This window comes from Achromobacter insuavis (assembly GCF_902859645.1).
Taxonomy (GTDB): Bacteria; Pseudomonadota; Gammaproteobacteria; order Burkholderiales; family Burkholderiaceae_B; genus Achromobacter; species Achromobacter insuavis.
On record NZ_CADIJR010000036.1, the window covers coordinates 1 to 56,334 of the forward strand.

53 protein-coding genes, 1 tRNA gene and 1 riboswitch (1 of these 55 only partly in view) are annotated in these 56,334 nt (G+C 68.6%); of the genes, 28 read left to right on the top strand and 26 right to left on the bottom strand.

Features of this window, described 5'->3' with window-relative positions; genetic code table 11:
- Positions 1-615 (bottom strand): c-type cytochrome (locus tag H0523_RS18085; RefSeq protein ID WP_180180115.1); only part of this gene is annotated, 615 nt, incomplete at its 3' end.
- A 231-nt stretch (positions 616-846) separates the two neighbouring features.
- Between H0523_RS18085 and H0523_RS18090 the strand changes: the two genes are divergently transcribed.
- Positions 847-921 (top strand) — tRNA-Arg (locus tag H0523_RS18090).
- A gap of 253 nt (positions 922-1,174) precedes the next feature.
- Here H0523_RS18090 and H0523_RS18095 read toward each other — a convergent pair.
- On the bottom strand, positions 1,175-2,056 hold the full coding sequence (locus tag H0523_RS18095; protein ID WP_054433108.1) for a LysR substrate-binding domain-containing protein: 882 nt from the start codon (positions 2,054-2,056) through the stop codon (positions 1,175-1,177).
- A gap of 116 nt (positions 2,057-2,172) precedes the next feature.
- On the bottom strand, positions 2,173-3,711 hold the full coding sequence (locus tag H0523_RS18100; protein WP_231689892.1) for an MFS transporter: 1,539 nt from the start codon (positions 3,709-3,711) through the stop codon (positions 2,173-2,175).
- Between the two features lie 406 nt (positions 3,712-4,117).
- Between H0523_RS18100 and H0523_RS18105 the strand changes: the two genes are divergently transcribed.
- On the top strand, positions 4,118-5,275 hold the full coding sequence (locus tag H0523_RS18105; RefSeq protein WP_180180116.1) for a porin: 1,158 nt from the start codon (positions 4,118-4,120) through the stop codon (positions 5,273-5,275).
- 501 nt (positions 5,276-5,776) lie between these two features.
- Complete coding sequence (locus H0523_RS18110; RefSeq protein WP_054433109.1) at positions 5,777-6,934, top strand: porin; 1,158 nt, start codon at positions 5,777-5,779, stop codon at positions 6,932-6,934.
- A gap of 228 nt (positions 6,935-7,162) precedes the next feature.
- Here H0523_RS18110 and H0523_RS18115 read toward each other — a convergent pair whose 3' ends face one another.
- Positions 7,163-7,423, bottom strand: a complete 261-nt coding sequence (locus tag H0523_RS18115; protein WP_006392578.1) for a hypothetical protein — start codon at positions 7,421-7,423, stop codon at positions 7,163-7,165.
- A gap of 207 nt (positions 7,424-7,630) precedes the next feature.
- On the opposite strand from H0523_RS18115, the gene H0523_RS18120 reads away from it, so the two are divergent.
- The 13 genes from H0523_RS18120 (at position 7,631) to H0523_RS18180 (ending at position 20,246) form a co-directional block, all read left to right on the top strand.
- On the top strand, positions 7,631-8,755 hold the full coding sequence (locus H0523_RS18120) for a cupin domain-containing protein (protein WP_054433110.1): 1,125 nt from the start codon (positions 7,631-7,633) through the stop codon (positions 8,753-8,755).
- Between the two features lie 92 nt (positions 8,756-8,847).
- Positions 8,848-9,759 (top strand): fumarylacetoacetate hydrolase family protein, encoded by a 912-nt coding sequence (locus H0523_RS18125; RefSeq protein ID WP_054433111.1) that lies wholly within the window; start codon positions 8,848-8,850, stop codon positions 9,757-9,759.
- Positions 9,760-9,817: 58 nt separating this feature from the next.
- Positions 9,818-10,987, top strand: a complete 1,170-nt coding sequence (locus H0523_RS18130; RefSeq protein WP_054433112.1) for an ABC transporter substrate-binding protein — start codon at positions 9,818-9,820, stop codon at positions 10,985-10,987.
- Positions 10,984-11,898 (top strand): branched-chain amino acid ABC transporter permease, encoded by a 915-nt coding sequence (locus H0523_RS18135; RefSeq protein WP_006392582.1) that lies wholly within the window; start codon positions 10,984-10,986, stop codon positions 11,896-11,898. Before H0523_RS18130 ends, H0523_RS18135 begins: the two co-directional genes overlap by 4 nt.
- Positions 11,895-12,881, top strand: coding sequence for a branched-chain amino acid ABC transporter permease (locus H0523_RS18140; protein WP_054433113.1), 987 nt, complete (start codon positions 11,895-11,897; stop codon positions 12,879-12,881). Before H0523_RS18135 ends, H0523_RS18140 begins: the two co-directional genes overlap by 4 nt.
- A gap of 100 nt (positions 12,882-12,981) precedes the next feature.
- Positions 12,982-13,746: an ABC transporter ATP-binding protein gene (locus tag H0523_RS18145; protein WP_054433114.1), complete on the top strand. Its 765-nt coding sequence runs from the start codon at positions 12,982-12,984 to the stop codon at positions 13,744-13,746.
- Positions 13,733-14,425 carry an ABC transporter ATP-binding protein gene (locus H0523_RS18150; protein ID WP_054433245.1) on the top strand — a complete coding sequence of 231 codons (693 nt, stop codon included), beginning with the start codon at positions 13,733-13,735 and terminating at the stop codon, positions 14,423-14,425. Before H0523_RS18145 ends, H0523_RS18150 begins: the two co-directional genes overlap by 14 nt.
- 19 nt (positions 14,426-14,444) lie before the next feature.
- Positions 14,445-15,482 carry a carbon-nitrogen hydrolase family protein gene (locus H0523_RS18155; protein WP_054433115.1) on the top strand — a complete coding sequence of 346 codons (1,038 nt, stop codon included), beginning with the start codon at positions 14,445-14,447 and terminating at the stop codon, positions 15,480-15,482.
- Between the two features lie 89 nt (positions 15,483-15,571).
- Entirely contained in the window at positions 15,572-16,333 is a 762-nt protein-coding gene (locus tag H0523_RS18160; protein WP_006392587.1) for a GntR family transcriptional regulator, read from the top strand.
- Entirely contained in the window at positions 16,326-17,210 is an 885-nt protein-coding gene (locus H0523_RS18165) for an alpha/beta hydrolase (RefSeq protein ID WP_054433116.1), read from the top strand. The genes H0523_RS18160 and H0523_RS18165 overlap by 8 nt, the downstream gene beginning before the upstream one ends.
- 25 nt (positions 17,211-17,235) lie before the next feature.
- Entirely contained in the window at positions 17,236-18,150 is a 915-nt protein-coding gene (locus tag H0523_RS18170) for a LysR family transcriptional regulator (protein WP_054433117.1), read from the top strand.
- 159 nt (positions 18,151-18,309) lie between these two features.
- Positions 18,310-19,299: a Bug family tripartite tricarboxylate transporter substrate binding protein gene (locus H0523_RS18175; RefSeq protein WP_054433118.1), complete on the top strand. Its 990-nt coding sequence runs from the start codon at positions 18,310-18,312 to the stop codon at positions 19,297-19,299.
- 2 nt (positions 19,300-19,301) lie between these two features.
- Positions 19,302-20,246, top strand: a complete 945-nt coding sequence (locus tag H0523_RS18180) for a M14 family metallopeptidase (RefSeq protein ID WP_054433119.1) — start codon at positions 19,302-19,304, stop codon at positions 20,244-20,246.
- A 134-nt stretch (positions 20,247-20,380) separates the two neighbouring features.
- On the opposite strand, the gene H0523_RS18185 is transcribed toward H0523_RS18180, so the two are convergent.
- From H0523_RS18185 to H0523_RS18195, 3 genes are read right to left on the bottom strand one after another with little or no spacing between them, the layout of a single operon-like run.
- Positions 20,381-20,902, bottom strand: a complete 522-nt coding sequence (locus H0523_RS18185) for a lipocalin family protein (RefSeq protein WP_054433120.1) — start codon at positions 20,900-20,902, stop codon at positions 20,381-20,383.
- Positions 20,903-20,940: 38 nt separating this feature from the next.
- Entirely contained in the window at positions 20,941-22,512 is a 1,572-nt protein-coding gene (gene gshA / locus H0523_RS18190) for a glutamate--cysteine ligase (RefSeq protein ID WP_054433121.1), read from the bottom strand.
- Between the two features lie 32 nt (positions 22,513-22,544).
- A complete protein-coding gene (locus H0523_RS18195) occupies positions 22,545-23,438 on the bottom strand; it encodes an alpha/beta hydrolase (protein WP_054433122.1) in 894 nt (297 codons plus the stop codon).
- A 61-nt stretch (positions 23,439-23,499) separates the two neighbouring features.
- Here H0523_RS18195 and H0523_RS18200 point away from each other — a divergent pair, with 61 nt between their 5' ends.
- Complete coding sequence (locus H0523_RS18200; protein ID WP_054433123.1) at positions 23,500-24,039, top strand: hypothetical protein; 540 nt, start codon at positions 23,500-23,502, stop codon at positions 24,037-24,039.
- On the opposite strand, the gene H0523_RS18205 is transcribed toward H0523_RS18200, so the two are convergent.
- Positions 24,029-24,280 carry a helix-turn-helix domain-containing protein gene (locus tag H0523_RS18205; RefSeq protein WP_054433124.1) on the bottom strand — a complete coding sequence of 84 codons (252 nt, stop codon included), beginning with the start codon at positions 24,278-24,280 and terminating at the stop codon, positions 24,029-24,031. The genes H0523_RS18200 and H0523_RS18205 overlap by 11 nt on opposite strands.
- A 117-nt stretch (positions 24,281-24,397) precedes the next feature.
- Here H0523_RS18205 and H0523_RS18210 point away from each other — a divergent pair, with 117 nt between their 5' ends.
- From H0523_RS18210 to H0523_RS18220, 3 genes are all read left to right on the top strand, one after another.
- Complete coding sequence (locus H0523_RS18210) at positions 24,398-25,297, top strand: AEC family transporter (RefSeq protein WP_054433125.1); 900 nt, start codon at positions 24,398-24,400, stop codon at positions 25,295-25,297.
- 481 nt (positions 25,298-25,778) lie between these two features.
- A complete protein-coding gene (locus H0523_RS18215; RefSeq protein ID WP_054460886.1) occupies positions 25,779-27,320 on the top strand; it encodes a hypothetical protein in 1,542 nt (513 codons plus the stop codon).
- 8 nt (positions 27,321-27,328) lie between these two features.
- Positions 27,329-30,019 (top strand): Ig domain-containing protein, encoded by a 2,691-nt coding sequence (locus H0523_RS18220; protein ID WP_054433127.1) that lies wholly within the window; start codon positions 27,329-27,331, stop codon positions 30,017-30,019.
- A gap of 76 nt (positions 30,020-30,095) precedes the next feature.
- Here H0523_RS18220 and H0523_RS18225 read toward each other — a convergent pair whose 3' ends face one another.
- The 5 genes from H0523_RS18225 to H0523_RS18245 all read right to left on the bottom strand — a co-directional run bounded on the left by H0523_RS18225 (position 30,096) and on the right by H0523_RS18245 (position 34,735).
- Positions 30,096-31,103, bottom strand: coding sequence for an Ldh family oxidoreductase (locus tag H0523_RS18225; protein WP_054433128.1), 1,008 nt, complete (start codon positions 31,101-31,103; stop codon positions 30,096-30,098).
- Between the two features lie 29 nt (positions 31,104-31,132).
- The gene (locus H0523_RS18230; protein ID WP_054433129.1) at positions 31,133-32,068 is read right to left on the bottom strand and encodes a hydroxyacid dehydrogenase; all 936 of its coding nucleotides are present in this window, start codon (positions 32,066-32,068) and stop codon (positions 31,133-31,135) included.
- A gap of 14 nt (positions 32,069-32,082) precedes the next feature.
- Entirely contained in the window at positions 32,083-33,096 is a 1,014-nt protein-coding gene (locus tag H0523_RS18235; RefSeq protein WP_054460883.1) for a Bug family tripartite tricarboxylate transporter substrate binding protein, read from the bottom strand.
- Positions 33,097-33,245: 149 nt separating this feature from the next.
- Positions 33,246-34,421 (bottom strand): UxaA family hydrolase, encoded by a 1,176-nt coding sequence (locus H0523_RS18240; RefSeq protein ID WP_054433131.1) that lies wholly within the window; start codon positions 34,419-34,421, stop codon positions 33,246-33,248.
- Between the two features lie 32 nt (positions 34,422-34,453).
- Positions 34,454-34,735 carry a UxaA family hydrolase gene (locus H0523_RS18245; protein ID WP_054433132.1) on the bottom strand — a complete coding sequence of 94 codons (282 nt, stop codon included), beginning with the start codon at positions 34,733-34,735 and terminating at the stop codon, positions 34,454-34,456.
- A 181-nt stretch (positions 34,736-34,916) separates the two neighbouring features.
- Between H0523_RS18245 and H0523_RS18250 the strand changes: the two genes are divergently transcribed.
- The 4 genes from H0523_RS18250 to H0523_RS18265 all read left to right on the top strand — a co-directional run bounded on the left by H0523_RS18250 (position 34,917) and on the right by H0523_RS18265 (position 39,055).
- Positions 34,917-35,672 (top strand): GntR family transcriptional regulator, encoded by a 756-nt coding sequence (locus H0523_RS18250; protein ID WP_054433133.1) that lies wholly within the window; start codon positions 34,917-34,919, stop codon positions 35,670-35,672.
- Positions 35,673-35,751: 79 nt separating this feature from the next.
- Positions 35,752-35,833: riboswitch (SAM riboswitch) on the top strand.
- The gene (gene metX / locus H0523_RS18255; protein ID WP_054433134.1) at positions 35,823-37,094 is read left to right on the top strand and encodes a homoserine O-succinyltransferase MetX; all 1,272 of its coding nucleotides are present in this window, start codon (positions 35,823-35,825) and stop codon (positions 37,092-37,094) included. Its footprint overlaps the riboswitch before it by 11 nt.
- The gene (metW, locus tag H0523_RS18260) at positions 37,091-37,705 is read left to right on the top strand and encodes a methionine biosynthesis protein MetW (RefSeq protein WP_054433135.1); all 615 of its coding nucleotides are present in this window, start codon (positions 37,091-37,093) and stop codon (positions 37,703-37,705) included. Before metX ends, metW begins: the two co-directional genes overlap by 4 nt.
- Before the next feature lie 69 nt (positions 37,706-37,774).
- Complete coding sequence (locus tag H0523_RS18265; protein ID WP_082404673.1) at positions 37,775-39,055, top strand: muropeptide transporter; 1,281 nt, start codon at positions 37,775-37,777, stop codon at positions 39,053-39,055.
- Between the two features lie 37 nt (positions 39,056-39,092).
- Here H0523_RS18265 and H0523_RS18270 read toward each other — a convergent pair whose 3' ends face one another.
- Positions 39,093-39,962 carry a universal stress protein gene (locus H0523_RS18270; RefSeq protein ID WP_054433136.1) on the bottom strand — a complete coding sequence of 290 codons (870 nt, stop codon included), beginning with the start codon at positions 39,960-39,962 and terminating at the stop codon, positions 39,093-39,095.
- Positions 39,963-40,229: 267 nt separating this feature from the next.
- On the opposite strand from H0523_RS18270, the gene H0523_RS18275 reads away from it, so the two are divergent.
- A complete protein-coding gene (locus H0523_RS18275) occupies positions 40,230-40,868 on the top strand; it encodes a trimeric intracellular cation channel family protein (protein ID WP_054433137.1) in 639 nt (212 codons plus the stop codon).
- A 113-nt stretch (positions 40,869-40,981) separates the two neighbouring features.
- A complete protein-coding gene (locus H0523_RS18280; protein ID WP_082404675.1) occupies positions 40,982-41,683 on the top strand; it encodes a GntR family transcriptional regulator in 702 nt (233 codons plus the stop codon).
- An 11-nt stretch (positions 41,684-41,694) separates the two neighbouring features.
- Here the strand turns inward: H0523_RS18280 and H0523_RS18285 are convergent, their stop codons facing one another.
- The 4 genes from H0523_RS18285 to H0523_RS18300 are packed head-to-tail and all read right to left on the bottom strand — an operon-like array spanning position 41,695 to position 44,671.
- Entirely contained in the window at positions 41,695-42,465 is a 771-nt protein-coding gene (locus H0523_RS18285; RefSeq protein WP_054433139.1) for a LamB/YcsF family protein, read from the bottom strand.
- Positions 42,466-42,494: 29 nt separating this feature from the next.
- Positions 42,495-43,484 (bottom strand): 5-oxoprolinase subunit C family protein, encoded by a 990-nt coding sequence (locus H0523_RS18290; RefSeq protein ID WP_054433140.1) that lies wholly within the window; start codon positions 43,482-43,484, stop codon positions 42,495-42,497.
- Positions 43,481-44,215 (bottom strand): 5-oxoprolinase subunit PxpB, encoded by a 735-nt coding sequence (gene pxpB / locus H0523_RS18295; protein ID WP_054433141.1) that lies wholly within the window; start codon positions 44,213-44,215, stop codon positions 43,481-43,483. Before pxpB ends, H0523_RS18290 begins: the two co-directional genes overlap by 4 nt.
- Before the next feature lie 24 nt (positions 44,216-44,239).
- Positions 44,240-44,671, bottom strand: a complete 432-nt coding sequence (locus H0523_RS18300; protein WP_006386852.1) for a VOC family protein — start codon at positions 44,669-44,671, stop codon at positions 44,240-44,242.
- 141 nt (positions 44,672-44,812) lie between these two features.
- On the opposite strand from H0523_RS18300, the gene H0523_RS18305 reads away from it, so the two are divergent.
- Positions 44,813-45,688 carry a LysR family transcriptional regulator gene (locus H0523_RS18305; protein WP_054433249.1) on the top strand — a complete coding sequence of 292 codons (876 nt, stop codon included), beginning with the start codon at positions 44,813-44,815 and terminating at the stop codon, positions 45,686-45,688.
- A gap of 73 nt (positions 45,689-45,761) precedes the next feature.
- Positions 45,762-46,370 (top strand): HD domain-containing protein, encoded by a 609-nt coding sequence (locus H0523_RS18310; protein WP_054433142.1) that lies wholly within the window; start codon positions 45,762-45,764, stop codon positions 46,368-46,370.
- 31 nt (positions 46,371-46,401) lie between these two features.
- Here the strand turns inward: H0523_RS18310 and H0523_RS18315 are convergent, their stop codons facing one another.
- The 8 genes from H0523_RS18315 to H0523_RS18350 all read right to left on the bottom strand — a co-directional run.
- Positions 46,402-47,577 (bottom strand): PepSY-associated TM helix domain-containing protein, encoded by a 1,176-nt coding sequence (locus tag H0523_RS18315; RefSeq protein ID WP_082404676.1) that lies wholly within the window; start codon positions 47,575-47,577, stop codon positions 46,402-46,404.
- Positions 47,577-50,024 (bottom strand): TonB-dependent receptor, encoded by a 2,448-nt coding sequence (locus H0523_RS18320; protein WP_231689891.1) that lies wholly within the window; start codon positions 50,022-50,024, stop codon positions 47,577-47,579. The genes H0523_RS18315 and H0523_RS18320 overlap by 1 nt, the downstream gene beginning before the upstream one ends.
- 188 nt (positions 50,025-50,212) lie before the next feature.
- Positions 50,213-51,217 carry a FecR domain-containing protein gene (locus H0523_RS18325; protein ID WP_054433143.1) on the bottom strand — a complete coding sequence of 335 codons (1,005 nt, stop codon included), beginning with the start codon at positions 51,215-51,217 and terminating at the stop codon, positions 50,213-50,215.
- Between the two features lie 2 nt (positions 51,218-51,219).
- Complete coding sequence (locus H0523_RS18330; protein ID WP_054433144.1) at positions 51,220-51,744, bottom strand: sigma-70 family RNA polymerase sigma factor; 525 nt, start codon at positions 51,742-51,744, stop codon at positions 51,220-51,222.
- A gap of 180 nt (positions 51,745-51,924) precedes the next feature.
- On the bottom strand, positions 51,925-53,124 hold the full coding sequence (gene serA, locus H0523_RS18335) for a phosphoglycerate dehydrogenase (protein ID WP_054433145.1): 1,200 nt from the start codon (positions 53,122-53,124) through the stop codon (positions 51,925-51,927).
- 136 nt (positions 53,125-53,260) lie between these two features.
- Positions 53,261-53,731, bottom strand: a complete 471-nt coding sequence (locus H0523_RS18340; protein WP_054433146.1) for a DUF411 domain-containing protein — start codon at positions 53,729-53,731, stop codon at positions 53,261-53,263.
- 19 nt (positions 53,732-53,750) lie between these two features.
- Complete coding sequence (locus H0523_RS18345; protein ID WP_369817072.1) at positions 53,751-54,587, bottom strand: copper resistance protein B; 837 nt, start codon at positions 54,585-54,587, stop codon at positions 53,751-53,753.
- A gap of 195 nt (positions 54,588-54,782) precedes the next feature.
- Positions 54,783-56,334, bottom strand: partial view of a copper resistance system multicopper oxidase gene (locus tag H0523_RS18350; RefSeq protein ID WP_054433147.1) — the 3' portion only. 260 nt of this gene lie beyond the right edge of the window; only the last 1,552 of its 1,812 coding nucleotides appear in the window; its start codon lies off the right edge, out of view; the stop codon is at positions 54,783-54,785.

The following is a 56,334-nucleotide window of genomic DNA, read 5'->3' on the forward strand; positions in this document are numbered from 1 at the left end:
CGCGACAGGAGCCGGGGCGGCCGGGGCAGCCGCCGCGGGGGCGGCAGCAGCCGGCGTGGCAGCGGCCGGCGCGGCGTCGGCTTCCTTCTTGGCGCCTTCTTCAGCGGGCGCGGCCGGTTCGGGCAGCGAGCCGCCGGACTTGTTGGCCATGTAGACCACGGCGCGGGCGACTTCGAAGTCGGACAGCGTCGGGTTGCCGCCCTTGGCCGGCATGCCGCCCTTGCCGTGCAGGGCCACGTTCATCATGGCGTCGAAGCCGGATTGGATGAAGGGTGCCCAGGCGGCGCTGTCGCCGATCTTGGGCGCGCCGGCGACGCCGGCGGTATGACAGGCCGTACAGACGGCGGTGAAGACTTGCTCGCCGGTCTTGAAGACCTTGGGCGCGTTGGCGTCGACGAGGGCGAAACCCGCGACCGGGGCAATGCGTTTAGTGACGGCTTCGCTGGACAGCGTATCCGAGCCGGCGCCCACTTTGGTGCCCGAGGTCACCATGTTCACCAATAGGATGATGATGGCGATGGGAACCACGAAGGCCAGAACGACCGTGACGATCAGTTGCTTCGGGGTCTTGATGGGGGAGGAGTGCTCTTCTATGTGTTCCTGCTCGTTGCTCATGACCAAATCCTGCTAACGGGTACCGGGGCGCCTGGCGGCGGCAACAGAAAATCAGTACTGCACAAAGGGCGGCAAAAAGCAGACCGCCTTGCAAGCAAACGCTGGATTATATAACGGTGTCATGGACACTCGTCCAACGGCCGGACAGGGGTTTTCGATGAGTTTGCGGCCGGATTTGATCCACTTCATGCAGACCGCATAAAACTAGGTACAATACCGCCTCCTTGCGCTGCGCCCGTAGTTCAATGGATAGAATGAGAGTTTCCGAAGCTCTTGATACAGGTTCGATTCCTGTCGGGCGCGCCAATTTCAGATAAACCCGTCAAAAAAACCGCCGCAAAGTCGCTGAAAAAGCGCGCCCAAAGCGCCGCGGACAAGGATAGCGTCGGGCCATGCTGGTTCAATAACCGGTCATCCAATCAGCCCATGCGCCTGCGGTCGCCAAGCTGCCTCGCCTGCTGGCGGGTTTTCTTCCCTTCAGTTCTTCCCTTCTGTTCTTCCCTGCGCTGACGGCATGGTCCGTTGCTTTCGTCTCGCCATGGCGGCGTCGCGCGGATGGTCATGCCAGGGGCGTGGTCCGCTTGATCTGATCGATGAAGTGGCGCACGGCCGGTGAGCGCTCATGCCGCCGGTAGAGCGCGGCGACCTCCGAATCGATGGCGGCCCCCGCCAGTTCCCGAAAGACGACGTTCGGCAGTTTCACGACCTCGACCAGCACGCTCGGCACGACGGCCACGCCCATGCCGAGCGAGACATGCGTCAGCACGGTCAACAGGCTGCCGGGAGTCGAGGCTACGCCGGGCGTGAATTTTCCGCGCCGCGCCACTTCCAGCAGGCCCAGGATCTGCTCGGGCACGATGAAGGCTTCCCTGGCCAGTGAACGCGCGGTGATGGCGCCCGTCGCCGATGCGAGCGGATGGTCGCCGGGCAGCGCGACGCAGAACCGGTCGCGGATCAGCATGTGGCTGGCGATCGACGGCGGCAAGGTGATCGGCATGCGCACGAAGGCGATGTCGATGCGGCCGTCCTCGAGCGCGCTCGCCAGTTGGTCCGTGGGCATTTCGCGGGTCTGCACCAGGACCTCGGGCCAGGCCGCGTGGAACCGCCGGCATTGGTCCTGCAGCACGCCAAAGAACACCGCCGAACCCACATAACCGATTTCGACTCGGCCCAATTCGCCACGCCCCGCGCGCAGCCCGACGTTGAGGGTGCGCTCGAGTTGTTCGAGCGTGTTGCGCGCCTCGATCAGGAAGACCTCGCCGGCCGAGGTCAGCGCGACGGACCGTTTGGTGCGGTTGAACAGGCGGACCTGCAGCGCGCGCTCCAGTTCCTGGATATGGGCGGTCAGCGTGGGCGCGGACAGGTCGAGCTGTTCGGCGGCCTGCGCGAAGTGCAGCGTGCCGGCGAGCGTCACGAAGGCCTTCAGATGGCGGATCTCCATGCGCTGGCCCCTGCCGCGTTGGTGGAAGTGACGCCATCATATCGCCTGCCCGGCCCGCCACAACCTGGCCTGGCATGACGACATGACACTGGGCGACACGGCGCGACACCGTGCGCTCAGCGCGCGGGGCGGGCGTCGCGCATCAACAGTTGGACCGCCAACGCGCAAGCCGCGGCCATGGCCGCGGCCAGGGCGAAGGCGCTGGCGAAGCCGACGGCGTAGCTGTCGCGGGCGATGGGCATCAGTACCGCGGCCACCGCGGGGGAGTAAGCCGCCATTGCCCGGTCGAGGTCGCCGGCGATGACCTGGTCGTAATAGCTGGCGGCCACGTGCAGGCCGGCGCGCTGCGTCGCGGCCTCGGCGTAGTGGTGGATGCTGCTTGCCAGCACCGCGCCGAAGCCGGAGAACCCCAGCAGGATGCCGGTGAAGCGGGACGTCGTGCTGATGCCCGACGCCATGCCGGAGCGGCCATGGGGCAGGGTGCTCATGATGGCCTTCTGCGTCTCGCCGTTGAGCAGGCCGCCACCCATGCCCAGGATGGCCATGCTGCCGATCAGCGGATAGCCGCTGGCCTGCCGGGTCGCCAGGATCATAAGCAGGTTGCCGATCGCCACTACCGCGAGGCCGATGCTGAGCACGCCGCGGGAATCCAGGCGCGCCGACAGTCTGCGGCCGACGTGGGGAAACACCAGCATCGCCAGCGCGAAGGGCAGCATGCTGGCGCCCGCCATCAGTACGGTCTGTCCGCGCGCGTTCTGCAGGTACATGGGAAGCACCGATGCCATCACCTGCGCCGTCGAGGCGTAGGCGAACATCGCGATGACGGCGCCGACGAACGGCTTGCTGCGGAACAGTCCCAGTTCCACCAGCGGATGGGGATTGCGCGATTGCGAACGCAGGAACGCGCTCAGGCACAGCAGGCCGAGGACCGCGACGATGGCCACCGCCGGGCTGCGCCAGCCGATGGCCGGACCCACGATCAGCAGCCAGGTGGCGGAGAACATGGAGCCGGTGAAAAACAGGATTCCGACCGTGTCCAGCGAGCGGTTGTCCGGCTCCCGCGATTCATCGATGCAGCCGCAAGCCGCCAGATAGAGGATGACGCAAATCGGCAGGTTGATATTGAAGGCCCAGCGCCAGCCCAGCAGGCTGCCGATCAGGCCGCCCAGCAACGGCGCCAGCACCATCGTCAGGCCCATCACGCCGCCCCAGGCGGCCCAGGCGCGATTACGCGCCTCGGGCTGGTGGAACGCATTGCCGATGACGGCCAGCGCGGGCGCCAGGAGAAAGGCCGCGCTCAGGCCCTGGCCGGCCCGCGCCAGGTACAGCACCGTGGCCGAGGGGGCCAGGCCACAGAACAGCGAGGTCGCGGCAAATGCCAGGATGCCCAGTTTGAACACACGCTTGCGGCCGTACCGGTCGGCAATCGAGCCGGCAGGCAGCAGCATCGCCGCGAAGCACAGGACGTAAGCGCTGATCACCCACTCGATGTCGGCGAACGAGGCGTTCAAATCGCGGGCAATGGCCGGCAGGACCACGCCGACGACATTGGCGTCCAGCACCGTCATCGCGCAACCCGCGGAGGCGACGAGCAGCACGGCGCGGTCCCGGGTGGGGGATGGGGAGAGGGCGGAAGAGGGCAGCGCGGTGGGCAAGATGATGTCCTGTAAGCGTGGGAGGCGGTGGACCCGCCGCGCTCATTTCAGCATCGCCGTCTGCGAGGTTCAATACGCGAAAACCGATGAATAATTCGGATTTTCCGAATACCGAATTCAGTGCGAACCCCCCATCGACGAAAGGGGGGTATGCCTGTCGTCGTTGCGTGATTCCTCATAAATAGCATGAGGGCATGACAGCGCTGCGCGCTTGCCGTGAGGTGCTTTCATGTGTGCGTCCCGCGCCACAAAAGCGGCTGATTTTTCAAATCGGCGCTTGTTTGCGTTGATGTCCGAAAAACTGACATACAGCGTTTTTAGACTTCGTCCCGTCATGTGCCGAGTTGCTGCCCGTGCTGCTTGCCGACTCGCATGCGCATGTCTGTTCAATCAACGGGAATCTGTAATGAAAAAGACTCTGATCGTCACCGCCCTGTTCGCCGCCCTGTCGGGCGTCGCGCACGCTGAAACCTCGGTGACGCTGTATGGCTTGATCGACACCGGCGTGGGCTTCCAGCGCATCAAGGGTAACGACGGCTACAAGGAATCGAAGGTCGGCATGGCCAACGGCGTGTCCAGCGGTTCGCGCTGGGGCCTGCGTGGCGCCGAAGACCTGGGCGACGGCCTGAGCGCCGTGTTCACGCTGGAAAGCGGCTTCAACTCGGCCACCGGCCAGTCGGGCCAGAGCGGCCGTCTGTTCGGCCGTCAAGCCACCGTCGGCCTGAAGAGCGATTCGTGGGGCCTGCTGGAGTTCGGTCGCCAGACCAACATCGCCTCGAAGTACATCGCCGCGATCGATCCGTTCGGCGCCAGCTACGGCCAGGCCAACGTGGGCGCGGCCTTCGGCGCCGCCAACACGGTCCGCTACGACAACATGGTCATGTACCAGACCCCGTCGTTCAGCGGCTTCCAGTTCGGCCTGGGCTATTCGTTCAGCGCTGACGATACCAAGGATGGCGCCGCCCAGTTCAACGCTGACGGCACTCGCAAGAGCAATCCGTCGCAAACCGGATTCCGTACCGCCAACAACACCCGTGCCATCACCGTGGGTCTGCGCTACGCCAACGGTCCGCTGAATGTGGCCCTGACGTACGACCAACTGAATCCGGCCAACCAGCTTGGCACGGAGCAGAACCCGAAGCAGTGGATCATCGGTGGTTCGTACGACTTCGAAGTCGTCAAACTGGCACTGGCCTACGGCCAGACGCGTGACGGCTGGTTCACCGGCCAGTCTCTCAATGCCTTTGGCAGCGGCAGCCCGGTTGCCAAGAGCTTCGGCAGCAACACCGTCGCGACGGATTTCAAGTCGAATTCGTACCTGGTCGGCCTGTCGGCCCCGGTCGGCGGCGCTGGCAGCATCCTGGCCTCGTGGCAGCGTGCCGACGCCAACAACACCAAGCTGACCGGCGACGACGCCACCATGAACATCTTCAGCCTGGGCTACACCTACAACCTGTCCAAGCGCACCAACCTGTACGCGCTGGGTTCGTACGCCACGAACTTCGCGTTCATCGACGGTGTGAAGAGCACCGTTGGTATCGTGGGCGTGCGTCACCGCTTCTAAGCGGCGACCCGCTGTCCGGCGGCGCGTGCGGGTTGCGCGTCGCCGGACGCCGCGGTTGCATTGAGCGGACTGGGCGTCTTACCCGGCCACAGACGCGAAAAAAGCGGCCACCTCCCTAGCTCCACTCTCAGTCCGCTCACCCCAACCCTGTGTGGGATGAGCCCCCCCCGAAGCGGCATGTGCGCCGCCGGCATGCAGATGCCGGCGGCGTTTTGCTTGTTGCGCGCAGGCCATTTCGCTCGGTTGGGCGGCCATCAACGGCGCCGCTTTTCTGGGCACATTGCGATGACTGGCCGTGGCGCGAGGGCGATGTCCGGGCGGTTGTCGGCTTCCCGACACGGATACGTCTGATTTCGGTCGAGCGCCGGGTCAATGCTGATAGCGCTCAAAATGGTTGAGTTGCAGCGTTCCTAGAATCGGTTCCAGTCATGCGCGGAAATGGCCGCCCGTGTGGCGTGCCGATCCGCATGCGCATGTCTTGTCAATCAACGGGAATCTGTAATGAAAAAAGCTCTGCTCGTCACTGCTCTGTTCGCCGTGCTGTCCGGCGCGGCGCAGGCTGAAACCGCGGTGACGCTGTATGGCCTGATCGACACCGGCGTGGGCTTCCAGCGCATCAAGGGTAACGACGGCTACAAGGAATCGAAGGTCGGCGTGGCCAACGGCGTGTCCAGCGGTTCGCGCTGGGGCCTGCGTGGCGCCGAAGACCTGGGCGACGGCCTGAGCGCCGTGTTCACGCTGGAGAGCGGCTTCAACTCGGCCAACGGCCAGTCGGGCCAGAGCGGCCGCCTGTTCGGTCGCCAGGCCACCGTCGGCCTGAAGGGGGATTCTTGGGGCCTGCTGGAATTTGGCCGCCAGACCAACGTCGCCTCGAAGTACATCGCCGCGATCAATCCGTTCGGCACCAGCTACGGCCAGGCCAGCGTCGGCACCGCCTTCAGCGCCGCAAACACGGTCCGCCACGACAACATGGTCATGTACCAGACCCCGTCGTTCAGCGGCTTCCAGTTCGGCCTGGGTTATTCGTTCAGCGCTGACGACACCAAGAATGGCGCCGCCCAGTTCAATGCCGATGGCACGCGCAAGAGCAACCCGTCGCAGACCGGATTCCGTACCGCCAACAACACCCGTGCCATCACGGCAGGCCTGCGCTACGTCAACGGCCCGCTGAACGTGGCCCTGACGTACGACCAGCTGAATCCGGCCAACCAGCTTGGCACTGACGGGAACCCGAAGCAGTGGATCCTTGGCGGTTCGTACAACTTCGAAGTGATCAAGCTGGCGCTGGCCTACGGCCAGACGCGCGAGGGCTGGTTGACCGGGCGGTCGCTCAACGCCTTCGGCAGCGGCAGCCCGGTCGCCAAGAGCTTCGGCAGCAACATCGTTGCGAAGGATTTCAAGTCGAATTCGTACCTGGTCGGCTTGTCGGCTCCGGTCGGCGGCGCGGGCAGCATCCTGGCCTCGTGGCAGCGTGCCGACGCCAACAACACCAAGCTGACCGGCGACGATGCGACCATGAACATCTTCAGCCTGGGCTACACCTATAACCTCTCCAAGCGCACCAATCTGTACGCGCTGGGTTCGTATGCCACGAACTTCGCGTTCATCGACGGTGTGAAGAGCACGGTCGGTATCGTGGGCGTGCGTCACCGCTTCTAAGCGGCGACCCGCTGTCCGGCGGCGCGTGCGGGTTGCGCGTCGCCGGACGCCGCGGTTGCATTGAGCGGACTGGGCGTCTTACCCGGCCACAGACGTGAAAAAAGCGGCCACCTCCCTAGCTCCACTCTCAGTCCGCTCACCCCAACCCTGTGTGGGATGAGCTCCCCGAAGCGGCATGTGCGCCGCCGGCATGCAGATGCCGGCGGCGTTTTGCTTTGCGCGCGGCGCTCAGTCGTCGAGTGACGGCACGGTGCCGATCTGCGCGAGGATGCGCGGCGATTCCATGTCGCCGGTCTCCTTGTCGATCATGACCTCGTAGGCGGCCACGCCGGCAAACTTGGAGGCCATGGAGTTGGCGATGCGGATGGCGCCGAACTCGCTGCTGGCGGGGCGGATTTCGCCGGGGGCGACGCCATTGGCGGCGGCGCGGTAGGGAATGACGATGTATTGGACGACGTGGGTCTGGGCGATTTGAGCGGCTTCGGACACAGGAGTCTCCTGGACGACGTTGTGCGGGCGAGCGAAATGTAGCATGTTGCACTGTGTTTTTGTACAGTGTTTTTCGTTGTTCCACAAATATTTTCGGGACGGGGTAGTCGCTCCAGGAAAACCCCTAGCGCGCAAAGATTGCCCAAATGCCTGCTCGCCTCTAATATTTTCGAAAATCTTTTGATTTTTATAAAAAAGAGGCAAGGGATGGAAGCGAACAGGTACGACGCCTATCGGGAAGACACCGCCGGCCGCGCCAATGTGGCGGACTCGCCGGAACGCATCGCCTACTACAAGGAGCTGGCGCGGCTCGAGACCGGCGCGCTCTGGACGGTGGCCAACAAGATCGAGCCGTGGGCGCCGCGCTCGGCGTCGGTGCCGGTGGTCTGGCGCTACCAGGAACTGCGCGGCCATGTGTTGCGCTCGGCCGAGCTGGTGTCGCCCGAGGAAGCGGGCCGCCGCGTGATCTACCTGAACAACCCGGGCCGGCGCGACGTCGCCGCCGCGGTCGGCTGGCTGTATTCGGGCCTGCAGGTGATGCGGCCGGGCGAGCTGGCGTCGGCGCACAAGCATTCGCATTCGGCGCTGCGCTTCATCATGGAAGGCAAGGGCGCGTTCACGGTGGTGGACGGCCACAAGATGACGCTGGGCGCGAACGACTTCGTGCTCACGCCCAACGGCACCTGGCACGAGCACGGCGTGGCCGAGGACGGCACCACCTGCATCTGGCAGGACGGCCTGGACATTCCGCTGGTCAACGCGTTCGAGGCCGGCTTCTACGCCGTGCATCCCGACCTGAACCAGACCGTGACGCACCCGGTGGACGACACCAGCGCGCTGTGGGGCAGCGCGGCGTTGCGGCCGCAGACGACGGGCTGGACCAAGCCGTATTCGCCGCTGTTCAAGTACGAATGGGAGCCCACCTACGAAGCGCTGCGCCGTCACGCTCGGGTGTCGGCGGGCAGCCCCTATGACGGCATCCTGATGGAGTACGTCAACCCGGCCACCGGCGGCCCGGTCATGCCGACCATCGGCGCCAGCATGCAGTTGCTGCGCCCGGGCGAGCACACCAAGGCCCACCGCCACACCGGCAGCTTCCTCTACCAGGTGGCCAAGGGCAGCGGCTTTTCGGTCATCGACGGCAAGCGCTACGACTGGACCGAGCGCGACATCTTCTGTGTGCCGTCGTGGGCCGTGCACGAGCACGCCAACCTGTCGTCCAACGACGACGCCTGCCTGTTCTGCTTCAACGACCTGCCGGTGATGCGATCGCTGGCGCTCTACCGCGAGGAAGCGGTCAAGGACAACGACGGCCACCAGAAACTGATCTAGCGGCTGGCGCCAACCCCCCACTGAATTTTCATCCGCCGCCCGGCGCAGGCCGGGCGCCTGTCTCAACTCGTCTTGAATTTCCTGGAGTTCCTATGCGCTTGGTAACTTTTCGCGCCCATCCCGCCGCCGCCGCCCGCCTGGGCGCGCTGGCCGAAGGCTATGTGATCGACCTGGCCCTGCTGGGGCAGGCCGGCGGCGTGGCGCTGCCGGACGACATGCTGGCCTTCATCGACCTCGGCCCCGTGGCCGTGGCGCAGGCCTCGAAGCTGATGGAGTCGTACCGCGGCGCCTGGCCCGTGGGCGCCGCGCTGCCGCAGGAGAACGTCAAGCTGCTGGCGCCGATTCCGCGTCCGCGCAAGAACATCTTCGGCATCGGCCTGAACTACGTCGAGCACGTGGCGGAATCGAGCCGCACGCTCGATACCTCGGCCGACCTGCCCAAGCAGCCGGTGATCTTCTCCAAGCCGCCCACCACCGTGATCGGCCCGGGCGACGCCATCGAGCACAACGCCAAGATCACCCAACAGCTGGACTGGGAAGTCGAACTGGCGGTGATCATGGGCCGCCGCGCCACGCGCGTGGCCGAGGCCGATGCGCTGTCGTACGTGTTCGGCTACAGCGTGATGCTGGACATGAGCGCGCGCGACTGCCGCCGCGCCGGCCAATGGATCTATTCCAAGGGCCAGGACACCTACGCGCCGTTCGGCCCCTGCATCGTCACGGCCGACGAGATCCCCGATCCGCAGGTGCTGGACCTGTGGCTGACGGTCAACGGCGAGAAGAAGCAGGGCTCGAACACGCGCCACATGCTGTTCAAGGTGCCGTTCCTGATCTCGGACATCAGCGCCGGCATCACGCTGGAGCCGGGCGACATCATCGCCACCGGCACGCCCGAGGGCGTGGGCGCGGGCCGCAAGCCGCAGGAGTGGCTGTGGCCGGGCGACGTGGTGGTGGCGTGCGTCGAAGGCATCGGCACGCTGCGGCATCCGGTGGTGGCGGTCTAGGCGAAATTCCAGCGCCCGCCACGAGACGGCGGGCGCGGCGGTCTCCAAGGGGAAAACAATGATCAAGCAAACCATGTTGGCGGCGGGCCTGGCCTGGACGCTGGGGGGCATCGCGCACGCCGCGGAGCCGGTCAAGATCGGCTTCATCGCCACGCTGTCGACGCCTGCCGGCTACATCGGCGAGGACGAGCGCGACGCCTTCAATCTGGCGATCAAGCAGGGCGGCGGCAAGCTGGGCGGGGTGCCGGTGCAGCTGGTGATCGAGGACGACGGCCTCAAGCCGGCCAATGCCAAGCAGGCGGCCGACCGCATGCTGCAGTCGGGCATCAAGCTTTTCACCGGCGTGAACTTCTCGAACGTGCTGGCGGCGGTGGCGCCGGGCGTGGTCAAGTCGGGCGCGTTCTACGTCAGCCTGAACCCCGGCCCGTCGAGCTTTGCCGGCGAGAAGTGCGACCCGAACTATTTCGTGGCCTCGTACCAGAACGATGCCTTCCACACGGCGGGCGGCGTGGCCGCCAATGAGCTGGGCTACAAGCGCGTGGCGCTGCTGGCGCCCAACTACCAGGCCGGGCGCGACGCCATCGAGGGTTTCAAGCGCACCTACAAGGGCGAGGTCGTCGCCGAGATCTACACCAAGCTGGACCAGTCGGACTTCTCGGTCGAGCTGGCGCGGGTGCGGTCGCTGGCGCCCGACGCCGTCTACCAGTTCCATCCGGGCGGCACCGGCATCAACTTCGTCAAGCAATACGCCGCGGCCGGCCTGAACAAGACCGTGCCCATGCTGATGCCGAGCTTCTCGATGGATGCGCGCATGATCAAGGCCACCGGCGACGCGGCGCAGGGCGCCTACATCACCGGCATCTGGTCGCAGGACTTCGACAATCCGCAGTCCAAAGCTTTCGTGCAGGCGTTCAAGGAAGCCTATGGCCGCGTGCCCACCGATTACGCCATGCAGGCCTATGACACGGCGCAGCTGATCGGCGTCGGCCTGAAGGCCACCGGCGGCGATCTGTCGCGCCAGGCCGAGTTCCGCGCCGCGCTGCGCAAGCCCGAGTTCGCCTCGCTGCGCGGCAAGTTCAGCATGAACACCAACCAGCATCCGGTGCAGGACCTGTACCTGATGCGCATCGACAAGGACGCCGACGGCGGCCTGTCGCCGCGCCTGGTGCGCAAGCTGGTGTCCGATGACAAGGACGCCTACGCCCAATTCTGCAAGATGCCGTCATGACATTGCTCTTCGAACAGTTGCTCAACGGGCTGCAGTTCGGCGCGATGCTGTTCCTGCTCGCCGCCGGGCTGACCCTGATCTTCGGGATCATGGGCGTGGTGAACCTGACCCACGGTTCGTTCTACATGGTGGGCGCGTACTGCGCGGCCTACGCCATCGGCACCACCGGCTCGTTCCTGGCGGGCGTGCTGGCGGCGTTGCTGGGGGCGGGGCTGTATGGCCTGTCGGTGGAAGTGCTGGTGATCCGCAAGCTTTACAAGCGCGACCACCTGTACCAGGTGCTGGCCACCTTCGGCCTGCTGTTGTTCTCGAACGAGGCGGTCAGCCTGATCTTCGGTCGGCGGCCGCCGCTGGTGGGCATCCCGTCGTTCCTGGAGGGCGCGGTGACGCTGGCGCCGGGGTTCCAGTATCCGTTGATCCGGCTGTCGTTCATCGCGGTCGGCGCGCTGGTGGCGGTGGGACTGTGGTGGCTGGTGAACCGCACCCGCATCGGCATGCTGATCCGCGCCGGCGCCGACGATCGTGAAATGGTCGATGCGCTGGGCGTGGACATCAAGAAGCTCTACACCCTGGTGTTCGGCCTGGGCGCGCTGCTGTGCGGACTGGCGGGCGTGATGGCGGCGCCGTTGCTGGCCGTCGAGATCGGCATGGGCGAGCGCATCCTGATCACCACCTTCGTGGTCATCGTGATCGGCGGCGTGGGCTCGGTGCGCGGCGCGCTGGCGGGCGCGCTGCTGGTCGGCATGGTCGACAGCATGGGGCGGGCCTTCCTGCCGCAGTTGCTGGGCGCGGTGTTCTCGCCGGCCACGGCGGATCCGCTGGCGGCGGGCCTGGCCTCGGCCAGTATCTATGTGTTGATGGCGATCGTGCTGATCGCCAAGCCGGGCGGGCTGTTCCCGGCGCGAGGATGATGATGGCAAAGACACTTTCGAATCGCGCGCGCTGGGGGCTGGCCGGGTTGATCCTGCTGCTGGCGCTGCCGGGCGCGGCGGCGGCCACCGACACGCCTTTCCTGATCGGCGTGGTGACGCGCTTCCTGATCTACGGCCTGGCCGCGGTCAGCCTGGACCTGGTGATCGGCTATGGCGCCATGGTCAGCTTCGGCCACGCGATGTTCTTCGGGTTGGGCGGCTATGCGGTGGGCATCATCGCCTTCCACACCACCGAAGCCGGCCCGTTGTTCGGCTGGGCCGGCAGCAACGCCGCGCTGGTGGTGTGGCCGATCGCCATGGCGGTGTGCGCGCTGGCGGGCTGGCTGTTCGGCTACCTGGCGCTGCGCACGCGCGGCGTGCAGTTCATCATGATCACGCTGGCGTTCGGGCAGATGGTGTACTTCATCCTGGTGTCGCTGCAGTTCTACGGCGGCGACGACGGCCTGATGATCTCGCAGCGCAACGTGCTGCCGGGCCTGAACCTGGAGAACCCGCTGACGTTCTACTACGTCTGCCTGGCGCTGCTGACGGCCTGGACGCTGCTGTGCATCCGCATTACCAACTCGCGCTTCGGCATGGTGCTGCAGGCGCTGCGCCAGAGCGAGCGGCGCGCCATCAACCTGGGCGTGGCGCCCACACCGTACCGCCTGAGCGCCTTCGTGCTGTCGGCGGTGGGCACGGGGCTGGCGGGCGTGCTGTGGGCCAACTATGCCGGACTGGTGACGCCGGACATGGCGGCCTGGACCAAGTCGGGCGAGCTGATGGCGATCGTCATCCTTGGCGGCGTGGGCACGCTGCTGGGCCCGATCGCGGGCGCGGCGGTGTTCCTGGGGCTGGAGCAGCTGCTGTCGTCGCTGACCGAACATTGGCTGCTGTACATGGGGCCGGTGCTGGTGCTGGTGGTGCTGTGGGGCCAGAAGGGCCTGTTCGGCCGCCTGTTGGAGACGCGCCATGCGGATTGAGCCCACCCCCGAGGCGCTTCGCGCTTCCCCCTCCAGGGGGCATGCCGACGGACCGGCGGAGCCGGATCCGTGGCATCCCGATAGTAAGCCGACACCAGGAATGAACGAGACGAAAACCCTGCTGCGCCTGACGCAGCTGCGCAAGGCCTTCGACGCGGTGGTGGCCACCAACGGCGTCGACCTGGACGTGCGCGCCGGCGAGATCCACGCCATCATCGGCCCGAACGGCGCCGGCAAGTCGACGCTGATCGCGCAGATCTGCGGCGAGATCCGGCCCGACTCGGGCGCCATCGAACTGGACGGGCGCGACGTGACGGCGCTGCGCGCCTTCGAGCGCGCCCGCCTGGGGCTGGGCCGTTCGTTCCAGATCACCGAGCTGTGCCAGGAATACACCGCGTTGGAAAACGTCATCCTGTCCAGCATGCTCAAGGGCGGCCGCGCCTTTGGCGCCTGGTCCGATCCGCGCCGCGACGCGGGCCTGAAGGCGCAGGCGATGCAATGGCTGACCCACGTCGGCCTGGCGGACCGGCGCCACGTGCGCACCGCCGACCTGGCGCACGGCGAGAAGCGCCAGCTGGAACTGGCGGTGGCCCTGGCGCGCTCGCCGCGCCTGCTGCTGCTGGACGAGCCCATGGCCGGCATGGGGCCGGAGGAATCGGCGCGCATGACGCGCCTGCTGCTGGGCATGAAGGGCGACTACGGCATCCTGCTGGTCGAGCACGACATGGACGCGGTGTTCGCGCTGGCCGACCGCATCAGCGTGCTGGTCTACGGCAAGGTGGTGTTCAGCGGCGCGCCCGACGAGGTGCGGCGCCATCCGGAAGTGCGCGCCGCCTACCTGGGAGAAGAACATGTTGAAGGTTGAGGGCCTGACCGGCGGCTACGGGTCGAGCAAGGTGCTGTTCGGCATGGCCTTCGAGGCCGCCGAGGGCGAGGTGATCTCGTTGATCGGCCGCAACGGCATGGGCAAGACCACCACCATCAAGACGCTGATGGGCATGCTGCCGGCCACCGGCGGGCAGGTCCAGTTCCGCGGCCAGACGCTGTCGCGGCCCGCGCCCAGCGTAGTGGCGCGGCTGGGCGTGGGGCTGGTGCCGGAAGGGCGGCGCGTGTTCGGCTCGCTGTCGGTGGAAGAGAACCTGGTGGCGACCTCGCGCGCCGCGCCTGGCGGCTGGGACCTGGCGCGGGTTTACGCGCTGTTCCCGCGCCTGAAGGAGCGCCGCGCGCAGTCGTCGCGCACGCTGTCGGGCGGCGAGCAGCAGATGCTGGTGGTCGGCCGCGCGCTCATGACCAATCCCAAGCTGCTGATCCTGGACGAGGCCACCGAAGGGCTGGCCCCGCTGATCCGCCAGGAAATCTGGCGTTGCCTGCGGGCGCTGAAGGCCGAGGGCCAGACCATCCTGGTGATCGACAAGAACCTGCCCGAGATGGCGACGCTGGTGGATCGTCACTACATCGTCGACAAGGGCCGGGTGGCCTGGTCGGGCGCGCCCGTGGAACTGTCCGCGCAGCCCGACCTGGCGCAACGTTATCTCGGCATCTGACCGCAATAGGAGCACACGCATGTTGAACCTGCCCGTTTTCAAGGCCGCCGCCGTCCAGGCCGCCCCGGTGTTCCTGGACACCGACGCCACCGTCGACAAGACTTGCGCGCTGATCGCCGAGGCCGCCGGCAACGGCGCCAGCCTGGTGGCCTTTCCCGAGGTGTTCGTCTCGGCCTATCCCTACTGGAGCTGGGTGATGAACCCGGTGCAGGGCAGCCCGTGGTTCGAAAAGCTCTGCAAGAGCGCCATCGAACTGCCGGGGCCGGAGATCCGCCGCATCGCCCAGGCCGCGCGCCAGCACCGCGTCAACGTGGTGGTGGGCGTGAACGAGCGCAGCCGCCATGGCGTCGGCACGATCTACAACACCATGGTCTTCATCAACGAAGAGGGCCGCGTCCTGGGCCGCCACCGCAAGCTGGTGCCGACCTGGGCCGAGAAGCTGACCTGGGCCCACGGCGACGGCGAGTCGCTGCGCGTGTATGACACGTCCGTCGGCAAGCTCGGCGGCCTGGCCTGCGGCGAGAACACCAACACGCTGGCGCGCTTCTCGCTGCTGGCGCAGGGCGAGATGGTGCACGTCGCCAGCTATATCTCGCTGCCGGTGGCGCCGCCCGACTACGACATGGCCGAGGCCATCCGCCTGCGGGCGGCGGCCCACTCGTTCGAGGGCAAGGTGTTCACGGTGGTGTCGTGCTCGACCATCTCCACCGAGATCCAGGACGCCATCAGCGCCAGCCATCCGGAAGCGCGCGAGATGCTGGCGCGCCGCAACAGCGCGTTTTCGGGAATATTGGGGCCGGACGGCCGCGTCATCGGCGAGCCGCTGATCGACGACGAAGGCATCGTCTACGCCGACATCGACCTGTCGCGCTGCATCCAGCCGCGCCAGATGCACGACATCGTCGGCCACTACAACCGCTTCGACGTGTTCGACCTGCGCGTGAACCGGCGGCCGCTGCAGGCGGCGCGCTATGACGACCAGGACGGACCTGCCGGCGACGAGGCGGGCTGGGACCTCGATCCGCAGCCGGAAACGGCGCGCGAAGCGCGCGGGTGAGCAGGGCCGGGCCGGCGGGTAGAATGGGCCGCCTGAGCGCCGGCTGGCCCCGGGGCCGGCCAGCCGGCCGCTGACATCTGGAGAGCAAGTTGAAGCCAAGAATCAAAGCTTCCCGCCAGGACGAGCCCGGAGCCGACGGGAACGCCGAGGTAGAGGAAATCACGCTGTCCGAGCAGGTCTACCGCCTGCTCCGGCGCGACATCATGAGCGGCGCGTTCGCGCCGGGCCAGTCGCTGCGCCTGGAATTGCTCAAGCAACGCTACGGCAGCAGCTTTTCCCCGATCCGCGAAGCCCTGAACCGGCTGCGCAGCGAACGCATGGTGATCACCACCACCTCGCGCGGCTTTCGCATCGCGCCGCTGTCGGTCGAGGAAATGTGGGACGCCTGCGAAACCCGCATCCTGATCGATTGCGACGCGCTGCGGCGCTCGCTGGCCAACGCCGATGACGCCTGGGAGGCGCGGCTGGTTGGCGCCTACCACGCGCTGACGCTGGCCGCGCAGCGCGCCGGCGAGGCCGTGCCGCCCAGCCAGGAGCTGGAGGAATCGCTCGAGGCGCGCCACCTGGACTTCCACCACGCGCTGATCGGCGCCTGCCGCTCGCACTGGCTGCTGGACCTGTCCACGCAGCTGTACGCGCAGACCGAGCGCTACCGGCGTCCGGCGCGCGCCGGCGCCACCGCCTACGGCCCCGAACGCAATGTCGACGACGAGCACCGCCAGCTGCTCGATGCCGCGCTGTCGCGCGACGTCGAGCGCTCGGTGGCGATGCTGGCGGCGCATTACCGCAAGACGGCGCAGTTCATCGAACACATCATTTCCCAGGACGACAGGCAGGCCATTCATGCGTGACGCGGACATCGATCTCTTTTTCCCCACCATCGCCGAGCGCGAGGTGCAATACAACGCCCGCGAGTCGGTGGCGGACTTCGACGCCTGCGTGCGCCGCTACGCCGAGTCGGCCGCCGCGGTGAAGTCGCGCCGTCCCGGCCTGCTGAACCTGCGTTACGGCATGGGCCAGGACGAGCGGCTGGACCTGTTCCTGCCGGCGGCGAACCGCGGCCCGGCGCCGCTGTTCGTGTTCATCCATGGCGGCTACTGGCGCGCGCAGCGCAAGGAAGACGCGCCGGTGATGGCCGAGGCCTTCAACGCGGCCGGCGCGGCGGTGGCGGTGCCGGAATACACGCTGGCGCCCGAAGCGACGCTGCCGGAAATCGTGCGCGAGATGCGCTCGGCGCTGGCCTGGCTGTACCACAACGCGGCGGCCTACGGCGTCGATCCCGAGCGCATCTACGTCGGCGGCAGTTCGGCCGGCGGTCACCTGGCCGCGATGCTGGCCGCGCCCGCCTGGCCGGCGAGCTACGGCGTGCCGGACGACGTGGTCAAGGGTACGCTGGCGCTGAGCGGCCTGTTCGACCTGCGGCCGCTGTGCGACGTCCTGCCCAACACCTGGCTGCAGCTGACGCCGGAGCAGGCGGCGCGCCACAGCCCGATCTTCAACCTGCCCGAGCGCGCCGGCCCCATGCTGCTGGCCGTCGGCGGCCTGGAGACGCAGGGTTTCAAGAACCAGACCGAGGCCTTCGAGCGCGCCTGGACCGGCGCCGGCCTGCAGGCCACGCGTATCCCGACGCCGCATTGCAATCACTTCGACCTGGTGAACGAGCTGGAGGATCCGGCCAGCGACCTGACCCGCGCCACCCTGGCGATGATGGGCCTGGCGCAAGCCTGAGCGCGTTCACGGAGACGGGCGCGCCATGGCCGACCTGAAGCTGCTCGAAGACCTGATCGCGCTGGCGCAGAGCGGCAGCTTCGTGCGCGCCGCCGAGGCGCGGCACGTCACGCATCCGGCCTTCGGGCGCCGCATCCGCGCCCTCGAGGCCTGGGCCGGCGCGCCGCTGGTGGAGCGCCAGCGCGTGCCGGTGACGCTGACCGCCGAGGGCGAGGCCCTGCTCAAGACCGCCACCCAGGTGGTCGAGCAGATGGGGCTGGTGCGCCACCGCATCCGCAGTTCCGGCGCGGGCGGCGAGGCGGTGCTGCGCATCGCCACCGGCCGCAGCCTGTCGCGCACCGTGGTGGGCGACTGGATCGCGCGGCTGCGCCATCGCGCGCCGAAGGTGCTGGTCGAAGGCACGCAGCTGGAGATCTCCACCGGCAAGATGGAAGACATGGCCATGCGGCTGGAGCAGGGCAAGGTCGACCTGCTGTGCTGCTACGAGCATCCGGCCCTGTCGATGCAGCTCAACCCGGTGCGCTACCGCTACATGACCCTGGGCACCGACAAGCTGGTGCCGGTGAGCCAGGCCGACGGCCGCGGCCGCGCCCGCTATGTGCTGGGCGAGGGCGGCCATCCGGTGCCGCTGATCACTTACGCCGGCGGCCTGTCGATGGAGCGCATCCTGGGCGACCGGCTCGAATCCACGCCCTACGCGCTGACGCCGTTCGTGCGCATCGATTCGCTCGATGCCGCGCATGGCGCGGCGCTCAAGGGCCTGGGCGTGGCCTGGCTGCCGTGGTCGATGGTGGCGGCCGACTGCCGTCGCGGCACGCTGGTGTCGCTGGGCGGGCGCAGCGACGAGATCGCCTTCGAGGTGCGGCTGTACCGCTCGCGGGCGCGGCTGGCCGAGCTGGCCGAGGCGGCCTGGGAAGCCACCGCCAATCGCAAGGCTTGACGCGGCCCATCGGTGTCCGCGCGGGTGGATTTGGCGAGCTGAATTAGCACGGCAATGTGCCGACTCGGCACGTCATGCCGCCCGCCCACGCGCAGAATGTCTCCCGAAACTCGAACGAGACGGCGCCGCCGTCCGCCTCAGCACCCCAGGGAGAAACTCATGAAATCCGTTCCGCACGCCTTGCGCGGCGCGTCGGCCGCGCTCTGTGCCGCCGCCGCGTTGATCGCCTCGCCGGCCATCGCCGCCGGTTATCCCGACCATCCGGTTTCGCTGATCGTCGGCTATCCGGCCGGCGGCAGCGTCGATCTGACCGCGCGCCTGTTCGGCGAGGAACTGGCCAAGCGCATCGGCCAGAGCGTGGTGGTCGAGAACGCCGGCGGCGCCGGCGGCACCATCGGTGCGCAGCGCGTGGCCCGCGCCACGCCGGACGGCTACACGCTGCTGCTGGGCTCGACCAATGAAATGGTGGTCGCCCGCATGATCAACAACGCCGTCAAGTACGACGGCGCCAAGGACTTCACCGCCCTGGGCGTGATCGCCACGCAGCCCATGATGCTGGCGGCCAGCAAGAATTCCGGCGTGAAGAGCGCCGCCGAGTACCTGCAGAAGCTGCGCGCCACCGCGCCGGGCAGTTTCAATTACGGCTCGTCGGGCGTCGGCACCACGCTGCACCTTGCCGGCGAGATGATCAACCAGGAGACCAATACGCGCGCGGAACATGTCCCGTACCGGGGCGTGTCGCCGCTGGTGACCGACCTGATGAGCGGCCAGCTGGATTTCGGCGTGCTGGTGTTGTCCTCGGGCCTGCCGCAAGTGCGCGCCGACAAGATCGTGGCGCTGGGCGTGACGCAGCCCAAGCGTTCGGCGGTGGCGCCTGACATCCCGGCGCTGGCCGAGACGCCGGGGTTCGAGGCGGTCGACCTCAGCATCACGTTCTCGCTGTACGGCCCGGCCGGCCTGCCGGAGCCGGTGGCCGCCAAGCTGCGCGAGGCGCTGGCCGATACGCTCAAGTCGGAACAGTTCCGCGCCAAGATGCTGGAGGCCGGCGGCGTGCTGGCGCAGCCGGGCCTGGATCCGGTGGCCTCGCAGGCCGCCGAGACGCGCAAGTACGGCGCGCTGGTCAAGGCGGCCAAGATCGAGGCGCAGTGATCATGGATTTCACGCTGCCCGTTCCCGACCTCGCCGCCGAGCGCCTGGGCAATACCGACACGCCGGGCGTCTGGCATTTCGACTCGGGCCTGCCCGGCCGCGCGCTGATGCTGTCCGCGCTGGTGCACGGCAACGAGCTGTGCGGCGCCTGGGCCCTGAAGGACCTGCTGGCGGCGGGCCTGCGCCCGCGCCGCGGCCGGCTGACGCTGGCGTTCTGCAACCTGCCGGCGTTCGACCGTTTCGACCTGGCGAGGCATGACGCCTCGCGCTTCGTCGACGAGGACATGAACCGCGTCTGGAGCGCCGAGCGCCTGGATCAGCCCACCAGCAGCGACCGCCGGCGCGCGGCGCAACTGCGTCCGTGGGTCGAGCGCGCCGACTGGCTGCTGGATCTGCACTCGATGCACGAGCCCGGCGCGCCGCTGCTGCTGACCGGCGTCCTGCCGCGCAACATCGCCCTGGCGCGGCGCCTGAAGGCGCCGCAGCACGTGATCGTGGACGCCGGCCACAAGGACGGCGTGCGCATGCGCGACTTCGCGCAGTTCGGCGACCCGGCGCGCGATGCGGCCTGCGCGTTGCTGATCGAATGCGGTTTCCACGGCGACCCGGCGGCGCGCGACGTCGCGCGCGACATGGTGGCGCGCATGCTGGTCGCTTCGGATGTGGTGGATGCCGCCGACATCCCGGCCGGCTGGCTGCGGCCCGACGCCACCGCGCAACGCGTGCTGGAAGTGACCGACGCCGTGGTGGCGCCGTCGATGGATGTGACCTTCGCGCAGCCCTGGCAGGGCCTGGAGACGCTGGAGAAGGCGGGATCGGTGATCGGCTGGGCCGACGGCCGGGCGATCGTGTCGCCCTATGACCGCTGCACGCTGGTGATGCCGTCGCTGCGCCAGCTCAAGCCGGGCGTGACGGTGGTGCGATTGGCGCGCGACTACGCGGGCTGAATGTCGTGGAGGGAGCGACGCGGACGGCGTGACGCGGATCGTGGGCGCGGCGTGATCGCCGCGCCGGCCACGCGGCCGCGGGCCGCGTGGCATGGCCCGCGGGCGTTGCGTCCCGGGGGCCGGTCATGCCGCCATCACTTCTGCGGCGTGTAGCGCAATTCGTCGAGCTGGTAACCCTGCGCCGTCGCGGCGGCCAGGGCGCGGTCCAGGTCTTCCTTGGGCAGTTGCGGCGAGCGCGACAGGATCCACAGGTACTTGCGGTCGGGGGTGCCGACCACGGCCCAGCGGTAGTCCGGATCCAGCCCGATCACCCAGTAGTCACCCTTGATCGGCTTGAAGAACGAGACCTCGAGCTTGGCGTTGTTGCTGCCTTGGACCACCGTGGCGGTGCCCGAGGCCGAGTCGACGTCGCCGTCCTTGGTGCGGCAGCGGTTGTTGACCCCGACGGTGCCGTCGGGGTGCAGGGTGTATTCAGCGGTGGTGTCGCCAACGCAGTTGCGCTGGAAGAACATCGGGAAGTTGGCGATCTCGTACCACATGCCGGCATAGCGCTTCAGGTCGACCGACTCCACGGTTTGCATGGGCGGCGGCGCGGCGTGGGAGATCCCCGCCGCGCTGGCGGCCAGGGCCAGCAATAATGTTGCGATGCGGCGCATGGGGATAGTCTCCTGATCCAAAACCCTAACGATACGCCTTATTTGCGCGGGGCCTTCAGCGCGGCGTGATAGCGGGCGACATAGGTGTCGAAATCGACGTCGTCGGACTGCTCCAGGCGCAGCTGTTCGGCGCTGGAGTCGAGCGCGCCCTGGCGGTATTCGGCCGCCACGTCCGCCGGCAGCGGCTGGGCGCGCAGGGCTTGCGCGTGTTCGTGGCTCTGGCGCAGCGAAAAGTCGTGGAACGATTCGCCGCTGGCGGTCAGCGCGGCCAGCAGGCGCGCGGACGGCGTGGCGTCGGGCTGGCCCAGCTTGGCGCGCTGCGCGGCCAGGCTGTCGGCGTAGGCGCTGCCGCCCAGGGCCGAGTCGTACAGGGCCGCGTAGGGCGCGATCTGGTCCAGCAGTTCCTGGCCCCATTGCGCCAGGCCGATGGCCTTGCCGTCGCGGTCCAGCTGCAGGCCGGGCTTGCGGCCTTCCTTGACCACGGTGGAGAAGTTGTCGGCGCTGCGCTGACAGTAGCCGTTGGCCGGGAAGAAGGGGCTGTCGGAGGCGGCGCAGAACAGCAGGAAGGCGTCGACGAAACGGCTGGTGTCGGCATCGATGCCCACCGGTGATTCCGGGTTGATGTCCAGGCAGCGCACTTCCACGTACTGCACGCCGCGCTCGGCCAGCGCGGTGATCGGGCGCTCGCAGCGGCCGGTGGCGCGCTTGGGGCGGATGCTCGAGTAGTACTCGTTTTCGATCTGCAGCACGTTGGTGTTGAGCTGGATCCATTCGCCGTTGCGATGCGTGCCGATCTTCTGGTAGTCGGGCCACGGTTGCGTGACCGCGTCGTACAGGCGGCCGAGGAAGGTATCGAGATCGTTGTAGCAGAGCTTGAGCTGCGACTGGGCCTTGTTCTGATAACCCAGGTCGCTCATGCGCAGGCTGGTGGCGTGGGGCAGATACAGGGTGTGCTGGCCCAGGTGCTGCAGGCCGTGTTCGCCATCGCGCAGGAAGTCGCAGGAAAGCGCCGGCGCCGCGCCGAACAGGTACATCAGCAGCCAGGAATAGCGCGTGAAGTTGCGGATCAGGCCGATGTAGCCGCGCGAGCGGCGGTCCTGGTCGGTGCCGGGCTGGGTGTCGAGCACCGACCACAGCGCCTCGGGCAGCGAGAAGTTGTAGTGGACGCCGGCGATGCACTGCATGGTCTTGCCGTAGCGCTCGGCCAGGCCGCGGCGATAGACGTGCTTGAGCATGCCCGTGTTGGAGGTGCCGTACCAGGCGATGGGAATGTCGGCCTCGCCCGGCAGGGTGGCCGGCATCGACTGGTTCCAGATCAGCTCGTGGTCCAGCACGCTGTAGACGTGGCGGTGGGTGGCGGTCAATTCGGCCAGCAGGGCCTCGACGTTGTCGTGCGTGCCGGTGATCAGTTCGAGCAGCGATTCCGAATAGTCGGTGGTGACGTGTTCGTTGGTCAGCGCGGAACCAAGCCCGGCCGGGTGCGGCGTGCGGGCCAGGATGCCTTGCTCGTCGACGCGCAGGCCTTCTTTTTCGATACCCCGCAGGGTCTGGGTCAGGAGCGAGCGGTTGGCCTCTAGGCGGGCGAGGCGTTGGGCGGCGGTATCAGTCACGGAATCTTCTCGATGGGGTCTGTCGCCGGATTTTACGGGGTGCTGGCCTCCTCTGCCGAGGGAGCCAGTACTGGGGACAGGGACAATTGCGCGGCGGTGCGCGCCAGCCACTCGTCCAGGTCGGCGTAGACCGGGTCGGCGATGGGGGCGGTTTCGTTGAAAATCTCGTGCCAGGCGGTGTCGTACCAGCGCAATGTCAGCAATTCGGCGGGCGCGCGCTGGGCGAACTGGCGGCTGCCCTCGGCCGCCACGATGGAGTCGTCGCCGGCCACCATCAGCAGGGTGCGGCAGGACAGCAGATGGGCCTCCCGCAGGGAATCGCGGCCGCCGTCATCGACGAACCGGGCCAGCCGGCCGGTCATGCTGCGCCGCACCAGCGGGTCGGACCGGTAGGCCTTGACCACCGCCCGGTCGTGCGAGATGCGGGCTGGCGCCAGGCCATGGGGCACCCGCAGGTCGGGCGCGTGCAGCGACATCCAGGTCAGGGTGCGGCGCACCCACGGCGGCACGTTGACCACGAACGGCGGCGAACTGAGCACCAGGGCGTCGATCGGGGCCAGCCGCTGCAGCGCGATCCGCACCGCCACCAGGGCGCCCAGGCTGTGGCCCAGCAGGATCGGCGGGCGGCCGTGGACGGCGGTCCAGTCGGCCAGGCGCGCCACGGCGTCGGTCACCAGGTCCTCCTGGTGCGCCAGGGTGGCCGGCCGGCCGCCGGAGCGGCCATGGCCGCGGTGGTCATGGGCGCCCACCGTCCAGCCGCGCGCGGTCAGCCAGCGCGCCAGCCGGTCATAGCGCCCGGCATGCTCGCTCAGGCCATGCAGCAGGTAGATGCCGGGCGTGCCGGGGCCGATGATCGGCGGGGGCACATTCGGGGCGGCGGGCCAGACATAATTGGCCAGGGGCGTGCCGTCGGGCGCTGGGGTCATCGAAATCGGCGACAATTTGGGGCTGTCCTCGAAATGAAAAGACCGTGGGGTCTTTACGGTAATGACGATTTCATCGCTGTTTCGTTTCATGTTCAAGAAAGCCGGCCTGATTCTTGTGATGGCCCTGCTGGTCAGCGCCTGCTCGCCCCGTTACAACTGGCGCGAAGTGGACGTGGCGGACGGCCGGGTGCGGGCGGCATTCCCGGACCGGGTGCAGACCGAGACCCGCCAGCTGCGGCTGGACACCCATACGCTGTCGTTCACCCTGGCCACGGCCACCGTGGGCGAAGCGGTGTTCGCGATCGGGTCGGCGCCGCTGCCGCCGGAGATCGCGGCGGACCCCGTGGCCCGGCAGGCGCTGGGCATGGCGCTGATGCGCTCGCTGTACGTCAACATGCAGGCGCCGCCGCCCACCGCGTGGCCGCCCTATGGGCAGGACATCGACGTGCAGGGCAAGGCCATGGGCAAGCCCGGCTGGCTGCGGGCGCGGGTGTGGGTGACCGACACCATGCTGATCGAGGCGGTGGCGGCGGGCACCGAAGCCAGCCTGCCCGAGGAACGGGCCCGTGAATTCCTGAGGTCGGTGGTCGTCAAGCCGTGACGGAGTACAGCAGCCCCCGCCGGATCGCCACCGCCACCGCGGCGCGGCGGCCGCGCACCTGCAGCTTGCGGCAGGCGTTGCGCAGATGGAAATTGACGGTGCTTTCGCTGATGTCCAGGATGCGGGCGGTTTCCCAGCTGGTCTTGCCGGCGGCGCTCCAGTGCAGCGAAGCCGATTCGCGCGGCGACAGCCGGACGCTGGGCGGTGCAAGCGGGGCGACGACAATGGGGGCGGCGGACATGACGGCGGGGACGCGGGTTCCTGGCAAAAGACAACCCATGTTCCGGCCGGCGATCGGCCGTGGACAAGCGACGATGCCGTTGCGTATCACCCTTTGAATCTTTGACGGAATAAACGGATGCTGGCCATCGCGCAGTTCTATTTGTCGGCCATCATGCTGATGTTGCCGCTGTTGTCGTGCGTCGGCATCGGCGTCTTCTGGGGCAAGCGCGACCTGCCGTTCGGCGGCGCCTTCATCACCACGCTGGTCACGTCCGTGACCACGCCGGCGCTGGTGTTCCACACCTTCGTCACCACCCACCTGGACGACCGCGCGCTGGCCGACGTGGCGGCCGCCACGCTGCTGGCGCTGCTGTTGTGCGCGCTGGCCTGCGCCCTGCTGCTCAAGCTGGGCCGCCTGCCGGTGCGCACGCTGCTGCCGACGGCCTTCCTGCCCAACGCCGGCAACCTCGGCCTGCCGATCTCGCAACTGGCGTTCGGCGATGCCGGCCTGTCGGTGGCGGTGGCGTTCTTCGCCGTCAACTCCTTTGTCATGCACACCATCGCGGTGCGGCTGCTGCCCGGCGTCAATACCAAGGGCAGCTGGAAAAGTCCGATCCTGCTGGCCTCGGTGGTGGCCGTCGCCATGCGCCTGCTGCACATCCCGGTGCCGGCCTGGCTGATCGAGACCGCGCGCATGCTGGGCGCGGTGACGGTGCCGCTGATGCTGCTGAGCCTGGGCCACGCGCTGGCGCTGATCCCGGCCAACGGCCTGCGCGACGGCGCCAAGGTGGCGGTGATGCGCCTGGTGACCGGCCTGGCCGCGGGCCTGGCGATCGTCTGGGTCCTCGACCTGGAACCGGTGCTGGCCGGCGCGCTGACGCTGCAGATGGCGATGCCATGCGCCGTGGTCAGCTACATGTACGCCAAGCGCTACACGGACATGGGCGACACCGCCGCCGGCGCGGTGCTGGTGTCGACGGTGGTTTTCCTGCTGCTGGCGCCGCTGATGCTCTGGTTCAGCCACGCCGGCCCATAGGGCCTGTTCACTCTGGCAAGAGCCTCGCGCAGGCCGGCAATCGGGCGCCCGGCCTGGCGGGGTCGCCACCGCGCGGCGCCGGGCAACGGCGGCCGCGTTTTTTTGCGTGCGCTCATGCGGTCCGCGCCGCCGGCATGTGATGCCTCGTGTCATTTTTCCACCCCGATTTCCGCCCTTTGAGGACTGCGCATTCCGGCCGTCCGATTCTAGATGGCGCGCGCTTCTTTCGCCGCAGGCATTCAGATATTTTGCTTATCCAATTGACCGTGGTGGTCGATTCACTCACTTAATTTTGTGCGTCGGCCGCGCGGTCATTTCGCCCCTTCCTGGTACCTAGAATCAACGCATCCCTCGTGATTCAGGTTCCGGCGACATTGCCGCGGCCGATGTTGGAAATATCAAAATGCCTCAGCCCGTTCCCTTGCGGAAATCCATCGCCCATCGCGCGGCCCATCCCAATACGGAATCGTCTCCTGGCAAGATGCCTGTCGCCCGTGGCGGGGCCCTGTCCTGCTACGGCATGCGGGCGCTGCTGCTGGCGCTGGCCGCGGCTTTCGCCTCGCCCACGCCCGCCAAGGCGGCCGGGTTGCCCGACTTGCCGGCGCCGCAAGCCGGCGACAAGCGCGAACTCGAACGGGCCTTCGCTTCGTTCCTGCAGGAATCCGCGCGGGCCGAGCAGGCGCGGCGCGATGCCCGCGGCAATCCCATGATGGCCGCGGCGTCCGACACGCGCATGGGCGCGTCGAATGCGAACCTGACCGTGCCCGTGGGCGACGGCACCCTGTCGCTGGGGCGGGATTCCTTCGCGCTGTCCACGCCCGATTCGCGTTTCAGGGTCGGCGGCGGCGCCATGGACAACGCGCCGATCGGCCGCATCGAATACTCCCGGCTCATCACCGATCGTTTCGCGCTTGGCGCGAGCATGCAGCTCGGTGAATACCAGCGCGAACTGATCGGCCGCGGCATTTTCGTCGACGCCAGCAAGCAATACGAATTCGACGCCGCGGTGTCGCTGATGAAGGGCAGGCCGTCGTTCGATTTCGATTCCGGCAGCGCGCGCGTGCCGGTCACCCAGTTGGCGGGCATCGTGGCGGCGCGCCGCCTGTTCGCACCGGAATCGGGGCTGGGACTGCATGCGCTGGGCGCATCCGCGTGGGGCGCGCGCGCCCACAGCCCGAACGACCTGTCGAGCCGCACGGTGGTCGAGGACTACGCCAACTACACCCGCGTGCTGTACGACCCGCGCCGCATCTCCACGGGCCGCTTGTTCGGCGCCAGCGTGGACCTGCAATACGCGCCGTTCTCTTCGCTCGTGCTCAGCACCTCGCTCGGCCTGGAACACGAACGCTACCCGATGGGCGACGGCTCGGTCGAGAGCCGCCACCGTCCCTATCTGTCCGGCGGCGTGAAGTTCGCGGTCTACAAGGACTACCTGTTCGACATGCGCGTATCGACCGGCGTGTCACGCGACCTGGTCGCCAGCCTGTCGGGCGACAAGGCGCGCCTGTCGTTCGGCATGTCGCGCGGGCGCGATGGCGCGCTCAACAGCAAGACGGTCATGGTCTACGTCGACCTGATGAAGCTGATCTCGCCGTCGCGCTATACGGCCGACGGCAGCTCGCTGGCCATGCGCGAATCGCTGCAGCAGTACACCGGCGAGCGCCTGCTGGACAAGGCCGTCACGCGGCCCGACCGCATTCCGCAGACGTTCCTGGCCAAGGTCGACCGCACCGGCGTGCAGGAAGTCTTCATCGAGAAGGCCGGCCTGCCGCCGGGCGCCAAGGTCAGCGCCGATGGCCAGCGCCTGACCATCGCCGTGGGCAGTGGCGCGCTGACGCTGGCGGCCGTGCAGAAAAACGGCGCCGCGGTGGCGACGCCACCGCAATTCACGGTCGCGCCGGCGCAACTCTCGGTCGACCTGTTCAGGTTGCCCGTGCCGGCGCAGACCGACGAGTACGTCGTGCGTGTCAGCGACGCCACCCTGGCGACCTACAACGTCAAGATCACCGTGGGCCGCAAATGAACGGCCGGATGAAGATGTCAAAATACCTCCACACCTTTTCCGACCTGGTCCTCTATACCCTGGTCGGGGCCTGCTTTGTCCTGGGCTTGTCATGGGCCGGCGCGACGTTCGCGCAATCCCGGCTGAGCGTGATCAATGTCGTCGTCGAGAAGGCCACCGCCACCCCGAGGCTGAGCTTCGCGCAACCGGCGCTCACCCTGACGCTCGGCGAAACGGCCGCCAATCCCGCGCGCAGCGACCAGCCGGCCAGCAAGGGGGCCATCACCTACCGTTCCAGCGATGACGCCATCGCGCGTGTCGCCGCCGACGGCACGGTCACCGCGGTGGCGGCGGGCACCGCCACCGTCACCGCCACGCAGGCGGCCGACCTGCCCGCGTTCGAGTCGGGCAGTGGCAGCTATCAGGTGACGGTCGTCGGGCCGCTGTCGGCCAAGGCCACGCTCGCCGCCGGGACGTGGCTGGTCGGCGAGCCCTTTGCCGACATGGTGCCGGTGACCGCCAGCGGCGGCATCGGCAAGCTGAGTTACGCCATCGCGCCGACCGTGCCGGCGGGGCTGGCCTTTTCCTCGGATACGGGCGTCCTGTCCGGCACTGCGACCGTCGACTCGCCGGAGACGACCTACACCGTCACGGTGAGCGATGCCGCCACCCCAGCGCATACCGCCAGCGCCACGTTCGATATGACCATCGGACCGGCATTTGTCGCCACTGGCGGCGGTGATCGTATTGGCTTCATGCTGAATGAATACAACATGGTCGAAGGCCTGTTGCAGGTCAGAGGGGGGATCGGCGCGTTCCATGCTGCCGTCTCGCCGCCGCTGCCTCCTGGCGTGAGCGTCAGCGTGGCGAAGGATCGTACCGATGCGGGGCTTTACCTGGTCAATATCGACGGCTCCGGCACGGTCGCGTCTCCCTGGACGACGTACACGGTGACGGTAACGGACAGTGCCGTAACAGCTCACTCATATACGGCCAATTTCTCGCTCGCCGTTGCCGATGTGCTCACCGCGACAGTCGTGGACGGAAACAAGATCGCCACGGTCGGCGAGTCCATCAACTATCGTCCGGTCACCGGCTCGGGCGGGCTGCCCGAGGTTTCGGCGTTTGCATACGCCTACGCTGTGTCGCCGGCGCTTCCCGCCGGACTGGCAATGGACGGGGCAACCGGTGTGATCACGGGATCCGCCTCCAGCGCGGCGCCGGCCACGAGCTACACCGTGGCGTTGTCCGTCGATGGGTTGGTGTCGGCGGTGCCGCCGGTCACTGCGAACTTCACGCTCGAGATCGTCGACGGCCTGGCGGCCACGACCGTCATCTCCACGCAAACCATCGTCGTTGGCGACCCCGCGCTCGACATCACGCCGGTGACGGCCATTGGCGGTGTCGGCACGCGCCATTTCGCGGTCGCGCCGACGTTGCCCGCGGGGCTTTCGATGAGTGCCGCCACCGGCGTCATCACCGGTGCTGCGTCCGGCGAGTCCAAAGAGGCGGTCTACACCGTCACGGTCACCGATGACGCGGGGCATAAAGCCGCCGCGACCTTCTCGCTCGCCGTCAATGCGGGGCTGAAGACGTCGGTGTTCAACCATGGCGAGGAGCATCGGGTCACGGATCCGGTCGACTACACCCCGCCGATGACCTCGGGCGGCGTCCGTCCTTATCAGTACACCGTGACGCCGGCGTTGCCGACGGGGCTGGCCATGAATGCGGGAACCGGCGCCATCACGGGGGCCGCGACCGCGCCGTCCGCGATCACGACGTACACCTACACCGTGACGGACAGCGCCACGCCGGCGCATTCGGCGACCGGCACCTTCACCCTGGCGATCGCGCCGGCACTCACCGCGACGGCCGTGGGCACGACGACGATCTCGGTCGAGGTCGGCAAGCCCGTCACGGAAAGCCCGGTCAAGGCCGAAGGCGGTTTGGGACTGCCCCAGTTCAGCGTCCAGCCGGCTTTGCCGAGCGGGCTGGGCATGGATGCGCGCAGCGGCGAGATCACCGGCACGGCGACGGCCCCGTCGCCCGAGACCGAGTACACCGTCACGGTCACGGATGGCGCCAGCCCCCCGCAGACGGCCTCGGCCACCTTCAAGCTGAGCGTGTCTTCCAACCCGGGCATCGCCATCACGATGAATGCGCCGGTGAAGCCCCAGCGGATATCCATGGTGTTCCCGCCTTACGCGCCGGTGACGGCGTCCAGCGGTATCGGCAGCGCGCTCACGTACACGGTGGCGCCCGCATTGCCGAGCGGTTTGTCGATGGATCCTGCCACTGGCATCATCTCGGGCACACCGACGGTCGAACAGGTCGATAGCAGTGACGCCAGGTACACCGTCACGGTCACCGACAGCGCTTCGCCTGCGCATGAGGCCGAGGCCCGTTTCGGTCTGGTGACGTACCAGTTGCCGACGGCGACGGTCCTGGTGTCGTCGAAAACGTATCAGGCCGGGGAAGCCGTCAACTATCAACCCGTGTCAGGCGTCAGTGCCGCGGGGCGGCCGGTCACCTATCGCGTGGCGGGAGGCGGATTGCCCCGTGGGCTGAAGATGGATCCCAGCACGGGCGTCATTACCGGCACGACCCACGAAAAGATGAAGAGCGAGTTCTTCGTCTATGTCTCGGATCTTCCCCTGGATGGCGTCTTGTTCGCCTCGGCCTTGTTCATACTGGAGATCGTGCCGCCTGCGGCCCCGTGACCGTCAGCATGGCAGCGGATGGGGCGCGGGCCGCGTCCCGCGGCCTGTCCGGCCGCGGGGCGCCGCCAGGAAAGTGTCAGGCCACGCCCGACATGGCGCGCAACTGCGTCATCAGCGCTTCGGGGACTTCCACGCCGTGCTTGAGCGCCTCGTCGCGCAGCTTGCGGCGGCGGTCGCCGGGCAGGCGCACGCCGTCGTCTTCCAGCATGGCTTCCACCAGCGTCTCGACGCGTTCGAGGTAGGCCTCGTTGCCGGCCAGCGCACCGGGGTCGATGGCCATGAAGGCCTGGCCCAGGCGCGCCGGGCCGCCTTCGTCGACGAAGAACGACTCGGTCTCGAAACCGAAGTGCGAGCCGGTCAGGGCGCAGGCCAGCAGTTCGATGATCAGCGCCAGCATCGCGCCCTTGACGCCGCCGGCGGGCAGCATGCTGCCCGCCAGGCCGGCCTTGGGATCGGTGGTGGGCTGGCCGTCGGCGTCCAGCGCCCAGCCCAGCGGGATCGGCTGGTTGTCGCGCGCGGCGATCATGAGCTTGCCGCGCGCCACCTGGGACAGCGACAGGTCGATGACGATGCGGCCGCCGCCGCGACGCGGGAACACGGCGGCGATGGGATTGGTGCCAAATAGCGGACGCTTTCCGCCCCAGGCCGGCATGGCCGCGGGCGAGTTGCTCAGCGCCAGCGCCACCAGGCCGGCGTCGGCCAGGGCTTCCAGGTGGTAGCCGGCCTCGCCGAAATGGTGGCTGTTGGCCACGCCGATGAAGGCCACGCCGTGCTCGCGGGCGCGGCGGGCCGCTTCCTGGACCGCCAGCGCGCAGGCGGGAAACGCCAGGCCCGAGCCGGCATCGATCAGCGCCGCGCCGCCGCGTTCGTGCGCGATGCGCGGCACGGCGCTGCCGATGGCGCGGCCGGCGCGCAGGTGGCCGGCGTAGAACGGCACCCGTGACAGGCCGTGGGAACTGAGCCCCTGGCTTTCGGCGAAGACCAGCGCGCGCGCGGTGGTGTCGGCCATGGCCGGGTTGGCGCCCGCGGCGGCCAGGCTGGCCGCGGCCAGGTGTTGAAGTTCGTCCAGATAGATGTGAGCCATATCCTTCCTGTCAGGGGGGGCGCCGCGTGTCATCGGGCGCCGCCGGTAAGCGCTATTGTCACACCGGCGGCCACCATCTCGGAAACGCGGGTGTTGGCTTCCTGTGTCAAGCCGGCGATGTGGGGGGTGAGTATCAGGTTGGGCGCGCCGGCCAGGGGGCCGCCGGCGGGCAGCGGCTCCTGTTCGAACACGTCCAGCGCCGCGCCGCGCAGGTGGCCCGAGCGCAGCGCCGCCGCCAGGGCGGCTTCGTCCACCACGCCGCCACGGGCCGTGTTGACCAGGATGGCGCCCGGCCGCATGCGGGCGATGCGGCCGGCATCCAGCAGGCGGTGGGTGTCGGCGTTCAGCGGCACGTGCAGGGTGACCGCGTCGGCGCGGGTCAGCAGCTCGTCCAGCTCCAGGCGGGTGGCGCCGGTCTCGGCCCAGGCCGGATGGGCGGCCGGCAGCGCCGCGTCGCAGGCGACGATGCGCATGCCCAGGCCGGCCGCCAGCCGCGCCGTCAACTGGCCGATGCCGCCGAAGCCGACCACCCCCAGCGTGCGGCCATGCGCCTCCAGGCCCTGGGACAGCGCCGCGCGCGGCCAGGCGCCGGCCGCCACCTCGGCGCTGGCGGCGTAGGCGCCGCGCAATAGCGCCAGCACGGTGCCGATGACGTACTCGGCCACGGCGCGCGCGTTGGCGCCGGTGGCCGGCACCACCTGGATGCCGCGCGCGGCGCAGCCGGGCAGGTCGATGTTGTCCAGCCCGACGCCCAGCCGGCCGACCGCGCGCAGGCGCGGCGCGGCGGCCAGCAGGGCCGCGTCCACCTGGCTGCGGTTGCGCACGATGAGGGCGTCGGCCCCGGCGGCGGCTTGCAGCAGGGCGTCGCGCTGCTCCACCAGGTCGGGGGCGTAGCGCACGTCGAAGCGCTGCCGCAGGCTGTCGACCGCGGGCGCGTCCATGAACTCCGAGATAAGCACGTGCATGAAGGGCTCCGGTGTCAGGCGATCTGGATGTTGGCGTCGCGGATGATCTTGGCCCAGCGATCCACTTCGGACCGCACGTAGGCGCCGAATTCCGCCGGCCCGCGCGGCTGCGGCACGAAGCCCAATTGCAGCAGCGCCTGCTGCATGGCCGGCTGCGACACCTGCTTGACGATGGCGTCGCCGATGCGCTGCACCAGTTCCGGCGGCGTGCTGGCGGGCGCCATCACGCCGGTGAAGTTCTCCACGATCAGGTCGGGCAGGCCGGCCTGCGCCACCGTGGGCACGTCGGGCAGGTCGGCGCTGCGTTCGCGGGTGGTGATGGCGAGCGCCCGCAGCGAGCCGTTCTTCACATGCGACAGCGACTCGGGGTAGTTGGAGAACACCACGTCCAGGTGGCCGCCGATGAGATCGGTCAGCGACGGCGCGCCGCCCTTGTACGGCACGTGCATCAGCGGCGCGCCGGTCAGCTTCTGGTACAGCGCCAGGGTCAGGTGCGGCGGCGTGCCGTTGCCGCTGGAGCCGGCCGCCAGCGGCTTGGCGGCGGCCGCGCGCGCCAGGTCGGCCATGGTCTTGATCGGGCTCTTGGCGTTGACCACCACCATGATGGGCGAGGACGCCAGCCCCGCCACCGGCGTCAGGTCGCGGGTCAGGTCGTAGCCGGCCTTGCCGGCGAACAGCGTGGCGTTGGCGGCGTGCGATAGCGTGATGGCCAGCCAGGTGTAGCCGTCGGGGGCGGCGTGCGAGACGTGGGCCGCGCCGATGTTGGCGCTGCCGCCGGGCCGGTTCTCGACCACGATGTTCCAGCGTTCGGCGTCGCTCAAGGCCTTGCCGACCTGGCGCGCGGCCACGTCGGTCAGGCCGCCGGGCGGGAAGGGCACCACGTAGTTGATGGGGCGTTCCGGCCAGGCGCGCTTCTGCGCCAGGGCCTGTTGCCATGGGGCCAGCGCACAGAGGCCGGCGGCGCCCAGCGCGCCGAGCAGGCGCCGGCGCTGGGCGTCGTCGATCGGGGGGTGTTGCTCGCGATTCATCTGTCTTCCTCCTTGGGGGTGGCGCCCGGGTAGGAATGCTTACGCCTGTGCTGCCGTGGCGGCTTGCGCCCGGGTCTGCATGCTTTTGTGCGTGTGTTGCGAGGAACTGCGGGGGCGGCCGGCGCGCGTGGCGCGCCGGCCGGGCGCCGTCAGGCGCTTTCGAAGATGCGGGTCAGGACGAACTCGCGGTGGCCCAGGGCCTCGGCCGCGGTCCAGCGGCCGTTGGCGGTGGCGAGCATGCATTCGAGCAGCTTGTCGCCGGCCTGGTTCAGGTCGATCTCGCGTTGCAGCAGGGCGCTGGTGTCGACGTCGATGTGTTCCGACATGGTCCGCACCGTGCGCGGATTGGCGCAGATCTTGATGACCGGCAGGATCGGGTTGCCGATGACGTTGCCCTGGCCGGTGGGGAAGAAGTGCACCGCGTAGCCCGAGGCCGCGCACAGCGTCACCATCTCGGCCGCGGCCGAGGACGAGTCCATGAACCACAGGCCCGGCCCGTCGGGGATCTCGGCCTTGTCGATCACGCCGTCGACGCGGCACTGCTTGCCGATCTTCTGGATGTTGCCCAGCGCCTTTTCCTCGATGGTGGTCAGGCCGCCGGCGATGTTGCCCTTGGTCGGCTGCGATTCGGACAGGTCGCTGGTCTTCCAGCGGTCGATCATGGCCTGGTAGCGGTCGAACATAAACATGAAGCGTTCGCGCACGGCGTCGTTGGCGCAGCGCTCGGCCACGATGTGTTCGCCGCCGGTCAGTTCCGAGGTCTCGCCGAACACCAGCGTCGAGCCCAGCGCGTAGAGCTTGTCGAAGGCGTTGCCCACGGTCGGGTTGGCGCCGCAGCCCGAGGTGGTGTCGGACTCGCCGCACTTGGTCGAGACCCACAGGTCCGAGATCGGACACGTGCTGCGCGTGAGCGCGGTGGCGTAGTGCACGAATTCCTTGGCGCAGCGCGAGGCGCGCATGATGGTGTCGTGGTCGCCGTGCAGCTCGATGCTGAAGCCCATGACCGGCTTGCCGGTGGCGGCGATGCCGTCGACCACGCGCTTGGTCCAGCCTTCCTCGATGCCGATCACCACCACCGCCGCCACGTTCGGGTTGCAGCCGGTGCCGATGAGGGTGCGGAAGTGCAGTTCCAGGTCTTCGCCGAACTGCAGGCGGCCGTAGGGGTGGGGCAGGGCCAGGGTGCCCTTGATGTTGTTGGCGACGGCCTCGGCCGCGGCGTTGGAGATGTCGTCCACGGGCAGCACGATGACGTGGTTGCGCACGCCGACCCGGCCGTTGTCGCGGCGGTAGCCCTGGAAGGTGGTCTGAGCATTGATGACGGACATGATGGTTTCCTGTGTGGGCGAGGGGAGGCGGCTTACCAGCGCTTGGTCTTGATGTTGTGCACGTGGGCGTGCTGGCCGGCCTGGATCGGCGCGACCACGCGGCCGATGTCCACGCCGTACTTGAAGACCGTGTCGCCCACGGCCATGTCCTTGATCGCGACCTTGTGGCCGATGGGGATGTCCTGCGAGGCCCGCACGTGGACGATCTTGTCCTCGTCCATGATCCAGGCATTGAGCTCCGTTCCGGCGGTCAGGCCCTCCACCACGGCGACCGCCACCGTGTCCTTGGCATCGTGCAATACGGCGTGAATCATCGTCTTCCTCTCCTGGGTGAGCGCGCGGCGGAGTGCCGCGGGCGCTTCGGATCACAACGTCCGGCAAATCTTAGGGCGGGCTTTTTCGCATGTCAACTAAATCATATATATGAATTGTATGACTTGAGCCGAGGCGGTCCGCGCCGCTACACTGGAGGCCCTGATTTATTGCGATGCACCCATGAACACCAGCCTGTCATCGACTGTGCCTTTGGGCAGTCCCTTGTACGAGCAGGTCAAGCAGGCCGTGCTTGCCGCGCTGGCGCAAGGCGAATGGAAGCAGGGCGAGGCGATTCCGCCGGAGAAGAACCTGGCCGAGCGCTTCGGCGTGTCGATCGGCACGTTGCGCAAGGCCATCGACGAACTGGCCGCCGAGAACATCCTGGTGCGCCATCAGGGCCGCGGCACCTATGTCGCGGTGCACACGCGCAACCACCACTTCTTCAAGTTCTTCCGCATCCTGCGCCAGGACGGCCACAAGTCGTATCCGGCCACCGAGCTGCTGCGCTTTCGCCGCGTCAAGGCCTCGGCCGAGGCGCGCGACAAGCTTGGCCTGCCGGCCGGCGCCTACGTGTTCGAGTTCCTCAACATGCTGTCGCTGAACGGCGATGTGGTCATGGTCGACGACATCTGCCTGCCGGAATCGCGCTTTCCGGGCATGACCGAAGCGCACCTGCGCGAACGCGCCAGCACGCTGTACGCGCTGTACCAGGACGTGTTCGGCGTCAACGTCATCGCCACCGATGAACGCCTGCGCACCTGCCTGGCCGACCGTTCCCATGCGCGCTGGCTGGGCGTGGCCGAGGGCGGGCCGTTGCTGGAGATCCGCCGCCTGGCGTATTCCTACAACCGCCAGCCGGTCGAATGGCGCATCTCGCGCGTCAACACCGAACGCTACGAATACCTGGGGCATGAACCCTGGGAGGCGGGGGCCTGAGCCGCCGCCCGGCCCGCGTATCGGACGCGGGCGCTTGCGGCCCCCCGCGCAAGCAGTGCTAGAATTCCTGCCGCACTACCCAATTTTCGGCGCCGATTTGCCTGATCCGCTTGCGGGCGCCTTCCAATAAATCCAGCTAAAGAGGTCCGTATGACCACTCCTGCCCAACATTCGGCCGGTGATTCGGCCAGCGCCGCGCTCGCGACCCTGCCCGCCGCCGCCATCTCTCAGTCCGACGCCGCTGATCCCGGTTCCGTCGGACTGGTCGCTCCCGTCTTCCTGCGTTTCGACGAGCCGCTGGCCTTGCTCAGCGGTCAGTCGCTGGCTTCCTACGAGCTGGCGGTCGAAACCTACGGCACGCTCAACGCCGCGCGCAGCAACGCCGTGCTGATCTGCCACGCCCTGAACGCCTCGCATCACGTGGCGGGGCAGGCGGCCGACAGCCCCAGCGATGTCGGCTGGTGGGACAACATGGTGGGCCCCGGCAAGCCGGTGGACACCAACGTGTTCTTCGTCATCGGCGTCAACAACCTGGGCTCGTGCTTCGGCTCGACCGGGCCGGCCAGCATCAATCCCGAGACCGGCAAGCCCTGGGGCGCCGCCTTCCCGGTGCTGACGGTGGAAGACTGGGTGCAGGCGCAGGCCCGGGTCGCGGACCACTTCGGCATCGAACGCTTCGCCGCCGTGATGGGCGGCTCGCTGGGCGGCATGCAGGCCCTGAGCTGGGCCATCACGCTGCCCGAGCGCGTGGCCAATTGCGTGGTCATCGCCAGCACGCCGCGCCTGTCGGCGCAGAACATCGGCTTCAACGAGGTGGCGCGGCGCGCCATCATCACCGACCCGGATTTCCACGGCGGCGACTACTACGCGCAGGAAACCGTGCCGCGCCGCGGCCTGTCGGTGGCGCGCATGATCGGCCACATCACCTATCTGTCCGACGATGACATGGCCGAGAAATTCGGCCGCGCCCAGCGCGCGCCGGCGGCCGATGGCGCCTACCACTACGGCTACGACGTCGAGTTCGAGGTCGAGTCTTACCTGCGCTACCAGGGCGAGAAGTTCACCCGTTATTTCGACGCCAATACCTACCTGCTGATCACGCGCGCGCTGGATTACTTCGATCCGGCCCGCAAGACCGGCGGCGACCTGGCGCGCGCGCTGGCGCCGGCCAAGGCCGACTTCCTGCTGGTGTCGTTCACCACCGACTGGCGCTTCCCGCCGGAGCGCTCGCGCGAGATCGTGCGCGCCCTGCTCAAGAACGCCAGCCCGGTCACCTACGCCGAGATCGACGCGCCGCACGGGCACGATGCCTTCCTGCTGGAGGACGCGCGCTACCATGCGGTGGTGCGCGGCTACTACGAGCGCATCGCCCGTGAACTGCAGCTGACCGGCGCCGCCCAGACCGAAGGACGCTCCGCATGACTCCTGTGACTCCCCGTCCCGCCCTGACCGCGCTGCGGCCCGACCTGGCGCGCATCGCCAGCTGGATCGAGCCCGGCAGCCGCGTGCTGGACCTGGGGTGCGGCGACGGCGCCCTGCTGGCGCACCTGCGCGATCAGCGCCAGGTGCGCGGCGCGGGCGTCGAAGTGGACGACACCTGCGTCATCGCCTGCGTGCGGCGCGGCGTCGAGGTGATCCAGCAGAACCTGGAAGACGGCCTGGCGCTGTTCGACGACAAGCAGTTCGACACCGTGGTGCTGTCGCAGACGCTGCAGTCGATGCACCGCACCGAGCACATCCTGCGCGAAATGGCGCGGGTGGCGCGCCATGGCGTGGTGTCGTTCCCCAACTTCGGCTATTGGCCGCACGGCTGGGCCATCCTGCGCGGGCGCATGCCGGTGACGGGCCAGATGCCCTACCAGTGGTACAACACACCCAACATCCACCTGTGCACGCTGCGCGACTTCGAGCAGCTGGCCGGCGAGCTGGGCCTGCGCATCCTGGAACGCGCCACCTTCAACGAAGGGCGCGAGATCAAGGCCTTCCCGAGCTGGCGCAGCACCCTGGCGGTGTACCGCTTCGCCTCGCCCTGACATTCTGCAACGCGGGCTGACGGCCCGGGCGCCAGCGCCTAAAATGCCGCAAGCCCGCCGCGCACGCCCGTGCGCCGCGGCGGCTCGTTCCAGGAGACCGTCATTACCGCTGTATCCAACGTCTACACCAGTCCCCGCGTCGCGCCCCTGCTGGTCCTGGGGTTCGCCAGCGGATTGCCGCTGGCACTGACCAGCGGCACCTTGCAGGCCTGGGCCACCGTGGCCGGCGTGCCGTTGCAGCAGATCGGCTTCCTGACCCTGGTGGGCACGGCCTACACCCTCAAGTTCCTGTGGGCGCCGCTGGTGGACCGCTATGCGCCGCCGCTGCTGGGCCGGCGCCGCGGCTGGATGCTGGTGACGCAGGTGCTGCTGGGGCTGGCGATCATGGTCATGGGCACGCTGTCGCCGTCTTCGGCGTTGCAGACGCTGTCCCTGCTGGCGGTGCTGGTGGCTTTCCTGTCGGCCACCCAGGACATCGCTTTCGACGCCTATTGCACCGACGTGCTGCGCAAGGAAGAGCGCGGCGCCGGCGCGGCCATCAAGGTCATGGGCTACCGGGTGGCGATGATCGTTTCCGGCGGCCTGGCGCTGATCCTGGCCGACCAGTGGATCGGCTGGGGCAATACCTATGCGGTGATGGGCGGCCTGATGCTGCTGTGCGCGCTGGCGACGCTGTGGGCGCCCGAGCCGGAGCACGTGGCCAAGCCGCCGCGCAGCCTGGGCGAGGCCGTGTCGGCGCCCTTGCAGGAGTTCTTCACCCGGCGCGGCGCGCTGGCGGTGCTGCTGCTGATCGTGCTGTACAAGCTGGGCGACGCCTTTGCCGGCGCGCTCTCGACCACCTTCCTGATCCGCGGCGCGGGCTACACGCCCACCGAGGTCGGCGCGGTCAACAAGGTCATGGGCATGGCCGCGACCGTGGTCGGCGCGCTGGCCGGCGGGCTCATCATGTCGCGCTGGACCCTGTACCGGTCGCTGATGGTGTTCGGCCTGCTGCAGGCGGTGTCCAACCTGGGTTACTGGCTGATCGCCGTGAGCCCCAAGAGCATCTGGCTGATGGGCGCGGCGGTGGGGCTGGAAAACCTGTGCGGCGGCCTGGGCACGGCGGCCTTCGTCGGGCTCTTGATGGCCCTGTGCCGCCAGCGCTTCTCGGCCACGCAGTTCGCGCTGCTGTCGGCCTTGTCGGCCGTGGGCCGGACCTATCTGGCCGGACCCTTGACGCCGCCATTGGTCGAACACCTGGGCTGGCCGGGGTTCTTCCTGGTGACGGTGGTCATCGCACTGCCGGGGCTGTTGCTGCTGTATCTGCTGCGCGGCCGCATCGAGGCCATGATCCAGGACGGCGACGCCTGACGCCAGGCCCGTGCGGGTCCGGCGCCAGGGCGGCGCGCTACGCCTCGTCGGTCAGGCGCACGATCAGCACGTCGCTGGGCAGCGCTTCCAGCAGGCGCTCGGCGACGCTGCCGATGGCGGTGCGCAGCAGGCCGGTGCGGCCATGGGTGCCGGTGACGACCAGGTCGGAACGGTGGTTGAACGAGTATTCCGACAGCACCGTTTCCGGCTGGCCGCATTCCAGCACCACCTTGGGCGGCGTCACGTCGGCCAGTTCCGGCGTCTCGGCGATGAACTCGCGCGAACTCTGCTCGGCCGCGTGGTAGAAGCTGCGGGTGACGGCGTCGTCCGGCACGTTCTTGCCCTGGAACGGCACGTCGTAGGCGTGGAACAGCGTCAGGTCGGCGTTGGGCACCAGCTGCAGCGCGGCGCGCAGCGCCTGGCGCGAGCCGGCCGAGAAGTCGGTGGCCACCAGCACGTCGCGGTACGGCTTGCGCGGCCGGTTCTTGACCACCAGCACCGGCTGGCGCGCCTGCCGCGCCAGCTTCTCGACCGTGGTGCCGAGCAGCAGCCGCCCCAGGGTCTCGTCGCGGGCGATGCCGGCGATGATCAGCGAGCAGCCGAAGCTGTCGGCGGTTTCCATGATGCGCACCAGCGGATCGCCCGTGACCACCACGACTTCGGTGGCGACGCCGGCGTTGGCCAGGTCTTCGGCCAGTTCGCGCTCGGCCACGGCCTTGTGGTCCGCGGCCAGCCGGCGCCAGACCGGGGTGGTCAGGCGCGCCGACACGCCGTGGTTTTCCATGACGTGCAGCACGACCAGCTTGGTGTCGAGCTCCTTGGCCAGTTGCAGCGCGCGATCCAGGGCGCGATCGCCCCGCGCGCTGAGGTCCGTGGCCAGAAGGATGGGGCCAGGTTGTTGCGACATACGTTTCTCCCGAGATGGGGCCGGGACGGTGACTCCCGCTAGCCCGCCGTCCGGCCAATATCGCCCTTGCGGGCACACTCCCATTGTCCCGCCGGGGCGCGGACCGGGGCTTGACCGATGTCAACGCGCTTCCAGCGTAAGGGAGGCGCGGCCGTCCGGCAATGCGCCGGCCGCCGCCCGCGTCAATACAATGGGGCCTGCCGCCGACCGTTCCCCGCGACCGTTCCCCGATTTTCGGGCGGCCTTTGCCCCATTTCCGCCCGCTCCATGTTCTACGATCTTTCGCCCGCCCTGCTGCACACGCTTTACCTGGTCGCCATCGTGGCCGAAGCCATGACCGCCGCGCTGTCGGCCGGCCGGCGCGACATGGACTGGATGGGCGTGTGCATCATCGCCTGCGTCACCGCGCTGGGCGGGGGCTCGCTGCGCGACGTGCTGCTGGGGCACTACCCGCTGACCTGGGTGGTGCATCCCGAGTACCTGTGGATGACGGCGGGCGCGGCCCTGCTGACCGCGCTGATCGCCCCGGTGATGCGGCGCCTGCGCAGCGTGTTCCTGCTGGCCGACGCCCTGGGCCTGGTGGCGTTCACGGTCATCGGCTGCCAGGTGGCGCAGCTGATGCAATTGCCGATCACGGTGGTGCTGATCAGCGGCATGATCACCGGCTGCGCCGGCGGCGTGCTGCGCGACGTGCTCTGCAACGAGGTGCCGCTGCTGTTCCGCAAGGAGCTGTACGCCAGCGTGTCGGTGGTGACCGGGGCGCTCTACCTGGGCGTGCAGGCCCTGGGGCTGCCGGCCAACGCCGCCGTGCCGATCGCGCTGGCGGTCGGGCTGGCGCTGCGCCTGCTGGCCCTGCGCTTCAATTGGCAGATGCCGAAGTTCGTGTACCGCGACGATTGGCACTGAGGCCCCCTCGCAGCCCGCATTCCTGCAACAATTTTCCTATTTGTGTTTCAATAAATTTCTAGTATCTTGTCGCTGTCGCAATACTTTGCATCACGCAGTACAAGGGGAGCCGATTGGACGTCAAAGCGCCCGCCACGATTCCGTATTTCCTTCAGGAACAGATTCGTGAATTGATAGTGGATGGCACTATCAGGCCCGGGCAGCCATTGCGGGAACAGGAACTGGAGCAGCGTTTCGGCACCAGCCGCAGTCCCATCCGGGAAGCGCTGCGTCTGTTGGAACTGAGCGGCCTGGTGACGCACGTCCAACGCAAAGGCTTTCGGGTCACCCTGTATTCCGAAACCCAGATCCGCCACCTGTACAAGTTGCGCGCGGAGCTGGAAGCCTATTGCATCCGCCAGGTCGCCGAGATCGACGACATCTCGCCCCTGGTGGCCGAGTTGCGCAGCTATGACGAGGCGATCGCGGCCGCCATGGCCAAGGGCGACGTGCGCGCCTACATCTCGGCGCTGCGCGAGTTCTACCTGGCCAGCGCCCGCTTCACCGGCAATTCGCCGCTGGCGGACGTGCTAACCAAGCTGTACGAGCAGGTCGAGCCGCTGCGCTACCTGCTGGCCAGGCAGACCATGGCCTCGAACAACCTGCAGGCCTACACCCAGGGCATCACGCAGGCGTTGGACCAGCGCGATTTCGACCGCGCCGCCGAGCTGACGCGCAATTACGTGGTCGATGTGCTGCCGGGCATCCTGCGGGCCTACCACGAGGCGTCGCTGCAGGACGCCGAAGAGTCCGCGTCGCGCTACGGGCGCGCATAAGCCCGCGACCGTCAGGCGTGCGCGGACGGCGTGCGCACGGCGATGCCGGCCCGCTCCAGCGCTTCGCGGATGGCGCGGGCGAATACCAGCGCATTGGGCTGGTCGCCGTGGATACAGAGCGTGTCGGCCTGCACCGGCACGTCCCTACCGTCGACTGAGCGCACCTTGCCTTCCCGCACCATCCGCACGACCTGCGCCACCGCCTGGTCGACGTTCTCGATCATGGCGCCGGCGCGGGTGCGCGGCGTGAGCGAGCCGTCGTCCTGGTAGGAACGGTCGGCGAAGACCTCGTTGGCCGCGGCCAGCCCGATGGCGCGCGCGGCGTCGATCAGCTTGCTGCCGGCCAGCCCGTACAGCACCAGCGAGGCATCCACGTCCTTGACCGCCTGGCAGATGGCGCGCGCCAGGCCTTCGTCCTTGGCGGCCATGTTGTAGAGCGCGCCATGCGCCTTGACGTGGTGCAGCCGCGCGCCTTGCGAGGCGGCCACGCCGGCCAGCGCGCCGATCTGGTAGACGGTGATGTCGTAGGCTTCGTCCGGCGTGATCGGAATCGCGCGGCGGCCGAAGCCGACCAGGTCCTGCAGGCTGGGGTGCGCGCCCAGCGCCACGCCCTGCTTGAGGGCGGCGGCCACGGTCTTGCGCATGGTGGCGGGGTCGCCGCCATGGAAGCCGCAGGCGATATTGGCCGAGCTGACGAAGGCCAGCACCGCGGCGTCGTTGCCCATGCTCCAGGCGCCATAGCTTTCGCCCATGTCGCAGTTCAGGTCGATGCTTGTGCTCATGATGGGGTTCCTGTCTGGGTTAGGGCCGTTCACCCCAGCAGCGCGCGCAGCGGCGCCAGCGCGTCCAGCAATTGGGTGAAGGCGCGTTCGCGCTCGCCGTCCAGGCGTTGCGCGTCCTCGAGTTCGATCAGGGAAAAGCGCAGCGTGCGCCCTGGCGCGTATTGCGCCAGCAAGGGCAGGTCGACGGTGGCGATCTGCGCGATCTTGGGATAGCCGCCGGTGGTCTGCCGGTCGGCCATGAGAATGATGGCCTCGCCGCCCGAGGGCACCTGCACGGTGCCGAAGCAGGCCGCTTCCGATAGCATCTGGCGCGGCTGGCTCATGGACAGCGCCGGACCCTGCAGGCGGTAGCCCATGCGGTCGGACTGCGGACTGATGCGGAATTCCGAGCCGCCGAAGGCATGGCGGGTGGCCTCGGAGAATTCCTGCCATTGCATGCCGGGCAGGAAGCGGATGGTGTCGCGCTGCTTGTTGCCGAGCGCGCCGGGCAGGTAGATGCGCAGGTCCCACAGGGCCTTTTGCAATGCGTCGAGGTCGCGGCCGTCGAGCGCCTGGCGCAGGCCGACCTGGTCGCCCCTGGCCAGCGCGCGGCCCTCGAAGCCGCCGAAGCCGCTGCGCAGGTAGGTGGTTTCGCTGCCCATCACCGGCGTCAGCGCAAAGCCGCCGTGCACCGCCAGGTAGCCGCGCACGCCATTGGCCGGCCGCGCGCCGAAGGCCAGCGTGTCGCCGGCGCGGGCGACCAGCGGCCGGTGTTGGGGGATATCCTGGCCATTGAGCGTGGCGCCCAGGTCGGCGCCCGCCAGCGCGAAGCAGGCCGGCGCGTCGAAGCGCAGCGTGGGACCGGTCAGGGTCATCTCGAGCGTGGCGGGGTCGCCGGTGTTGCCGGCGAGCGCGTTGGCCAGGCGGTGGGCGCGTTCGTCCATGGCGCCGGCGGCCGGGATGCCCTGGTGCTGGTAGCCCTCGCGGCCGCGGTTCTGGAAGCTGGACAGCATGCCCGGCTTGATGACGGCAACGCTCACGGCCGGGCCTCCCGCAGGCGCTCGAATTCGTCGGGGGTGATCGGCACGAAGCGCACCGAGTCGCCCGGTTGCAGGTACGCGGCAGGGTCGCGCGCGGGGTCGAACATGGTCAGCGGCGTGGTGCCGATGATGTGCCAGCCGCCGGGCAGGCGGTTGGGGTAGATCACGGTCTGGCGGTTGGCGATGGCCACCGCGCCGGCCGGCACCGCGGTGCGCGGCGAGGCGCGACGCGGCAGATTCAGTTTTTCGTCGTGCACGCCCAGGTAGGCATGGCCGGGGGCGAAGCCCAGCATGAACACCATGCTGCGCGGGCCGCTGTGCAGCCCGATGACTTCGTCGGGCGTCAGGCCGGCGGCCTTGGCGACGTCCTGCAGGTCGGGGCCGTAGTCGCCGCCGTAGCAGACGGGCACATCGATTTCGCGGCCGGCGGCGTTGTCGGCCGCGATCCCGTCGGCCAGCAGCGCCTCGATGCGTTCGGCCAGGTCGGCGTAGGTGGGGCCGTTGCCCAGGCCGTCGGGCCGGTAATGCACCGCCACCGCCACGAACGACGGCACCACGTCGGTCACGCCCGGCAGGCCGGCGTCGCGCAGCTTGCGCGCCGCCGCCAGACAGGTGCGGCCGATGGCGGCGTCGATCTGGTCACCAAAAGCGACGATGAGGCAGCGGTCGCCCTGGGGCTGGATGCGCCAGGCGGTTTCGGCCGGAGAAGATATGTCTGATATAGCGTTCAACGGCACGAAACCTGTAGAGACGGATTACTTGGCGAACAACGAATCCAGGTTCTTGAACGCCTTGAATTCCAGCGCGTTGCCCGACGGATCCAGGAAGAACATGGTGGCCTGTTCGCCGACTTCGCCCTTGAAGCGGATGTAGGGCTCGATGACGAACTCGGTGCCGGCATCGGTCAGGCGCTTGGCCATGGCTTCCCATTGTTCCATGGAAAGCACCGCGCCGAAATGGCGCACGGGCACATTATGCGAATCGACCGCGCTGGTGGCCTTGTGGCCGCATTCGCTGGGGGCCAGGTGGGCGACGATCTGGTGGCCGTAGAAGTTGAAGTCGATCCATTCGGGCGAGCTGCGGCCCTCCGGACAGCCCAGCTTTTCGCCGTAGAAGGCGCGGGCTTCGGCCAGGTCGCGGACCGGGAAGGCCAGGTGGAACGGCGGCAGGTTGGTTTGAGCGGTCATGAAAAGCTCCGGATAAGGCGGAAAAGGTAATTCAGAATGCGGACCGTCACCATCGGGTCGTGTCCTGAGTTGCTAGTTTATGAATTGTTTTTTTGATTGAAAAACGATATTTTTTGTGTCTTAGCATCGAAAATATTGATCGTGATCAAAGAATTCAAGACCTTCATCGCCGTGGCGCGCGACGGCACTTTCACCGGCGCCGGGGCCCAGCTGGGCCTGACCCAGTCGGCCGTCAGCGCCCAGATCAAGCGCCTGGAGGACTACCTGGGCGTGGCGCTGTTCGACCGCAGCGCGCGCGCGGCGGTGCTGAATGACCATGGCCGCGAGATGCTGCCGCAGGCCGAGGAGCTGGTGGCCATGGCCGAACGCATGGCGTCCTCGGCCGGGGCCGGCCACGTCAGCGGATCGCTGCGCATCGGCGCCATCGCCTCGGTGCAGCAGGACCTGCTGGTGCGGGCGCTGGGCGAGTTCCGCGCCGGCTATCCCGACGTGCGGGTGCGGATCGTGCCGGGGGTGTCGCTGTCGCTGCTGGGGCAGGTCGACGCCGGCGAGGTCGACATGGCGCTGCTGATCCGGCCGCCGTTCACGCTGCCGCCGGAGCTGGGCTGGCAGCCGCTGCTGCGCGAGGAAGTGGTGCTGGCGATGCCGGCCGCGATGGCGCCCGCGCCATGGCGCGAGGTGCTGGCCGCGCAACCCTTCATCCGCTACGACCGCGCGTCCTTCGGCGGGCGCGTGGTGGACCTGTTCCTGAAGAAGCAGCGCATCACGGTGCACGAGGCGGTGGAGCTCGACGAGATCGAGGCCATCGCCAACATGGTGCGTCATGGGCTGGGCGTGGCGCTGTTGCCGCGATTGCGCGGCCTCGACCTGGACGGGCTGCGGCTGGTGTCGCTGGGCGAGGCGGCGTTCCATCGCGAGATTGGCATCATCGGGCGGCTGCCGTTCGACGCCGGCAGCGTCGGCGGCAAGATGGCGGAATGCCTGGCGCGGGCGGCCGGGACCACGCTGGCGCCCTGAGCGCCGCCATGGCAGTACAGTGTCGGGGACTCGATCGACATCCGACCGAAGACTGACGCCCACGCAGGACACCATGGCAGCGACCGCATTGGAACAACAACTGGCCTTCCTCCGGGAAATCGACCGGCTCAAGACCGTCATCCGGCAATCGCCGCTGCTGGACCGCAGCCGCAAGGAGAATTCCGCCGAGCATTCCTGGCATCTGGCGCTGTACGCGCTGGTGCTGAGCGAATACGCCAGCGGCCCGGTGGATACCCAGCGAGTCATGCGGATGCTGCTGCTGCACGACGTGGTCGAGATCGACGTCGGCGATTTTCCGATCCATGGCGGCTCGTCGGCGGTGTGGCAGGCCGAGCAGGAGCACAAGGCGGCCGCACGGCTGTTCGGCCTGCTGCCCTCGCCGCAGGGCGACGAATTCCTGGCGCTGTGGCGGGAATTCGAGCAGGCCGAGAGCGAGGACGCGCGCTTCGCCAAGGCGCTGGACCGGTTCCAGCCGCTGCTGATCAACGTGTTCACGGGCGGCGGCACCTGGACCGAGAACGGCGTGTCGCACGAGCAGGTGCTGGCCCGTTACGGCCCGGTGATCCAGCGCGGGGCGCCGCAATTGTGGGAAGTCTGCGAGCGCTGGGTGGCGGCGCATTTCGGGGGAAGTGCGCCGGCGGCGTCCGACGCGGCGGATTGAGCCGGCGGTCGAGGCCCTGGGCCGGGTGTCGCTATTGCCCGGCGCGCCGGCGCCAGAGATAGAGGCCGCTTGCCAGGATCACGATCATGACCAGGTCGAGCGCGGCCCAGATCAGCTTGAGCGGCAGGCCGGCGGTGTCGCCATAGTGCAGCGGCCGCGAGAACTGCAGCGCGCGCAGATACCAGGGCATGTCCAGGACCGCGGTCAGCTTGCCCGTGGGGGCATCGACCAGGACGGCGTCGAACAGGTGCGCGCCGAGAGCGGTGTCGCCTTTGGCCCACAGCAGATAGTGGCGAGGCAGGCCCAGGCTGGCATCGGGAAAGCGCAGCGATTCGACCTGCCTGCCCGGCACGGCGGCCCGCGCGGCGGCATAGGCCTGCTGCACCGAGGCCCAGGCCGTGGCGCTGGCCGGGGGGGTATCGATCCGGGGCGAAATCGCGGCCTGGACCTCGGTCGACAGCCAATGGCGGAAGAAGGGAACCGCCAGTTCGTGCAGGGCGCCGGTCAGGCCCATCATCAGCGCCCAGACCACGGTGACGATGCCCAGCAGGTTGTGCAGGTCCAGCCATTTCAGGCGGCGCGCGCGGTGGGCGCGGACGGTGCCGAAGGGCAGTTTTTTCATGTACGGGTGATACAGCGCCACGCCCGATATCACCGCCAGCGAGAACAGCAGGGCCATGGCGCCCAGGAGCAACTGGCCGGGCAAACCGGCGTAGAGATCGATGTGCAGGCGCGTCATGAGCGTCACGATGCGGCTGCCCAGCCCCTCGTCCGAGTCGGTGATGGCGGCTCGCGGGGTGCCGTCGCGCGCATCGAACTCCAGGCGCAGCGACGGCGTCCCGGCGGCGGCCTGTGGCCCGGGGGCGAGCCCGAGCGTGACGCGGGGCGGATCGCGCAACACTTCCACGTCGACGACCCGGTGCGCGCGATGGCGCGCCCGCGCCGCATCGATGATGGCGTCGAGCGATGGCGCCGGCGTGCCCGGCGCGAGCGTGGGCCAGGGCGGCGAGGGGTCGAGCCAGGTCACGATCTCTTCATCGAAGATCAATGGCAGGCCCGAGAGGCAGACCACCAGCAGGAACAGCGTGCAGGCCAGGCTGGACCATTTGTGGATCCGATACCAGGCCTTGCCGCGCCCCGCCGGCGCGCGCCGCGATGGGGACGCCGGCGGTTGCGCGCCGGGCGTGGCGCGGGCTTGCGGCCGCACTAGAATTCCGCGGTCACGGACAGCAGCAGGGTGCGCGGCGCGGCAACCGTCAGTCCTTCGCGCGCGGCCGATTGCCAGTAGTGCTTGTTGAACACGTTTTCCACCGTCGCCCGCAACGTCACCGGCGTGCGGTTGATGTTCATGGCGTAGCGTGCGCCCACGTCGAAACGGGTCCAGCCGGGCAGTTGCTGGGTGTTGGCCGCGTCCACGTACTGGGTGCTGGTGCGCAGCATGCGTGCGGTCAGGGTCAGGCCCTGCACGAACGGCGTGTCCCATTCCGCCGCCGCGTTGAACTGCCAGCGCGGCACCGCCGGCGCGGTGCGGCCGTCGTTCAGGCCGCCTTCGGTCTTGGTCAGCACGCCATTGGTGTACGCCACGCCGCCCAGCAGGCGCACGCGCGGCATCAGTTCTCCCTGCAGCAGGAATTCGACGCCGCGGTTGCGCTGCCGGCCGTCGGCCTGGTAGCGCAGGGTATCGGGGTCGACGTAGGCGCTGGGTTGCTCGATCTGGAACGCGCTCAAGGTCGCCGCGACCGTGCCGAAGTCGTACTTGGCGCCGATCTCGTACTGCTTGGAGACGTCGGGCTTGAAGGTCTCGCCGGCGTTCACGGCTTCCGCCGGCGCCGTGCCGCCCTGGCTCAGGCCTTCGATGTAGTTGCCGTACAGCGACAGGCGCTGGGTCGGCTTGACCACGAGCGCGATGGCCGGCGTGACGGCCGACTTGCCGTAGTCCGAGGTGCGGTCGCCGGTGGCCGGGTTGTAGTTGACCGACTGGACGCGCTGCTGGCGCAGGCCGGCGGTCAACTGCACCGCGCCGTCCATCACGGACAGCGTATCGGCCAGCGCCACGCTGTACAGCCGCGTTTCGCTCGTCTTGCCCAGGTCGGTGGGCTTGGCGATGTTCGGCTTGGCCAGGTCGACGGGGTCGTACAGGTCCGAGAACACCGTGGACGAGCGCACCCGCGCCGATGAATAGTCGATGTCGAGGAAGCTGGCCGACAGCGTCGGCTCGTGCCTGACCGGGCCGGTATCGAAGCGGCCGCGGATGCCGACCTCGCCGGTCTTGCTGAGCAGCCGTTCGTTGAGGCGGGCGGGCACGGATCCGATGCGGCCGGCCGAGTCGAGCATCAGCCAGGTGGTCTGCAGGCTCTCGAAGTCGTGCTTGCGGGCGCCCAGCGCGCCATAGACGGTCCAGTCATCGGAAAGGTCGTACTCGGCGCGGACGTCGCCGCTCCATTCCTTGGCCTTCCAGTAGGTCCAGTCGGGGAAGAAGTTGCGCTTCGGGTCCGGCGCGTGGCCGATTTCCTGGCCCCCTCCGGGCGGGAACAGCAGGCCGCTGCGGGCATCGGTCACGCGGTTCTGGTAGTTGATGTCGCCGTCGATGCGAAAGCGGTTGCCGCGATAGTCCAGGCCGAGCGAGACGGCGCCCAGGTCTTCGCCGGCGCCGGAGATGTTCATGTCGCCGCCGCTGCGCAGCACGTTCAGCCGCACGCCGGTGCGATCGTCCTCGCCGAAGCGGCGGGCGATATCCGCCTGCGCGCCGAACTGGTTGTTCTCGATGTACGACAGCGTCATGCGGTTGAGCGGTTCATCGCCCGCGCGCTTGGGCACCAGGTTGATGGAGCCGCCGATCGAGCCGAACGGGGCCATGCCATTGAGCAGCGCATTGGGGCCACGCAGCACCTCGACGCGTTCGATGCCGATCAATGACGTGGCGTTGCGCGGCGAGATGCCGTACAGGCCGTTGTAGGCGACGTCGTAGTTGAACAGCGTGAAGCCGCGGACATTGAATTCGTCGCGGCCCGCGCCGCGCGAATAGGTGTTGCGGACCGAGGGATCGTTGACCAGCACGTCGCCGATGTTCTGCGCCTGCTGGTCTTCGATCAGCTTGGCCGTGTACGACGTCGCGCTGAACGGGGTGTCCAGGAAGTCGCGGTTGCCCAGCAGGCCGACGCGCGCGCCGCGCGCCACCTCGCCGCCCGCGTACGCTTCAGGCAGCACCGAGGCGCTGGCGCCGCTCACCACCACGGCGGGCAGGGTGGTGGCGGATGTCGCCGGGGCGGGCCGCAGCGCGTAGCCGCCCTCGGCCCGGCGCACGGCTTCCAGGCCGGTGTTGGCGAGCAGGACGCGGAACGCGCTGTCGACGCTGTGGGCGCCGCGCACGCCGGGGCTGGTCTTGCCGGCGGTCATGTCGGCCGGCACGCTGAGCAGGATGTTGGCTTGTTCGGCAAAGCGGCTAAGGGCGCCCGCCAGCGGGCCCGCGGGCACGTCATAGGCATGGGTGGCGCTGACGGCGCGGGCCGCGTCCTGGGCATGGGCCGCCGGGGCCAGCGCGGTCATCAGGAGCGCGCCGAGCACGGTCTTGCGCAACACGCGCTGCAGGGCAACGGGCCGGGGCGATGAGGGAATGGACGGCCCGGGGCGGGCGGGGTGTTGCGGGCGGCGCATGGAGCGGTCTTCCTTGGAGCAGGGATGGGCAAGGAGAGGGCCGCGGCTTGCGCGCGCGGGGCGTCGTCTGGCTGTCCGGGGCGGGCCGGGCGGCCGGGACGCGGCACGGGTTTGCGTGGTCCTCTTTCCCTGTTAATCGGACGAGCAGCGGAAAAGCGAACCCCGGCGCGAATTTTTTTTCGAGGACCTTATTTCGGTTCGAGCGTCACCCACCATGGCAAGGTGCGCTGGATGCGGACCGGCAATTCGCGCTCCAGCATCGCCAGCGTGCGCGGCAGGTCGTTGGCCGGATAGCGGCCCACCACGCGCAGGCCGGCGATGCGGGGATCCACGCCCGTGTAGCCGACGTGATAGCGCCCCAGTTCCGCCACGAGATCGCCCAGCGACAGGTCTTCGGCCAGGATCACGCCGCGGGACCAGGCCTCGCGGGCCGGATCGGCCGGCACGGCCTCGGAGATCGCGTCGGCGCGGTAGCGCGTCTGTTCGCCGCTGTGTACCAGCGCTTCCTGCCCGGAGAGGGTGTGGATCCGTACCTGGCCCTCGTAGACCGCCAGCAGGATGTCGTCGTCGGCCTGCCTGACCGTGAAGCGGGTGCCGAGGGCCTGCAGCCGGCCGAAGCGGGTGTCGACGAAGAACGGGCGCTGCCGCGCGTCCTTGGCGGTGTCGATCAGGATCTCGCCGCCGGCCAGCGCCACCAGGCGCTGCGTCGGGTCCAGGCGTACGTTGATGGCGCTGCGGGTGTTGAGCCAGACGCGGGTGTCATCGGCCAGGACCAGTTGGCGTTGCTCGCCGATACCGGTGGCGTAGTCGGAGCGCCAGGCGGTCACGACCGCGGGCAGCGGCGTGAAGCGCCAACCCAGCCAGCCCAGCACGCCGACGCCGCCCAGGGCGAGGATGCGGCCTGCCGCCCGGCGGCGGGCGGAAGGCCGCCGCGAGGCGATCTGCACGGCTTGCTCGGCGGCGTCGCGCTCGCCGTCCAGGCGCAGCACGGCGAAGCGGCGGCTCACGGCCTCGACGTGCGCCCAGGCGCTGCGGTGTTCGGGCCGGGCGTCGAGCCAATGCTGCCAGGCGAGGCGTTGTTGCGCGCTGGCATCGGCATTCTGCAGGCGCGCGTACCATTCGGCCGCGACCTTCAGGCTTTCATAATCCGCCCGGACCGGAAGGGGCGAGGCGGGCTGGATCGCTGCCGCCATGGCTAGTTCAACCCGGCGTCGATCAGCGCCAGATGCAGCATGGCCTGGGCCAGGTACTTCTGCACCATCCGCGGCGACACGTTCATCTGGTCGGCGATCTCGAGGGTGGACAGCCCGTGTATCTGTGCCTGGATAAAGGCCATGCGGGCTTTGTCCGGCAGGCGGCCGAGCCACTCGCCGACCTCCAGCAGGGTCTCGATGACCAGCGCCTGGTGCTCCGGCGACGGCGCATAGGCTTGGGGCTGCGCGGCCAGGCTGTCCAGCCAGGCCTGTTCCACCTGTCGGCGGCGCCAGAGATCGGTGCACAGGCCCTGCGCCATGGTGCGCAGGTAGGCGCGAGCGGCGCCGGCGCTGGCGAAGCCATCGGGCGCGGGCCGGACGATCAGGCGCAGGAAGGCGTCGTGCGCCAGGTCGGCGGCATCCGCCGCATTGCCGAGGCGGCGCCGCAGCCATCCCAGCAGCCAGCCGTGATGATCGCTGTAAAGAGCGTGCAGGTCTTGCTGCACGGGGAGATCGGCGGCGGACATCGGACGGACCCAGGCGCGGGAGGGACGCCTATTTCAATATGGATAGGAATGGTTATCGTTTATAACTGAAGTCCGATAGGTCGCGCAATGCCGGCAGACCCTGGCTTGCCTGACGCAGCCGCCGCGACCCAGGAAAAAAGGCCCGAGCAAGGCGGGCCTTTTTTCCTGGCTTGAACCGGTTTACAGCCGGTCGCAGCGCACCGTGATCGGATGATCGCGCAGCGTCGTCATGACCAGGTCGTCGACCTGGCCTTCGACGTCGGTGATCACGTAGCCGATCTGGCCCTTGGTCTGCAGCGTCTGGCTGACGATGTTCAGGCCGTGCTGCGCCATCAGGTTGTCCAGCGTGCCGAGCGCGCCCGGGGCGTTGCGGTGCACGTGCAGGATGCGGGTGGCGCCGGCCGGCTCCAGGTAGGGCAGCTCGGGGAAGTTGACCGCGCCCTTGGTGGTGCCGGCCTGCAGGAAGCGCACCAGCTTCTCGGCCACTTCGCGGCCGATGTTCTCTTGCGATTCCTGCGTGCTGCCGCCGATGTGCGGGGTCAGGATGACGTTGGGCAGGCCGATCAGCGGGCTGGCCAGCGGCTCGTCGGCGCCCTTGGGTTCGGTGGGGAACACGTCGAGCGCGGCGCCCGCCAGGTGGCCGGACTTGAGCGCGGCATGCAGGGCGTCGATGTCGACCACGGTGCCGCGCGAGGCATTGATGAGGATGGCGCCGCGGCGCATGCGCCCGATCGTCTCCGCATTCATGATGTTCTCGGTGGACTTGCCCCCGGGCACGTGCAGGGTGACGACGTCGGCCTGTTCCAGCAGGTCGTTGAGCGAGCCGGCCGGGCGGGCGTTGCCCAGCGGCAGCTTGGCTTCGACGTCATGGTAGATGACGCGCATGCCGAGGCCTTCGGCCAGGGTGCTGATCTGCGAGCCGATGTTGCCGTAGCCGACGATGCCGAGCGTCTTGCCGCGGGTCTCGAAGGCGCCGGCGGCGCTCTTGTCCCAGTGGCCGAGATGGACGCGGGCGTTCTTCTCGGGGATGCGGCGCAACAGCAGGATGGCTTCGCCCAGCACCAGCTCGGCGACCGAGCGGGTGTTGGAGAACGGCGCGTTGAACACCGGGATGCCGCGTTGCATGGCGGTGTCGAGGTCGACCTGGTTGGTGCCGATGCAGAAGCAGCCGACGACGCGCAGGTCGGGGCTGCCGGACAGCAGGGCGGCATCCAGGTGGGTACGAGAACGGATGCCCGCGACATGGGCGCCGCGCAGGGCGTCCTGCAGCTGCGACGGCGGCAGGGCCGCGGCGTGCGTGACGATGTCGGTGTAGCCGGCGGCTTCGAAGACGGCGCGGGCGCTCGGGTGGATGTTCTCGAACAGGACGATGTGTGCCATGACTGCCAGGGGTCGGGGTGGGAAATGCGTTTTATTTATTGTGGCGCATTTTTGCTGCGGTGCAAGAGGTACCCATAGCCATGGTGGGGATGAATTGTTTCAGGCGGGTGGCCGGGGCGGCCCCCGGCCCTGTGTTTCAACGATACGCCTGGAACACCTTGGCGCCGCCGCGCTTGTCCACCAGCAGGACATCGTGCGGGGTCTTGCGGCCGCCGTATTCGGGGCCGTCCATGCCGGGCGAGCCCAGCGGCATGCCGGGGGCGGCCAGGCCGGCGGCGTCGGGCTTTTCCAGCAGCAGGCGGCGCACGTCGCTGGCGGGCACGTGGCCCTCGATGGCGTAGCCGTCCACCACGGCCGTGTGGCAGGAGCCATAGTCGGCCATGCCGGCATTGCGGCGCACCGGGCCGGTGTCCTGCACGTCGTGGGTGGTGACCTCGAAGCCGTTGTCGCGCATGTGCTTGACCCAGTCTTCGCAACAGCCGCAGGTGGGCGTCTTCCAGACCTGGACCTTGGGCGCGGACTGGGCTTGCGCGAGGAGCGGCGCGTACAGGGGCAGGGATAGCGCGGCCGCCAGGAGCAGGCGGGCGGGGGTGAGGGTTTTTTTCATGGGTCTCCGCGAGAAAGGATCAGAACCAGAAGCGCACGCCCGCCAGCACGGCGGCCTGCGAGCGGCCTTGGCCGGCGGCGGACGCATAGTCCGCGGTGCGGCCGAACTTACGTTCGAAGGATACCCCGATGTAGGGCGCGAATTCGCGCGTGACCTCGTAGCGCAGGCGCAGCGACAGCGAGCCCTTGGACAGGCCCGAGCCGATGCCGCGTTCGGGGTCGTTGCGGCCATAGGCGCTGGCCTCGAGTTCGGGGGTGAATATCAGACGCTGGGTAAGCAGCAGGTCGTACTCGGCCTTCATGGCCAGCGCGGTGCGGCCGGACGGGCCGGCGTAGGCGGTGGTCTCGAACTCGATGTTGTAGGGCAGCACGCCCTCGATGCCGAGCGCCGCCCAGTTGCGCTTGGGGCCGGCGCCGACGTCGCGGCGCGCGCCCAGCTGCAGGTCCCAGAAGGGCGAGATGGCATGGCTCCAGAAGGCTTCCACCTTGCCGTCCGAGCCGCCGCCGCTTTCACGTTCGCCTTCGCTCTTGAGCACCAGCCGGTCGGTGGCGGTGCCCCACCAGAAGCGGCCGTCCCACTCCAGCGCGTTCTGGCCGTCGCGGTTGCGCGACCAGCCGAACTTGTCGAACAGCAGCCGCGACGAGGCCGCGTTGTCCATCATGTGCGGGTGGATCCCGTAACTGTCGTAGCCGCGCTGGCCGGCGCCGTCGCTGGACGGCAGGCTGCCGACGGGCGGGGCGGCGGCGGGCGCGCCATGGTCCATGCCGGGCATGGACGAATGATCCATGGCGGGCGGCATTGCCGGCTGGGGCTTGGCGGCGCCGTGGTCCATGCCGGGCATGGACGAGTGATCCATGGCCGGCGGCGTTGCCGGCTGCGGCTTGGCGGCGCCATGATCCATGCCTGGCATCGAACCGTGGTCCATGCCGGCGTGGTCGCTCATGGCCTGGCCGTGGGCCGGCTGGCCGGCCGCGCCCGCCAGCAGGGCGGCGGCCAGCGCGGCGCGGCGCGACAAGGGAAAGAAAATGCGCATGTTCCGTTTTCTCATCGCCTACTCCACCACGACCGCCCTGAACATGCCGGCCTCCATGTGGTACAGCAGGTGGCAGTGGTAGGCCCAGTTGCCGCGGGCATCGGCGCTGACGCGGTAGCTCAGGCGCTGCGCGGGGTTGAGCGACAGGGTGTGCTTGCGCACCAGGAAGGCGCCGTCGGGCGATTCCAGGTCGCTCCACAGGCCGTGCAGGTGGATGGGGTGGGTCATCATGGTGTCGTTGACCAGCACGAAGCGCACCCGCTCGCCATGGCGCAGCACGATGGGCCTGGCGTCGGAGAACTTCACGCCGTTGAACGACCACATGTAGCGTTCCATGTTGCCGGTCAGGTGCAGTTCGATCTCGCGGGTCGGCGCGCGGTTGTCGTCGGGTTCGCGGATCGAGCGCAGGTCGGCGTAGGTCAGCACGCGGCGGCCGTTGTCGCGCAGGCCGATGCCGGGATCGTCCAGACGGGTGGACACCACGTCGGGCAGCATCGAGTTGCCGGGGCCGCGTTCCTCGGGATAGGGGTGCCTGACCTCGACGATGCCGCCCTGGCCGGCGCCGCTGCCGTGGGCGCCGCCGTGGTCCATGCCGGGCATTGCGCCGTGGTTCATGCCGGCCATCGCGCCGGCCGCCGCCGGGGCGGCGCCGTGATCCATGCCGCTCATGCCCGCCATGTCGTGACCGCCTCCGCCCATGTCGTGCTTCATGCCCATATCCATCATGCCGAGCAGTTGCGCGCGATCGACGGCCGGCACTTCGGCCTGCATGCCGGGGCGTGGCGCCAGGGTGGCGCGGGCATAGCCGGAACGGTCCATCGCCTGCGAGAAGATGGTGTAGGCGCGGTCTTCGGCGGGCTCGACGATCACGTCGTAGGTCTCGGCCACGGCGATGCGGAATTCCTCCACATCGACCGGCCGCACGTCCTGGCCGTCGGCCGCCACCACCGTCATCTTCAGGCCCGGGATGCGCACGTCGAAGTACGTCATGGCCGAGCCGTTGATGAAGCGCAGGCGCACGCGCTCGCCCGGCTTGAACAGGCCGGTCCAGTTGCCGGCCGGCGTCGCGCCGTTGGTCAGGAAGGTGTAGGTGGCGCCCGACACGTCCGCCAGGTCGGACGGGTTCATGCGCATCTGTTCCCACATCAGGCGCTCGGACAGCGCCGCGCGCCAGCCCTTCTCGCCGGCATCGCGGATCAGGCTCTCGACGCTGGGCTGGTTGCGGTTGTAGTAGTCGGGCATGGCCTTGAGCTTGTCGAAGAGCCGCATCGGGTCTTCGTCCGTCCAGTCCGACAGCAGCACGGTGTAGTCGCGGTCCGCGGCGATGGGGTCGCGCCGCTTCGGGTCGATGACGATGGCGCCGTACAGGCCCGTCTGCTCCTGGAAACCCGAATGGCTGTGATACCAGTAGGTGCCGCTCTGGCGCACGTCGAAGCGGTAAGTGAAGGTCTGGCCCGGATCGATGCCCGCAAAGCTCAGGCCCGGCACCCCGTCCATGTCGGTGGGCAGCAGGATGCCGTGCCAGTGGATCGAGGTCTGTTCGCGCAGGCGGTTGGTGACGTGCAGCGTC

Coding starts and splice junctions, on each gene's coding strand:
- H0523_RS18095 (WP_054433108.1), bottom strand. CDS start 2,056: ATGGAGATCCGCCATCTGAAGGCCTTCGTGACGCTCGCCGGCACGCTG.
- H0523_RS18105 (WP_180180116.1), top strand. CDS start 4,118: ATGAAAAAGACTCTGATCGTCACCGCCCTGTTCGCCGCCCTGTCGGGC.
- H0523_RS18110 (WP_054433109.1), top strand. CDS start 5,777: ATGAAAAAAGCTCTGCTCGTCACTGCTCTGTTCGCCGTGCTGTCCGGC.
- H0523_RS18120 (WP_054433110.1), top strand. CDS start 7,631: ATGGAAGCGAACAGGTACGACGCCTATCGGGAAGACACCGCCGGCCGC.
- H0523_RS18125 (WP_054433111.1), top strand. CDS start 8,848: ATGCGCTTGGTAACTTTTCGCGCCCATCCCGCCGCCGCCGCCCGCCTG.
- H0523_RS18130 (WP_054433112.1), top strand. CDS start 9,818: ATGATCAAGCAAACCATGTTGGCGGCGGGCCTGGCCTGGACGCTGGGG.
- H0523_RS18135 (WP_006392582.1), top strand. CDS start 10,984: ATGACATTGCTCTTCGAACAGTTGCTCAACGGGCTGCAGTTCGGCGCG.
- H0523_RS18140 (WP_054433113.1), top strand. CDS start 11,895: ATGATGATGGCAAAGACACTTTCGAATCGCGCGCGCTGGGGGCTGGCC.
- H0523_RS18145 (WP_054433114.1), top strand. CDS start 12,982: ATGAACGAGACGAAAACCCTGCTGCGCCTGACGCAGCTGCGCAAGGCC.
- H0523_RS18150 (WP_054433245.1), top strand. CDS start 13,733: ATGTTGAAGGTTGAGGGCCTGACCGGCGGCTACGGGTCGAGCAAGGTG.
- H0523_RS18155 (WP_054433115.1), top strand. CDS start 14,445: ATGTTGAACCTGCCCGTTTTCAAGGCCGCCGCCGTCCAGGCCGCCCCG.
- H0523_RS18165 (WP_054433116.1), top strand. CDS start 16,326: ATGCGTGACGCGGACATCGATCTCTTTTTCCCCACCATCGCCGAGCGC.
- H0523_RS18170 (WP_054433117.1), top strand. CDS start 17,236: ATGGCCGACCTGAAGCTGCTCGAAGACCTGATCGCGCTGGCGCAGAGC.
- H0523_RS18175 (WP_054433118.1), top strand. CDS start 18,310: ATGAAATCCGTTCCGCACGCCTTGCGCGGCGCGTCGGCCGCGCTCTGT.
- H0523_RS18180 (WP_054433119.1), top strand. CDS start 19,302: ATGGATTTCACGCTGCCCGTTCCCGACCTCGCCGCCGAGCGCCTGGGC.
- H0523_RS18185 (WP_054433120.1), bottom strand. CDS start 20,902: ATGCGCCGCATCGCAACATTATTGCTGGCCCTGGCCGCCAGCGCGGCG.
- H0523_RS18195 (WP_054433122.1), bottom strand. CDS start 23,438: ATGACCCCAGCGCCCGACGGCACGCCCCTGGCCAATTATGTCTGGCCC.
- H0523_RS18200 (WP_054433123.1), top strand. CDS start 23,500: ATGACGATTTCATCGCTGTTTCGTTTCATGTTCAAGAAAGCCGGCCTG.
- H0523_RS18205 (WP_054433124.1), bottom strand. CDS start 24,280: ATGTCCGCCGCCCCCATTGTCGTCGCCCCGCTTGCACCGCCCAGCGTC.
- H0523_RS18210 (WP_054433125.1), top strand. CDS start 24,398: ATGCTGGCCATCGCGCAGTTCTATTTGTCGGCCATCATGCTGATGTTG.
- H0523_RS18215 (WP_054460886.1), top strand. CDS start 25,779: ATGCCTGTCGCCCGTGGCGGGGCCCTGTCCTGCTACGGCATGCGGGCG.
- H0523_RS18220 (WP_054433127.1), top strand. CDS start 27,329: ATGAAGATGTCAAAATACCTCCACACCTTTTCCGACCTGGTCCTCTAT.
- H0523_RS18225 (WP_054433128.1), bottom strand. CDS start 31,103: ATGGCTCACATCTATCTGGACGAACTTCAACACCTGGCCGCGGCCAGC.
- H0523_RS18230 (WP_054433129.1), bottom strand. CDS start 32,068: ATGCACGTGCTTATCTCGGAGTTCATGGACGCGCCCGCGGTCGACAGC.
- H0523_RS18235 (WP_054460883.1), bottom strand. CDS start 33,096: ATGAATCGCGAGCAACACCCCCCGATCGACGACGCCCAGCGCCGGCGC.
- H0523_RS18240 (WP_054433131.1), bottom strand. CDS start 34,421: ATGTCCGTCATCAATGCTCAGACCACCTTCCAGGGCTACCGCCGCGAC.
- H0523_RS18245 (WP_054433132.1), bottom strand. CDS start 34,735: ATGATTCACGCCGTATTGCACGATGCCAAGGACACGGTGGCGGTCGCC.
- H0523_RS18250 (WP_054433133.1), top strand. CDS start 34,917: ATGAACACCAGCCTGTCATCGACTGTGCCTTTGGGCAGTCCCTTGTAC.
- metX (WP_054433134.1), top strand. CDS start 35,823: ATGACCACTCCTGCCCAACATTCGGCCGGTGATTCGGCCAGCGCCGCG.
- metW (WP_054433135.1), top strand. CDS start 37,091: ATGACTCCTGTGACTCCCCGTCCCGCCCTGACCGCGCTGCGGCCCGAC.
- H0523_RS18270 (WP_054433136.1), bottom strand. CDS start 39,962: ATGTCGCAACAACCTGGCCCCATCCTTCTGGCCACGGACCTCAGCGCG.
- H0523_RS18275 (WP_054433137.1), top strand. CDS start 40,230: ATGTTCTACGATCTTTCGCCCGCCCTGCTGCACACGCTTTACCTGGTC.
- H0523_RS18285 (WP_054433139.1), bottom strand. CDS start 42,465: ATGAGCACAAGCATCGACCTGAACTGCGACATGGGCGAAAGCTATGGC.
- H0523_RS18300 (WP_006386852.1), bottom strand. CDS start 44,671: ATGACCGCTCAAACCAACCTGCCGCCGTTCCACCTGGCCTTCCCGGTC.
- H0523_RS18310 (WP_054433142.1), top strand. CDS start 45,762: ATGGCAGCGACCGCATTGGAACAACAACTGGCCTTCCTCCGGGAAATC.
- H0523_RS18320 (WP_231689891.1), bottom strand. CDS start 50,024: ATGCGCCGCCCGCAACACCCCGCCCGCCCCGGGCCGTCCATTCCCTCA.
- H0523_RS18325 (WP_054433143.1), bottom strand. CDS start 51,217: ATGGCGGCAGCGATCCAGCCCGCCTCGCCCCTTCCGGTCCGGGCGGAT.
- H0523_RS18330 (WP_054433144.1), bottom strand. CDS start 51,744: ATGTCCGCCGCCGATCTCCCCGTGCAGCAAGACCTGCACGCTCTTTAC.
- serA (WP_054433145.1), bottom strand. CDS start 53,124: ATGGCACACATCGTCCTGTTCGAGAACATCCACCCGAGCGCCCGCGCC.
- H0523_RS18340 (WP_054433146.1), bottom strand. CDS start 53,731: ATGAAAAAAACCCTCACCCCCGCCCGCCTGCTCCTGGCGGCCGCGCTA.
- H0523_RS18345 (WP_369817072.1), bottom strand. CDS start 54,587: ATGGATCACTCGTCCATGCCCGGCATGGACCACGGCGCCGCCAAGCCC.